The sequence below is a fragment of the Micromonospora sp. NPDC049275 genome (genome assembly GCF_043197115.1).
Lineage (GTDB): Bacteria > Actinomycetota > Actinomycetes > Mycobacteriales > Micromonosporaceae > Micromonospora.
Genome location: NZ_JBICSN010000006.1, coordinates 305,603 through 361,649, shown reverse-complemented (window position 1 = coordinate 361,649; position 56,047 = coordinate 305,603). Strand labels below are relative to the sequence as shown.

At 72.8% G+C, this 56,047-nt stretch carries 49 protein-coding genes, 1 pseudogene and 1 riboswitch (1 of these 51 only partly in view); of the genes and pseudogenes, 23 read left to right on the top strand and 27 right to left on the bottom strand.

From position 1 onward, the window contains the following. Window positions 1-1,847, bottom strand: partial view of a glycosyl hydrolase family 28-related protein gene (locus tag ACGFIE_RS21105; protein ID WP_393296914.1) — the 5' portion only. Its footprint begins 184 nt before the window's first position; the window shows 1,847 of its 2,031 coding nt (coding positions 1-1,847); the start codon lies at window positions 1,845-1,847; the stop codon falls past the left edge of the window. 218 nt (window positions 1,848-2,065) lie between these two features. Between ACGFIE_RS21105 and ACGFIE_RS21100 the strand changes: the two genes are divergently transcribed. Beyond that, complete coding sequence (locus ACGFIE_RS21100; RefSeq protein ID WP_363688505.1) at window positions 2,066-3,169, top strand: NYN domain-containing protein; 1,104 nt, start codon at window positions 2,066-2,068, stop codon at window positions 3,167-3,169. Window positions 3,170-3,283: 114 nt separating this feature from the next. After that, a complete protein-coding gene (locus tag ACGFIE_RS21095) occupies window positions 3,284-5,950 on the top strand; it encodes an AAA family ATPase (RefSeq protein WP_393296912.1) in 2,667 nt (888 codons plus the stop codon). A gap of 63 nt (window positions 5,951-6,013) precedes the next feature. On the opposite strand, the gene ACGFIE_RS21090 is transcribed toward ACGFIE_RS21095, so the two are convergent. After that, window positions 6,014-6,880: a hypothetical protein gene (locus tag ACGFIE_RS21090; protein ID WP_393296910.1), complete on the bottom strand. Its 867-nt coding sequence runs from the start codon at window positions 6,878-6,880 to the stop codon at window positions 6,014-6,016. Window positions 6,881-6,938: 58 nt separating this feature from the next. On the opposite strand from ACGFIE_RS21090, the gene ACGFIE_RS21085 reads away from it, so the two are divergent. The 3 genes from ACGFIE_RS21085 to ACGFIE_RS21075 all read left to right on the top strand — a co-directional run bounded on the left by ACGFIE_RS21085 (window position 6,939) and on the right by ACGFIE_RS21075 (window position 8,926). After that, window positions 6,939-8,027, top strand: a complete 1,089-nt coding sequence (locus ACGFIE_RS21085) for a hypothetical protein (RefSeq protein WP_393296908.1) — start codon at window positions 6,939-6,941, stop codon at window positions 8,025-8,027. Window positions 8,028-8,185: 158 nt separating this feature from the next. Then, entirely contained in the window at window positions 8,186-8,407 is a 222-nt protein-coding gene (locus ACGFIE_RS21080) for a hypothetical protein (protein WP_030335934.1), read from the top strand. A gap of 360 nt (window positions 8,408-8,767) precedes the next feature. Then, window positions 8,768-8,926 carry a hypothetical protein gene (locus tag ACGFIE_RS21075; protein WP_363688513.1) on the top strand — a complete coding sequence of 53 codons (159 nt, stop codon included), beginning with the start codon at window positions 8,768-8,770 and terminating at the stop codon, window positions 8,924-8,926. 71 nt (window positions 8,927-8,997) lie between these two features. Here ACGFIE_RS21075 and ACGFIE_RS21070 read toward each other — a convergent pair whose 3' ends face one another. The 5 genes from ACGFIE_RS21070 to ACGFIE_RS21050 form a co-directional block, all read right to left on the bottom strand. Then, on the bottom strand, window positions 8,998-9,507 hold the full coding sequence (locus ACGFIE_RS21070; RefSeq protein ID WP_363688515.1) for a pyridoxamine 5'-phosphate oxidase family protein: 510 nt from the start codon (window positions 9,505-9,507) through the stop codon (window positions 8,998-9,000). 123 nt (window positions 9,508-9,630) lie between these two features. Next, window positions 9,631-10,119: a DUF1062 domain-containing protein gene (locus ACGFIE_RS21065; RefSeq protein ID WP_393296905.1), complete on the bottom strand. Its 489-nt coding sequence runs from the start codon at window positions 10,117-10,119 to the stop codon at window positions 9,631-9,633. 529 nt (window positions 10,120-10,648) lie between these two features. Then, a complete protein-coding gene (locus ACGFIE_RS21060) occupies window positions 10,649-11,710 on the bottom strand; it encodes a Gfo/Idh/MocA family oxidoreductase (protein ID WP_393296903.1) in 1,062 nt (353 codons plus the stop codon). 100 nt (window positions 11,711-11,810) lie between these two features. Then, entirely contained in the window at window positions 11,811-12,476 is a 666-nt protein-coding gene (locus ACGFIE_RS21055) for a response regulator (RefSeq protein ID WP_393296901.1), read from the bottom strand. Further along, the gene (locus tag ACGFIE_RS21050) at window positions 12,464-13,753 is read right to left on the bottom strand and encodes a sensor histidine kinase (protein WP_393296899.1); all 1,290 of its coding nucleotides are present in this window, start codon (window positions 13,751-13,753) and stop codon (window positions 12,464-12,466) included. Before ACGFIE_RS21050 ends, ACGFIE_RS21055 begins: the two co-directional genes overlap by 13 nt. 162 nt (window positions 13,754-13,915) lie before the next feature. On the opposite strand from ACGFIE_RS21050, the gene ACGFIE_RS21045 reads away from it, so the two are divergent. The 3 genes from ACGFIE_RS21045 to ACGFIE_RS21035 are packed head-to-tail and all read left to right on the top strand — an operon-like array spanning window position 13,916 to window position 17,066. Then, entirely contained in the window at window positions 13,916-14,611 is a 696-nt protein-coding gene (locus ACGFIE_RS21045) for an SDR family oxidoreductase (RefSeq protein WP_363688527.1), read from the top strand. Beyond that, entirely contained in the window at window positions 14,605-16,239 is a 1,635-nt protein-coding gene (locus ACGFIE_RS21040) for an MFS transporter (protein WP_363688529.1), read from the top strand. The genes ACGFIE_RS21045 and ACGFIE_RS21040 overlap by 7 nt, the downstream gene beginning before the upstream one ends. Before the next feature lie 59 nt (window positions 16,240-16,298). After that, on the top strand, window positions 16,299-17,066 hold the full coding sequence (locus ACGFIE_RS21035) for a TetR/AcrR family transcriptional regulator (RefSeq protein WP_393296896.1): 768 nt from the start codon (window positions 16,299-16,301) through the stop codon (window positions 17,064-17,066). 16 nt (window positions 17,067-17,082) lie between these two features. Here ACGFIE_RS21035 and ACGFIE_RS21030 read toward each other — a convergent pair whose 3' ends face one another. Continuing rightward, complete coding sequence (locus tag ACGFIE_RS21030) at window positions 17,083-17,922, bottom strand: helix-turn-helix transcriptional regulator (protein ID WP_363688533.1); 840 nt, start codon at window positions 17,920-17,922, stop codon at window positions 17,083-17,085. A 133-nt stretch (window positions 17,923-18,055) separates the two neighbouring features. Between ACGFIE_RS21030 and ACGFIE_RS21025 the strand changes: the two genes are divergently transcribed. Together ACGFIE_RS21025 and ACGFIE_RS21020 are read left to right on the top strand one after the other, a co-directional pair. Continuing rightward, a complete protein-coding gene (locus ACGFIE_RS21025) occupies window positions 18,056-18,973 on the top strand; it encodes an SDR family NAD(P)-dependent oxidoreductase (RefSeq protein WP_393296894.1) in 918 nt (305 codons plus the stop codon). Window positions 18,974-18,981: 8 nt separating this feature from the next. Further along, window positions 18,982-21,141, top strand: coding sequence for a hypothetical protein (locus ACGFIE_RS21020; RefSeq protein WP_393296892.1), 2,160 nt, complete (start codon window positions 18,982-18,984; stop codon window positions 21,139-21,141). A 17-nt stretch (window positions 21,142-21,158) separates the two neighbouring features. Here the strand turns inward: ACGFIE_RS21020 and ACGFIE_RS21015 are convergent, their stop codons facing one another. From ACGFIE_RS21015 to ACGFIE_RS21005, 3 genes are all read right to left on the bottom strand, one after another. Beyond that, window positions 21,159-21,554 carry a hypothetical protein gene (locus ACGFIE_RS21015; protein WP_393296890.1) on the bottom strand — a complete coding sequence of 132 codons (396 nt, stop codon included), beginning with the start codon at window positions 21,552-21,554 and terminating at the stop codon, window positions 21,159-21,161. Continuing rightward, a complete protein-coding gene (locus ACGFIE_RS21010; protein WP_393296888.1) occupies window positions 21,551-22,000 on the bottom strand; it encodes a hypothetical protein in 450 nt (149 codons plus the stop codon). The genes ACGFIE_RS21015 and ACGFIE_RS21010 overlap by 4 nt, the downstream gene beginning before the upstream one ends. Before the next feature lie 224 nt (window positions 22,001-22,224). Continuing rightward, the gene (locus tag ACGFIE_RS21005) at window positions 22,225-23,103 is read right to left on the bottom strand and encodes an alpha/beta fold hydrolase (protein WP_393296886.1); all 879 of its coding nucleotides are present in this window, start codon (window positions 23,101-23,103) and stop codon (window positions 22,225-22,227) included. A 137-nt stretch (window positions 23,104-23,240) separates the two neighbouring features. On the opposite strand from ACGFIE_RS21005, the gene ACGFIE_RS21000 reads away from it, so the two are divergent. The 3 genes from ACGFIE_RS21000 (at window position 23,241) to ACGFIE_RS20990 (ending at window position 29,879) form a co-directional block, all read left to right on the top strand. After that, on the top strand, window positions 23,241-26,744 hold the full coding sequence (locus tag ACGFIE_RS21000; RefSeq protein WP_393296884.1) for a BTAD domain-containing putative transcriptional regulator: 3,504 nt from the start codon (window positions 23,241-23,243) through the stop codon (window positions 26,742-26,744). Between the two features lie 70 nt (window positions 26,745-26,814). After that, complete coding sequence (locus ACGFIE_RS20995) at window positions 26,815-28,437, top strand: Na+/H+ antiporter (protein WP_393296882.1); 1,623 nt, start codon at window positions 26,815-26,817, stop codon at window positions 28,435-28,437. Between the two features lie 143 nt (window positions 28,438-28,580). Continuing rightward, window positions 28,581-29,879 carry a hypothetical protein gene (locus ACGFIE_RS20990; RefSeq protein ID WP_393296880.1) on the top strand — a complete coding sequence of 433 codons (1,299 nt, stop codon included), beginning with the start codon at window positions 28,581-28,583 and terminating at the stop codon, window positions 29,877-29,879. A gap of 9 nt (window positions 29,880-29,888) precedes the next feature. On the opposite strand, the gene ACGFIE_RS20985 is transcribed toward ACGFIE_RS20990, so the two are convergent. The 5 genes from ACGFIE_RS20985 to ACGFIE_RS20965 form a co-directional block, all read right to left on the bottom strand. Beyond that, window positions 29,889-30,635 carry an amino acid ABC transporter ATP-binding protein gene (locus ACGFIE_RS20985; RefSeq protein ID WP_393296878.1) on the bottom strand — a complete coding sequence of 249 codons (747 nt, stop codon included), beginning with the start codon at window positions 30,633-30,635 and terminating at the stop codon, window positions 29,889-29,891. Further along, complete coding sequence (locus ACGFIE_RS20980; protein ID WP_393296875.1) at window positions 30,632-31,408, bottom strand: amino acid ABC transporter permease; 777 nt, start codon at window positions 31,406-31,408, stop codon at window positions 30,632-30,634. The genes ACGFIE_RS20985 and ACGFIE_RS20980 overlap by 4 nt, the downstream gene beginning before the upstream one ends. Before the next feature lie 39 nt (window positions 31,409-31,447). Further along, window positions 31,448-32,305: an ABC transporter substrate-binding protein gene (locus ACGFIE_RS20975; protein ID WP_393296873.1), complete on the bottom strand. Its 858-nt coding sequence runs from the start codon at window positions 32,303-32,305 to the stop codon at window positions 31,448-31,450. A gap of 162 nt (window positions 32,306-32,467) precedes the next feature. Next, complete coding sequence (locus ACGFIE_RS20970) at window positions 32,468-32,578, bottom strand: putative leader peptide (RefSeq protein WP_393296871.1); 111 nt, start codon at window positions 32,576-32,578, stop codon at window positions 32,468-32,470. Window positions 32,579-32,612: 34 nt separating this feature from the next. Continuing rightward, a riboswitch (SAM riboswitch) is annotated at window positions 32,613-32,724 on the bottom strand. A gap of 84 nt (window positions 32,725-32,808) precedes the next feature. Further along, a complete protein-coding gene (locus ACGFIE_RS20965) occupies window positions 32,809-34,749 on the bottom strand; it encodes an amino acid transporter (RefSeq protein ID WP_393296869.1) in 1,941 nt (646 codons plus the stop codon). Between the two features lie 227 nt (window positions 34,750-34,976). On the opposite strand from ACGFIE_RS20965, the gene corA reads away from it, so the two are divergent. Next, window positions 34,977-36,104 (top strand): magnesium/cobalt transporter CorA, encoded by a 1,128-nt coding sequence (corA, locus tag ACGFIE_RS20960; protein ID WP_393296867.1) that lies wholly within the window; start codon window positions 34,977-34,979, stop codon window positions 36,102-36,104. Window positions 36,105-36,120: 16 nt separating this feature from the next. Here the strand turns inward: corA and ACGFIE_RS20955 are convergent, their stop codons facing one another. After that, window positions 36,121-36,306 (bottom strand): hypothetical protein, encoded by a 186-nt coding sequence (locus ACGFIE_RS20955; protein ID WP_363688558.1) that lies wholly within the window; start codon window positions 36,304-36,306, stop codon window positions 36,121-36,123. Between the two features lie 231 nt (window positions 36,307-36,537). Here ACGFIE_RS20955 and ACGFIE_RS20950 point away from each other — a divergent pair, with 231 nt between their 5' ends. Then, window positions 36,538-37,791 (top strand): MFS transporter, encoded by a 1,254-nt coding sequence (locus ACGFIE_RS20950; protein WP_393296865.1) that lies wholly within the window; start codon window positions 36,538-36,540, stop codon window positions 37,789-37,791. Window positions 37,792-37,839: 48 nt separating this feature from the next. On the opposite strand, the gene ACGFIE_RS20945 is transcribed toward ACGFIE_RS20950, so the two are convergent. Beyond that, on the bottom strand, window positions 37,840-38,355 hold the full coding sequence (locus tag ACGFIE_RS20945) for a 2'-5' RNA ligase family protein (protein ID WP_393296863.1): 516 nt from the start codon (window positions 38,353-38,355) through the stop codon (window positions 37,840-37,842). A gap of 79 nt (window positions 38,356-38,434) precedes the next feature. On the opposite strand from ACGFIE_RS20945, the gene ACGFIE_RS20940 reads away from it, so the two are divergent. The 3 genes from ACGFIE_RS20940 (at window position 38,435) to ACGFIE_RS20930 (ending at window position 41,484) form a co-directional block, all read left to right on the top strand. Next, window positions 38,435-38,944, top strand: a complete 510-nt coding sequence (locus tag ACGFIE_RS20940; RefSeq protein ID WP_363688564.1) for a DinB family protein — start codon at window positions 38,435-38,437, stop codon at window positions 38,942-38,944. 84 nt (window positions 38,945-39,028) lie between these two features. Further along, window positions 39,029-39,418, top strand: a complete 390-nt coding sequence (locus tag ACGFIE_RS20935) for an SCP2 sterol-binding domain-containing protein (protein WP_363688566.1) — start codon at window positions 39,029-39,031, stop codon at window positions 39,416-39,418. After that, a complete protein-coding gene (locus ACGFIE_RS20930; RefSeq protein ID WP_393296861.1) occupies window positions 39,415-41,484 on the top strand; it encodes a glycogen debranching N-terminal domain-containing protein in 2,070 nt (689 codons plus the stop codon). Before ACGFIE_RS20935 ends, ACGFIE_RS20930 begins: the two co-directional genes overlap by 4 nt. 1 nt (window position 41,485) lies before the next feature. Here the strand turns inward: ACGFIE_RS20930 and ACGFIE_RS20925 are convergent, their stop codons facing one another. Beyond that, window positions 41,486-41,752, bottom strand: a complete 267-nt coding sequence (locus tag ACGFIE_RS20925; RefSeq protein ID WP_363688570.1) for a hypothetical protein — start codon at window positions 41,750-41,752, stop codon at window positions 41,486-41,488. 102 nt (window positions 41,753-41,854) lie between these two features. Continuing rightward, on the bottom strand, window positions 41,855-42,358 hold the full coding sequence (locus ACGFIE_RS20920; RefSeq protein WP_266250239.1) for a DinB family protein: 504 nt from the start codon (window positions 42,356-42,358) through the stop codon (window positions 41,855-41,857). 132 nt (window positions 42,359-42,490) lie between these two features. Between ACGFIE_RS20920 and ACGFIE_RS20915 the strand changes: the two genes are divergently transcribed. Beyond that, on the top strand, window positions 42,491-43,447 hold the full coding sequence (locus ACGFIE_RS20915; protein ID WP_363688572.1) for a DUF72 domain-containing protein: 957 nt from the start codon (window positions 42,491-42,493) through the stop codon (window positions 43,445-43,447). A 56-nt stretch (window positions 43,448-43,503) separates the two neighbouring features. Here the strand turns inward: ACGFIE_RS20915 and ACGFIE_RS20910 are convergent, their stop codons facing one another. Further along, window positions 43,504-43,878 carry a hypothetical protein gene (locus ACGFIE_RS20910; RefSeq protein ID WP_363688574.1) on the bottom strand — a complete coding sequence of 125 codons (375 nt, stop codon included), beginning with the start codon at window positions 43,876-43,878 and terminating at the stop codon, window positions 43,504-43,506. Between the two features lie 156 nt (window positions 43,879-44,034). Further along, window positions 44,035-44,667 (bottom strand): hypothetical protein, encoded by a 633-nt coding sequence (locus ACGFIE_RS20905; RefSeq protein WP_393296858.1) that lies wholly within the window; start codon window positions 44,665-44,667, stop codon window positions 44,035-44,037. 196 nt (window positions 44,668-44,863) lie between these two features. Between ACGFIE_RS20905 and ACGFIE_RS20900 the strand changes: the two genes are divergently transcribed. Further along, complete coding sequence (locus ACGFIE_RS20900) at window positions 44,864-45,034, top strand: hypothetical protein (protein WP_007457769.1); 171 nt, start codon at window positions 44,864-44,866, stop codon at window positions 45,032-45,034. Between the two features lie 102 nt (window positions 45,035-45,136). On the opposite strand, the gene ACGFIE_RS20895 is transcribed toward ACGFIE_RS20900, so the two are convergent. Next, complete coding sequence (locus ACGFIE_RS20895) at window positions 45,137-46,393, bottom strand: hypothetical protein (protein WP_393296856.1); 1,257 nt, start codon at window positions 46,391-46,393, stop codon at window positions 45,137-45,139. A gap of 319 nt (window positions 46,394-46,712) precedes the next feature. After that, window positions 46,713-47,435 (bottom strand): hypothetical protein, encoded by a 723-nt coding sequence (locus ACGFIE_RS20890; RefSeq protein ID WP_393296854.1) that lies wholly within the window; start codon window positions 47,433-47,435, stop codon window positions 46,713-46,715. Window positions 47,436-47,786: 351 nt separating this feature from the next. Between ACGFIE_RS20890 and ACGFIE_RS20885 the strand changes: the two genes are divergently transcribed. Continuing rightward, entirely contained in the window at window positions 47,787-49,844 is a 2,058-nt protein-coding gene (locus ACGFIE_RS20885) for a type IIA DNA topoisomerase subunit B (RefSeq protein WP_393296852.1), read from the top strand. A gap of 32 nt (window positions 49,845-49,876) precedes the next feature. Further along, a complete protein-coding gene (locus ACGFIE_RS20880) occupies window positions 49,877-52,360 on the top strand; it encodes a DNA topoisomerase (ATP-hydrolyzing) subunit A (RefSeq protein ID WP_393296850.1) in 2,484 nt (827 codons plus the stop codon). A gap of 197 nt (window positions 52,361-52,557) precedes the next feature. On the opposite strand, the gene ACGFIE_RS20875 is transcribed toward ACGFIE_RS20880, so the two are convergent. The 3 genes and pseudogenes from ACGFIE_RS20875 to ACGFIE_RS20865 form a co-directional block, all read right to left on the bottom strand. Further along, the gene (locus ACGFIE_RS20875) at window positions 52,558-53,196 is read right to left on the bottom strand and encodes an alpha-ketoglutarate-dependent dioxygenase AlkB (protein ID WP_393296848.1); all 639 of its coding nucleotides are present in this window, start codon (window positions 53,194-53,196) and stop codon (window positions 52,558-52,560) included. 34 nt (window positions 53,197-53,230) lie between these two features. Continuing rightward, complete coding sequence (locus ACGFIE_RS20870; RefSeq protein WP_393296846.1) at window positions 53,231-53,905, bottom strand: HAD family hydrolase; 675 nt, start codon at window positions 53,903-53,905, stop codon at window positions 53,231-53,233. Window positions 53,906-53,974: 69 nt separating this feature from the next. Further along, window positions 53,975-54,361: pseudogene (locus ACGFIE_RS20865) on the bottom strand (spore coat protein); the annotation flags it as partial. 218 nt (window positions 54,362-54,579) lie between these two features. Between ACGFIE_RS20865 and ACGFIE_RS20860 the strand changes: the two are divergent. Continuing rightward, a complete protein-coding gene (locus ACGFIE_RS20860) occupies window positions 54,580-55,815 on the top strand; it encodes an acyltransferase family protein (RefSeq protein ID WP_393296844.1) in 1,236 nt (411 codons plus the stop codon). Window positions 55,816-56,047 lie beyond the last annotated feature (232 nt).

Below are 56,047 nucleotides of genomic sequence, written 5' to 3'. Positions count from 1 at the left end.
TTGCGGGCGTCCACGTTGGCGAACGAGGCCGACCCGGCGGCGCGGGCGCTGAGCACCGAGGTGCCGGTGCCGTCGACCCGGACGTCACGGAAGCGCACGTTGGTGATCGAGTAGAGGTCCTTCACCGGCCAGTCGCTGACCAGCATGATCGCGTTGTAGGTGCTGTCCAGGTACGCGTCGCCGGTCACCTCGACGCTCGCTTCGATGCTGCGGTCCAGCGCGAACATCCAGATGGCGCCGAGCCCGATGTTCCAGTTCAGGTCGTACGTGCCGGCGCGGGCGGTGGTGTTGCCGGTGAACCGCAGGTACCCGGCGAAGGGCTCCGCGCCGAAGCGGGCGCCGGCGTGCAGGCCGCTGCCCTCGCGGACCGGATCGGCGACGAGGTTGTGCGAGACGGTGGTGTCGGTGCCGCCGTAGATGGCGATGCCGTTCGCCAGGGTCGGTGACTGCACGGTGTTGTGGTCGAACGTGTTGCGCGCGTTCGCCGTCTTCTCCGACCACATGGCCAGGCCGTCGTCACCTGTGTTGCGGACGAAGGTGTGCGCGACGAGGGAGTCGGTCACGCCGGTGTGGAAGTTGAGCGCGTCGGCGATCTGGTCGACGACGATGGTGTTGGTGACGCGGACGTTGCGCATCGGCCCGTCGAACCACAGGCCCGCCTTGGTGTGCCGCAGGTGCAGCCCGTCGATGGTGGAGTCGCTGAGCGCCCCGCCGATCGCGTTGACCTGGTCGGTGTCGATGCGCTCGCGCACGTCGCCCTCGATGGCGAAGCCGGAGAGGTGCACGTTACGGCTGCCACCGTCCGCGGCGTCGCGGCCGTAGAAGCCGACGCCTGTGTGCACCGAGCCGTCCGGGGCGGGTGTCGGCAGGGCCACCTCGCGGCCCTTGAAGATCGTGTACCAGTTGCCGGCGCCCTCGATGGTCACGTCGTCGACGCTGATGTGCCTGTTGACCTGGTAGATGCCCGGCGGAACGTAGACCTTCAAATGGGTACGCCGGGCGAAGGCGATGGCCCGGTCCAGGGCGTCGGCGGAGTCCCGCCGGCCGGTGGGGTCGGCGCCGAACGCCAGCACGTTCGCCGCGAGCAGCCGTACGTGCGGCGGTGCGACCAGTTCGGAGTCGAGCAGGTCGATGACCGTCCACGCGGCGGCGCTACCGGCCGGCGCGGTGAGCCGGATCCTGTCACCGGCCCGGTAGGTGCGCCCGAGCAGCAGCCGCTGCTCGTCGTAGAAGTGGGTGGGCCGGAACGGCTTGTCGATGCTCGGGGACGGCGTCGTGGCCGACGGCACGCACTGGCACTCGGTGATCCACCAGTCCGGGTGCAGCAGCCCGGCCTGCGGGTCGTTGGTGAACGGGTACTGGTTGTAGAGCCACGAGTACTGCGAGGTGAGCGTCATGGTGCGAAGGTGCGTGCCGTTGACGGCCACCCGCAGCGGCGCGGTGGTGCCGCCTCCGGTGGGCGCGTCCGGGATGCTGTACCGCACGGTGATCCCGTTGGCCGCGCTGGGCAGGACGAACTCGACGTACTCGCCGGGGGTGAGCCGGACGGCCCGACGGCCGGACGCCTCGCCGGGCAGCGTGTAGGCGGACCGGTCGGGGCCGATGACCTCGCCGGTGGTCCGCGCGTTCTCGGCCTCCTGTTCGAGGAAGTCGACGTCGGCGCCGCGCCCGGCGACCAGCGCCGGGTCGAGGGCGGCGCGGGTGACGACCGGCCGCGCGGTGTCGGACGGACCGGCGACGGCGACGGCGGGCGCGGCGACCAGCACGGCGAGACCGGTCGCGAGCGCGACCGCCGCGGTGGCCGGCCGGCCCGGGCGTCCCCGTGGCGGCAGGATGCTGCGAAACATCGGTGACCCTCCTGGGTGGATGGTGGTGGAGGTCCGCCCGGCGCCCCCGACGCCCGACATTGATCTGCATGATGCAGCACTGGACAGTGTGTTGCAAGACAACAATCGAACACCGAAAAGAGACGACTGTAAGATCGCAAGAAATGGACGAATGGCGAGTTGAGGTGTCGAGCGTCGCCTGCGCCCCGACGGCCCACGCCCGGCGTACGCTGGGCCGCGTGGATCAAGAAGACCGGATCGCCCTTTTCCTCGACTACGAGAACCTGGCGTTGGGAGCCCGCGACCACCGTGGCGGCGGGGCCTTCGACTTCCGGCCGATCGCCGACGCGCTCGCCGAGCGGGGGCGGGTCGTGGTGCGCCGGGCGTACGCCGACTGGTCGTACTTCGACGAGGACCGCCGGATGCTCACCCGGTCGCACGTCGAGCTCATCGAGATCCCCCAGCGCATGGGAGCGTCCCGCAAGAACGCGGCCGACATCAAGATGGCAGTGGACGCGATCGAGCTGGCGTTCGAGCGCGACTACATCTCCACCTTCGTCATCTGCAGCGGCGACAGCGACTTCACGCCCCTGGTCCACAAGCTCCGCGAGCTGAACAAGCGGGTCATCGGTGTCGGCGTCGAGGGGTCCACGTCGGCGCTGCTGCCCCCGGCGTGCGACGAGTTCCTCTACTACGACCGGCTGGAGGGTGTGGACATCCCGCCCACCCGCAGCCGCCGCGGTCGTCCGGCGCGGCAGACCAGCCCGGATCAGCGCCAGCCCGAGCCGGAGCAGCAGCGGGAGCACGAGCAGGAGGCCGAGGCCGAGGGCCGGCCGGTGGGTGAGGAGCCCGGCCGGGACGTGGACGCCCTCGCCGTGCAGGTGGCCCAGACGGTGGCCGGGTTGCAGGGCAGCGCGAGCGGCGAGGTGACCGCCTCCCGCCTCAAGCGCACCCTGCTGCGCAAGGACCCCACGTTCAGCGAGTCCGACTACGGCTTCCGTACCTTCGGCGAGCTGCTGCGCCACCTCGCCGAGCAACACGTGATCGACCTGGCCGAGGGGCCCGCGAAGGGCGACCCCGAGGTGTCCCTGCCCGAGCACGGCGACCGGGAGGTCGCCTTCGGCCTGCTCCGGGGTGTGGTGGGCGACCTCGGCAGCGCCGGCAACCCGGTCGCGCTCTCCGGTTTGAAGAACCAGATGCGCCGGGCTCGCCCCGACTTCAGCGAGAAGAAGCTCGGCTACCGCAGCTTCCTGCAGTTCTGCAAGGCCGCCGCCACCAGCGGAGCTGTCGACCTGCGGTGGAGCCCGGAGGCGGACGACTACCTGCTCACCGCCCAGGGGTGAGCGACGACCGCCTCCGGTAGGCCCCGCCGGCCATCGACAGCTGTCGAGCGGAAGTGCCGGCACAGCCCATAGGGTGGACGGCAGGGCTGCCCCGAGGGCGAGGTGAGGGTCGGCATGTCGGGACGTGGCGAATGGACACTCGTCGGCCGCGACGACGAGCTGAAGACCATCGAGGACGTCGTGTCCGCGCGGGCGCCCGGCCTGGTGCTGGTCGGCGACGCCGGGGTGGGCAAGACGCGGCTGCTGCGCGAGGCGCTGGCGAGGGCCGCCGAGGACGGCGTGGAGTGCCACTGGGTCTCCGCCACCGGCGCGGCCCGCTCCATCCCGTTCGGCGCGGTCTCCCACCTCATCCCCGCGCCCAGTCGACCGCGCGCCGACCCGGTGAGCCTGGTCGTCACAGTGGAGCGCGACTTCGCCCGCCGCAGCGCCGGCCGCCCGGTCATGATCGGTATCGACGACGCGCACCTGCTCGACGAGCCGTCGGCCGGGCTGCTGCACCAGCTCGCCGTGCACGGCCTGGCGGTGGCGGTCGCGACGGTCCGCGCGGGCGAACCCCTCTCCGACGCGCTCACCTCGCTGTGGACCGGCTCCGGCCGGCGACTGGAGGTGCGTCCCCTGCCCACCACCGCCGTGGACCACCTGCTCGACGAGGCCGCGCCCGGCCCGCTCGACGCCCTCAGCCGTCGTCGGCTGCGCCAGCTCGCCGACGGCAATCCGCTGCTGCTGCGGGAACTGCTTGCCGACGCGCTGGACACCGGCGGGCTGCGGGAGTCGCGGGGTGTCTGGCGCTGGCGCGGCACCGCGTCGGGCAGCCCTCGGCTGGCCGAGCTGGTCAGTGCCCGGCAGCGCGCCCTGGAACCGGCCGCCCGTCAGGTCCTGGAGGTGGTCGCGTGCGGTGAGCCGCTCTCCCTCGCCCTGCTGGAACGGTTCGTCGACCCGGCGGCCATCGAGGCCGCCGAACGCAGCGGCATGGTGGTCGCGGAGCGCTCCGGCGCGCGGATGGCGCTGCGCATGGCCCATCCGCTCTACGGCGAGGCGCTGCGCGCCAGCATGCCCGCCAGCCGGTCCCGGACCGTGTTCGGGCAGCTTGCGGACGTACTGGCGAGCATGCCGCTGCGCCGTCGCGACGACGCGCTTGTCGCCGGCGTGTGGCAGCTGCGCTCGGGCAGCATCCGGCATCCCGGCATCGCGCTGGCCGCCGCGCGGCAGGCCATCGACCGGTTCGACATCGACCTCGCCGAGCGGTTGGCCCGCACGGCGTACGACGCCGGGCAGGGCTGGGAGGCGCAGTGGCTGCTGGCCCGGGTGCTGCAGTTCCAGGCACGCAGCCAGGAGGCGTTCGACATGCTGCCGCCGGCGCCACCGCCGGGCAGCAAACGCCTCGCCATGTGGGCGATCACCCGGGCCGGGCTGCTCTACTGGGGCCTGGACCGGATCGACGAGGCGCATGAGACGTTGCGGATGGTGCCGGCGGGCTCGCCCGGTCACGACCTGGCCGAGGCCACCCGGTCGTGGGTGCTGTTCTACGACGGCCGGTGTGAGGCGGCGCTGACGGTGGGCCAGGCCGTGCTCGCCCGGGCCGACACCGGCGTACGCGCGGCCAGTTGGGCGACCATGGGCGCCGCCTCGGCCGCTGGGATGCTCGGTCGGCTCGACCTCGCCGCGGAGCTGGCCCAGCGGGGCCGGACGGTGCTCGCCGCCGAGCCGGAGCACCTGCCGTGGAACGAGGCGCAGGTCGGGTTGGGGCTCTGCTACGCCCGGTACGCGGCCGGCGAGCTGGCCGGGGCCGTCGAGCTGGCCGACGAGGGTTACCGCGCGGCGGTGGCCAGCGACGCGCGGGGGATGGTCGCCGTGTGGGCCGGGTTCCGGGGGATCATCGCCAAGTCGCAGGGGCGGCTCGACGGCGCCGAGGCCGACCTGCGCGAGGCCGTCGCCCTGGTGGAGGAGAACGACCAGTACCACCTGGTGCGGACGTACTGGGCCGAGCTGGCCGGCGTCCGCGCCCTGGCCGGTGACGTGCCCGGCGCCCGCCGCTGGCTCGCCGCGGCGGACGCCCGGGAGCGGACCGCGAACCGGATCTTCCACCCGTGGGTGGAGCTGAACCGCGCCTGGGTGCAGGTGGCCGAGGGGGACCTCACCGCGGCGATCCGCACCGCCCGCCACGCCGCCGACCTGGCCCGGGGCAGCGAGCAGCCGACCATCGAGGCGGTGGCGCTCTACGAGTGCGCGCGGCTGGGCGCTCCGGAGCCGGTGCGGGACCGGCTGACCGCCCTCGCCGACCTGCTCGGCGGGTTGGCGTCGACCCTCGCCCACGCGGCCGACGGGCTGGTCCGCGACGACGGGCCGACCCTGGAGGCGGTCGTGGACGACCTCGTCGCCCGCGGCCACACCCTGCTCGCCGCCGAGGCGCTGGGCGCCGCCGCCCGGGCGTACGCCCGCCGTGGTCGACCCCGCCTGGCGGTGGCGCAGCGGGCCGCGACGCTGGCCCAGGCCTGTCAGGGCGTACGCACACCACTGCTGGCCGCGGCCGCTGAGGGCGCGGAGCAGGCGACGCTCACCCGCCGCGAGCGGGACGTCGCGCTGCTCGCGGTGGCGCTGTCCAGCCGCAGCATCGCCGACCGGCTGGGGTTGTCGGTCAACACCGTCAACAACAACCTGGCCCGCGTCTTCACCAAACTGGGCGTCCGCAACCGCAGGGAACTCGCCGTGGTGCTCGGCCAGGACCGGCCGGACGTACGGGGGACAGGTCACCGCGAGCGATCCAGCCTCGACAGTAGGTAAGGGCGACTGATCTACCGGGTTACCGCGCGCCTCCCTACCGTGCGGTAACACCTACCGGTGCACTCAGTCCCTGGAGGACGGCATGAGCCAACTGGATCCAAGCGGACCGCCAGGACGGCGACCCACCAGGTCGTTCCACGTCCACAATGTTCTGTTCGCCGCGGGGATGGCGGTCGCGGTGGCCACGGTCACCGCGGTTGTCGCCCCGGCCGCCGGCGGCGCCTCGACCACCCCGGTGAGCGCCACACCCGCCGCGGTGTCGTACGACGCGCCGCCCTGCACCCGTGAGCTGGAGGGCACGACCTGGCTGCTCGATCCGTGCGTCAAGCCGGGCGGCAAACTTCCGGTGGAGGTCGAGGCGCGGCTCGCCCAGATCCGTACCCGGAACGCGGCGGCCGCCGCCGACTGCCCGACGGGTTCGCCGTCGGCCTCGACGTCGGCGACACCGACGCGGCAGACCCGGCCGCCGGTTACGGCTGAGCCGGTGGCGCAGCGGGCTCCCGCCGCGACCGCGACCGCACCCACCTCGACGACATCGCCCAGCGGTTCGCCCTCCGCGTCGGCGTCGCCCACCGGATCGGCCTGCCCCTCGGGCAGCGCATCCCCCTCCGGGAGCGCGTCCCCGTCGGGCAGCGCGTCTCCGTCCGGCAGTTCGTCCCCCTCGGGCAGTGCATCGCCGTCGGGGAGCTCGTCGCCGTCGGGGAGCGCGTCGCCGTCGGGCAGTGCGTCACCCTCGGGTAGTTCCTCGCCGTCGGGCAGCGCGTCCCCGTCGGGTAGTTCCTCGCCGTCGGGCAGCGCGTCGCCCTCCGGGAGCTCGTCCCCCTCGGGGAGCGCGTCGCCGTCGGGCAGCTCGTCCCCCTCGGGCAGTGCCTCGCCCAGCGGCTCGTCGTCGCCCACCGGTGACCCGACCAACCCGACCGACCCACCCACCGGCCCCACCGGCGGACCAGGTTCGCCGCCACCCCCGCCGCCGACCGGCTGTCCGAACGTGAGCGGCAACCCCACCCTTGTGGACGCGAACAAGGACCGCATCCGCTGTCGTGAGGTGCAGACCGTCTCCGACGACACGGTCCTGACCCTGACCGGGGACTCGATCAGCTCGTCGCACCACCAGTTCGGCTTCGGAGTGGGCCCCGGTTGCCCGATGACCTCGTCCGACAACCGTGGCATGCCGGGCAACAACGGCGTCTACAGCTACGGCCGGCGCTACTTCGACATGGACGGCAGCATCGTCGACTACGACAACTACGCGCGCACCGGGTACGGCACCGGCGACATCATCGCCGGTCGCGCCGGCCCCGACGCGTGCGGCAACGGCTGGGGTCGGGTGGCCAGCCCGCTCGGCCTCGCCACCGCTCGCATCGCCAAGGCCAAGGCGGACGGGCACAACGCGTACCACGCCACCACCGGCGGGGTGAACAACACCAACTGGAACACCGTCCTGACCCGGCTGAGCATGTGTCGCGGGCTCGAGTTCGCGGCGGAGGCCCTGGACCCGTACGGCGTGTTCCGCTTCGAGTGGGCCGCCGTGGGCGGCAAGGCCGGCATCGTCACCAACGGCGGCGGTTGCAACTTCTGGCTGGATCTGCCGGTCGGTGAGGACTACTACATCAACATCGGGGTGCCGCGCTACACCGGTCCGGCCCAGTACGCAGGCATCACCGCCGACGCCACAGCGATCGTCAACTCGTTGCTGGCCGCCGGTGCGGACAAGGTCGTGTGGATGCTGTACTACGACATCACCCCGGCGAACCTCGACGTCGGCCAGTACGGCTGGGTCAAGCTCAAGTCGCTGCTGCCGACCGGCCTGCAGTCCTACGTGCCCGCGGCGCCGGTGTCGACGCTGCAACCGCTCATCGACCCGCTCTGGGTGGGCACCGTGCGGGGTGTGATCAACGATCTCAACTGGGCCATCCAGCTCGGTGTCCCGTTCGACCCGGCGGTGCGGGTGGCGTTCCCGCCGCCGTTCACTCCGGGTGACATTCAGGTCACCGCGGAGGGAGGGTCGCCGCATCCCAGCCCCTCCGGGCAGGACAAGCTGGCCAACACCCTGGCGGGCGTGCTCAGCGGTATGTGACGGCCACCTGATTCATCGCTCAGGACGGGGAGGAATCGCCGATGCGGTTCCTCCCCGTCGCCCGCACAGGTGGAACTGTGTCGGAATTGTGGCTATCACGCCGGTTCATGCTCACCTGCGCCGTACCCCCAGCACGAAAATTGCGTTACGGTCGGCGAATGAAGGTGGAGGAACACTGGTGGAACGGTGACACGACCCCGCGCGGGCGCCGGGACGTGTACATCCGTACTGACGGGCAGGGTTGGGAGGTCCGCGCCCAGATCGGTGGGGCGTCGGGTCGTGAGCGGGTGCAGCAGTGCCCAAGCCGGGCCTCGGCGGCCATCCTCGCCGACGCCTGGCGCGGCACCCACCCATCCTGGCGCGAGCTGAAGCAGCGCTGATCCGGCACCGGGCCGGGCCGGCAACGCTCCTGGGCTCCCCGCCCAGTGCGCCCCGGCCCGCCCGGTGTTCATCTTCCGCCACGCGGCACGTCCCCCCCGACGCCTGGCGACAGCTCGCTCGTAGGTCACCGCTTCTGCAGCATGACCGAGGCGACGTCAGCCGCGAACGCCAAGGACACGGGCCTTCGTCGATCGGCATGACCGGCTGGCGGGTCCGCTTGATCATGTGATGAAAAGTAGGTCGGAGAGGACTCCTGGACCTGTTTCTCATCACCTGATCAAGGGCTGGTCCGCGCATCCCCGTGTTCCCCACGGCAGGCTGGGTACGCGGGGGTGGTCCGCGCCCGATGGAGGTCGCCCATGTCGCAGGCTCCCGACGAGGAGAACCCCAGGCTCGCCGAGGAAATTCGGGAGGCCGAGCGCCGGCTCGCCGACCTCGCCACCCCGTCGGACGACGCGTTGACCGACGACGACGCCCGGACGCCGGACGACGCCCCTTCCGAGCAGGACACCGACTAGGGTGCCCACCCCTGCACCAGGCCTGATCGCCGCCATCAGTTGGCTTGCGTGACCGGCCGCTGCAGGCATCCTCAGCGACGCCAGAACTGGCGGGGTGCCAACCCCTCACGTCGCAGCCAGTGCTCCGTGTAGACGATCCGCTCGGCCTCAACGACGACCAGGGTGTCCTCGGGTGGCTCGGACAGCGGCCGCCCCCGCTCGGCGTGTTCGTTCTCCCATCGGAACGCCTCCCAGTAGTGCGCACGGTCGGGATGCCCCGGGTCGAGTACCCGGGCCGCGCCGAACAACTGGGCCCCGCGGCTGCTGGCCAGCCCGACCAGCGGCGCGAAGATCCCGACGGACACCCGTGGATCGGCAGCGATGTTGCGCATCTTCGGCGAACGGGGCGCGGCAGTGAACAGCACTGTGAAGTCGAGCGAGTAGTACCGCACCGGGGTGGCAATCGGCCCGTCCGGACCCGTGGTCGCGAGCACGCACATGTTCTGCGACGACAGCAGGTGGAGAATGCGCTCTTCGAGCCGTTCGCGATCGAGGCGTCCAGCCGGCGTGGGCCCGGCCAGCCACGGATTCGTCAACGGCATGCCGCCTCCTCGATCATGACGAGCACCTTACGGCCGGGCCGTTCGGCTACCAAGATCGGCAGGACGCGCCATTGGGCCTGCCCGGCGAGACAACGCCGGACAGGCCCGTGATTCCGAGGAGGCTCAGCGCTTGAGCGTGAAGGTGAAGTCGCCGGACAGCCTGCCGCTCAGGCGCACTGTCGACACGAGCTTCCCCTCCTCAGTCATCCTGTCGACCTCGGCCCGGGACAGGCCGAAACCCGCTGCGATCAGTCGTGCGGGCCGGACGGGGATGCGCGCCGCGAAGCGGACCGCGACCTCGACGATGTCGCGGTCCAGGTGATCGGATCCGAAGGTGTCGAGACGCCAGGCGTCGTCCCAGTCCAGGACGAATCGATTGCGACGCTGCACGATCGGATCCTGGAGCAGCTCGGCGATCAGGCGACTGTCGTTGTCGTGCAGCCGGTCGAGCAGCTCGGCTGGGATGGAGCGCACTGTCGTCCGCTCCAGGACCTCGAGCTTCACCGTGTCCCCGCACCCGGTACAGAGCGCGAGGAGCCAGATGTCGATGAGCTTGTGGTTGGCGTTGACGCGGAATCTGCCGCTCGGCCGGAAGTGTGCGGACGCGCACACGTGGCATCGGCGGCGGATTATGGGCAGGCGGGTGGGCACGACGGCCCAGTTGATGAGCACAGAGGTACACCGGTTTCAGTGAGAAGTCCGCAGCAAAAGGAGCGCGGCGCACAGGCGCGACGCGCGGATCAGCGCTCGGGAGGTCTCACAGGGTGTACAACGGAACGTCCTCGCCTAGACGACAGGTTCGGCAGCACGGTAACGGCGCAGAGCGGCGCCACTCCACCGGTTTTCGGGCACCACAAAGGACCCCGGCGGCCAGGGCGTGTCCCGCCGATCACGACACCGGCGACGACGGTTGGAGCAGGTCAGGCCTGCTGGGTCTGCCAAGGCGCCGGGCGGCCGTTCGCGCCACCCACCCAGGTCGACAGCGGCCCCTGATTCCGTCCGACAGATCGGCGCATGGCATTGACCACTGCCAGTTGCGCTCGGGCCGCTGCCGCCATCGCTTCCTCGAACTGGTCCTGCGACAGTGGTGCGGTCGTCGTGTCCACCCCCGCGGTGGCGTCCAGGAGTCGTATCCCCCGGATCAGGCGGTCGGGACCGGCAGCACCACACCCTCGGCCGCCGACCGGTGCGCCAGCTCGATCAGCTCGACAGTGGCGGCCGAGTCGCGCGGGTCCACCGGCATCGGCGTGCCGTCGCGCAGCGCCGCCGCCACCTGGGCGTAGAAGCTCTGGTACGCCCCGGGCACGGTCGGCACCGGCCGCAGGTCACCGTCGACGCCGAGCAGGCCGTACCGCTCCGGCGGCACCTCGCCCCAGCCGGGCTGGTCCGGGCGGCCGCCGTCGTGCAGCGCCGCCTCCTGCACGTCCAGCCCGTACGTCGTGTAGCCGGCCCGGTCGCCCAACACCCGCAGCCGCGGCCCGAGCTGAGCGGTCACCGCACCCATCCACAGGTGTGAGTGCACGCCGTTGGCGTGGGTCAACGCCACGAACGCGTCGTCGTCGACCTCGGCGCCCGCGCGGCGGCGGTCCACCTCGGCGTAGACCCGCTCGACCGTGCCGAAGAGCTGCACGGCCTGGTCGATGAGGTGCGCGCCCAGGTCGAACAGGGCCCCGCCGGCCTCCTCCGGCCCGGCGAGCTCGCGCCAGCCCGGCTTGATCGCCGGGCGGAACCGCTCGAACCGGGACTCGAAGCGCAGCACCCGACCCAGCTCGCCCCGCTCCACGAGCCCGCGAGCGGTCAGGAAGTCGCCGTCCCAGCGGCGGTTCTGGAACACCGTCAGCGGCACTCGGAGGCGGTCGGCCTCCTCGACCAGCGCCCGGGCGTCGGCGGCGGTGGGGGCCAGGGGCTTGTCGACGACGACCGGCAGGCCGGCAGCGAGCGCCGCCCGCGCCATCGGCACGTGCTGCCGGTTCGGCGTCGCGACCACCACCAGGTCCAGAGCTTCCGGGGTACGCCACAGCTCGTCGGCGTCGTCGACCAGGCGGGCGTCGGGGAAGTGCTGGTGCGCCTGCTCGCGCCGCTGCGGATCGCGGGTCACGATGGCGTCCAGCCGAAGCCCGGGTGTCGCGGCGATCAGCGGCGCGTGGAACACCCGACCCGCCAGCCCGTACCCCAGCAGACCAACCCGCAGCGCCTCCGCCATGCCGTACTCCCGTCTCCTGGCCCGCGCCCTGGACCGGCGGCGGTGCCGGTGCTCGAATCTACGCCGCGCGCCGCCGGGCCCGGACCGGGCCCGGCGCTGGTCAGCCCACCGGGTCGGCGCGCAGATAGGTGAGTACGGCGAGTACCCGACGGTTGGTGTCGTCGCTGGGTGGCAGGTCGAGCTTCAGCAGGATGTTGCCGACGTGCTTGCCGACGGCGGCCTCGGTGACGTGCAGCCGGGCGGCGATCGAGGCGTTGGAGCGGCCCTCGGCCAGCAGCGCCAGCACCTCGCGTTCCCGGGCGGAGAGCGCGGCGAGCGGGTCGCGGGGGCGGTGCAGCAGTTGCCGCACCACGTCCGGGTCGATGGCGGTGCCGCCGCCGGTGACCCGGCGCAGCGTGTCGACGAACTCGGTCACCTCGGCCACCCGGTCCTTGAGCAGGTAGCCGACCCGCTGGCCGTCGCCGCTGTCCAGCAGCGCCGCCGCGTACCCCGTCTGCACGAACTGACTCAGGACCACCACCGGCAGGCCGGGCCGCTCGGCGCGCAGCGCGACGGCCGCGCGCAGCCCGTCGTCGCGCCGACCGGGGGGCATCCGGATGTCCGTCAGCACCAGATCGGGTTGGTGTGTGCGGGCCGCGTCCAGCAGTTCCGGCGCGGAGCCGACGGCGGCGCACACGGTGAAGTCGAAGCGGGTCAGCAGCGCGACCAGGCCCTCGCGCAGCAGCACCTCGTCCTCGGCGAGCACCACCCGGGTCAGCGGCGACATGGCAGCTCCACCCGGACCAGGGTAGGCCCGCCGGGCGGGCTGGACAGCAACAGCCGTCCGTCGGCGGCGGCGACCCGGTCGGCGAGACCGGTCAGGCCGGTGCCCTGGGCCGGGTCGGCGCCGCCGCGCCCGTCGTCGGACACCTCGACCACGAGGTCGCCGCCGACCCGGGACAGGCGCACCTCGGCGCGTGTCGCCGCGGCGTGCCGGGCCACGTTGCTCAACGCCTCGGACACCACGAAGTACGCGGTGGTCTCGACGATCTCCGGCAGTTCCCCGTCGATGTCGGCGTGCGCGGTGACCGCGACGGGAGCGGCGTCGGCCAGCTCGCGTACCGCACCGGCGAGACCGAGGTCGGTGAGGCTCTGCGGCCGGATACCGTGCACCAACTGCCGCAACATCACCATCAGCCCGCGCGCCTGGTCGTGCGCCACGGCGAGGGGCCGGGCGGCGGGGGAGTCCTCGGGCACGTCCAGCCGAGCCAGGCCGAGCTGGAGGGTGAGGCTGGTCAGCCGGGGCTGTGCGCCGTCGTGCAGGTCCCGCTCGATGCGGCGCCGTTCCGCCTCGTACGCCCCGACGAGCCGGGTGCGGGACCGGGCGACCTCGCGCAGCGCGGCCGCGTCGACAGGCGAGGTCAGCGCCCACCGGGCGATGGCGGCCTGCCCGGCGGCGAGCAGCCCCACCCCGTAGCAGAGCACCGGGAGGAGCAGCACTCCCACGATCGCGTACGGGACGGCTTCGCCGGTGCTCTCGATCGGCCGCCAGATCACTACCGGTTCGCTGTTCCCGGCCAGCCAGGGGCTGGTGACCATCCCGACGTCGAGCAGCACCAGCACCAGGAACACCCAGTACGCGACGGGCACGAAACCGCCCAGCCAGAACAGGTACGCGACCTCCCGCCAGGTAGCGGCGCTGCGGTAGCGGGCGGCCAGGCCCGGCCACGGCGACGAGGGCAGCGGACGGTTGTCGACGAGCCGGATCCGCCACCGCTCGACGGCGCCCACCACGAAGCTCAGGATCGGAGCCAACCCCACCAGGATGATGCTGCCGGTAATCAGGAACAGCATCAGCGCGATGCTCGGCGGTCGGCCCTCCCGGCGGAGCGTGCTGAGGACGGGCAGCAGGGGCGCGCCGATGACGAGCAGCCCGACGGTGAGCACGCTGGCGATCGGCACGGTGCTGACCAGGTAGGCCAGCGCACGCCACGGCCAGGCGGAGATCAGCCAGTCGCGGCGGCGCAGCGACGCGGCCAGGTGGGAAGGGTGTTCCGAGGTCATGCCGCAGACGCTAATCGCCGGCCGGAAGCCGCCCCAGCCGTCCAGATCCCCTTTCCGGGGTATGCCCAGCACTACCGGCCGGGGCGGGTGTGCGGGGTCCGGAAACGGGAAGAACGCGCCGTCACGCGTTCCGCGTGACCTGGTGGCGGCGGCTGGAGTGACATGGGTGCCAGAACCTTCGTTGTGGTGGGCGGGACCAGCGGGCTGGGTCTCGCGGTGGCCCGACTGCTTGTCGACGAGCACCAGGTCGTGGTGTTCGGCAACGAGCCGGCCGAGGTCGCCGCGACTACCGATGAACTGGGGTGCGGCGGCGCGGTCTGTGACGTCTCCTCCTACGAGCAGGTCCGGGACGCGTTCGCCGAGGTGGTGGGGCGCTACGGCACCGTCGACGGGGTGGCGGCGTGCGCGTCGATGTGGGCGGGCGGCGACCTCGGCGACCTGTCCGTGGAACACATTCGGCGGGCCGTCGAGATCAACGTCCTGGGTACGACGTACCTGCTGCGGGAGGCGCTGGAGCAGCTGCACCGGCAGGGCTACGGGAACGTGGTGTACATCGGCGCCATGGCGCTGGCGGCCCCCCGACCCGGCATCCCGATCTACCGGGCGACCAAGAGCTACGGCAGCAGCCTCGTCGAGTCGCTGGCCCAGGCCCAGCACAGCAACCGGGTCAAGGTGATGCAGCTGCATCCGGGGCCGATGCCGACCCGCCTGCAGGAACGCGTCGGCGCCGAGTTCCTCGACGAGGTGTACGCCCTGCCCGAACAGGTCGCCACCGAGGTCGTCCGGCTGCTGCTGCTGCAACCCGACGACCTGTACGTCTCCGGTGAGCGCGTGCTGCGCGCGGACGGGCGGTGGTGACGGCGGCAGCCGGAGCGGAGGACCGTCCGGCCTCCGCGTGGGCACCCCTGCGCGGCGCCGTCTACCGCAATCTCTGGCTGGCCCTCCTGGCTGCCAACGTCGGCACCTGGATGCAGACCGTCGGCGCGCAGTGGCTGCTGATCCACCACTCCAACGCCTCCACGCTCGTCGCGCTGGTGCAGACCGCCAGCCTGCTGCCGGTCCTGCTGCTGGCGCTGCCCGCCGGGGTCCTGGCCGACAGCTTCGACCGCCGGCATCTGCTGATCGCCGTGCAGGTGTTCCTGGTCGCCGTGGCGGTGGCGTTGACCCTGCTCACCCTGACCGACCGGATGCCGCCGGCCCTGCTGCTCACCCTCACCTTCGCGTTCGGGGTCGGGCAGGCGCTCACCCTGCCGGCCTGGTCGGCGGTGATCCCGGAGCTGGTACCGCAGGAGCAGTTGCGGTCGGCGTCCGCGCTCGGCTCGATAAGCGTGAACGTCGCGCGGGCGGTGGGGCCCGCGGTGGCCGGCGTGCTGATCGCCCGGACCGGCGTCGCCCCGGTCTTCGGCCTCAACGCGGTCGCGTTCGCCATCTTCGCGTTCGCGCTGTGGCGCTGGCGGCCGAGCACCGCTCGCGCCGTCGAGGTGCCCGAGCGGTTCACCGCCGCGCTGCGCGCCGGCAGCCGCTACGTACGCCACTCGCCGATCGTGCGCCGGCTGCTGCGCCGCGCGTTGGTCTTCGTGATCCCGGCCAGCGCGCTGTGGGCGCTGCTGCCGTTGGTGGCGGCCCGGCGGCTCGGGCTGGGCTCCGGCGGGTACGGGCTGCTGCTGGCCGCCCTCGGGGTGGGCGCCATCGTGGGTGGCGTGCTGCTGGCCGTGATCCGGACCCGGCTGTCGGCCAACCAACTCCTGCTCATCGCCGGTGCGCTGTTCACCGTCGCGCTGGCGGTGCTGGGCACCGTACGGGTGGTGCCGCTGGTGCTGCTCGCCCTGCTGCCGGCCGGGATGGCCTGGGTGACGGTGCTGGCCAACGTCAACGCCGAGATGCAGCTCTTCCTGCCGAGCTGGGTACGGGCCCGGGGGCTGGCCGTCTACCAGGTGTGTTTCGCCGGCGGGCAGGCCGTCGGCGCCTTCGGGTGGGGTCTGGTGGCCGACATGGGCGGGCTGGTCCTCGCCTACCTCGCGGCGGCGGCGTTGATGTTCGTCGGGACCGTGACGAGCCGGATCTGGCCGCTGCCGGACCTGCGCACCGTGAACCGGGAACCGTCGGCCTACTGGCCGCAACTGCACCTGGCGCACGAGCCGGACCCGGGGGTCGGACCGGTGCTGGTGACGGTGCAGTACACGGTCCGGCCGGAGCGGACGGGACCGTTCCTGGCGGCCATGGACGTGGTGCGCGGCGCCCGGCAGCGCACCGGCGCGATGCGCTGGGGGCTGTTCCGGCCGGCCGAGACGACGGACCGGTTCGTCGAGGTGTACCTGGTGCCGTCCTGGGACGAGCACCTGCGCCAGCACGGCGGCCGGCTGACGGGTGAGGACCGGGAGGCCGAGGCGCGGGCGCGGGAGCTGACCGACGGCGAAACGCAGGTACGCCACCTGGTGCCGGCCGCCGCCGGGCCGGCGCTGTCCGACGACCGCGAGGAGGTGTGACCAGGCCGGCCCGGCGGCCGACGTACGACGTACGACCGCGTTGCTAGGATGGCCGCACCATGGCGAGTGAGCGCAAGGCGACAGCGGATCCGGCCCGCAGCCTGGCCATCCTCTGGCGCACCCGGGAACCGACCAGCCGCAGCGCCGGGCAGGGGCTCAGCGTCGACCGGATCGTCCGCGCCGCGATCGACATCGCCGACGCCGAGGGCCTCGACGCGTTGACCATGCGCCGGGTCGGTGAGGCGTTGGGTGTCGGCACCATGTCCGTCTACACGTACGTGCCGGGCAAGGCCGAACTCGTCGACGTCATGATCGACACCGCGTACGGCGAGATGCCGCGTTCCGCCGTCGAGGGTGACTGGCGGGCCCGGCTGGAGCGGATCGCCCGCGACAACCTGGCGCTCTACCAGCGCCACCGCTGGATGCTGCGGGCCGAGACGACCCGCCCGGTGCTCGGCCCGCACCTGGTCGCCAAGTACGACCACGAACTCGGCGCGGTCGCCGACATCGGGCTCACCGACGTCGAGATGGACGCGGTGCTCACGCTCGTCCTCGGGCACGTGAAGAGTTCCGCGCGCGCCGCGTCCGAGGTGGTCGACCTGGAGCGGGAGACCGGCATGACCGACGGCCAGTGGTGGCAGTCGCACGCGCCCTGGCTGGAGACGTTCCTGACGGCCGACAGGTACCCGACCGCGTCCCGCGTCGGCACGGCGGCGGGCCAGCAGCACGGCGCAGCGTACGGCCCGGAGTACGCCTTTGAGTTCGGCCTGCAACGCGTCCTCGACGGCATCTCGGTGGTGGTCGCCGAACGGGCGGCCACTCCATAGGCTTATACAAGAGAATTTAGTGGTTTTTGTTCGCGTCGGGCGCTGAAACGACTGCACCAAGCCGGGCGAGCGCGCGGTCGGACGGGCTGTCCGGCTCGGCGTGGTAGACGACAAGTGACTGACTCGTCCCGTTGATCGTGAGCTTCTCGTAGCGCAGCTCCAGCTCGCCCACGACCGGATGCCGGAAGACCCGTAGCCCACCGCCCGCGCGGGCGGCGACGTCGTGCCGGGCCCACAACCGCCGGAACCGCTCGCTGCCGGCGGCCAACTCCTCGACCAGCTCGGTGAGCCGGGGATCGTCCACCTCGACGCCGACCTGGGCCCGCAGGCCGGCCACCGCGGTGGCCGCGACCGCCTCGGAGGCCGGGTAGAGCGCCGGCACGCGCGGGTCCAGGAAGACCGCGCGCAGCAGGTTCACCCCGAGCCGGTAGATCGGCGCCAGCGCGGTCGCCATCGGGTTGGCGAAGAGCACGTCCAGGTGCCGCCCGTGCACGAACGCGGGTGTCCGCGACCACGAACCGACCAACTGTCGGATGCCCACCGGCACCCGCTCCGGGCGTCGTACCGGCCGGCCGGCGGGCGCCTGACCGCCGAGGCGACGCAGGTGCGCCGTGGCCTCCGCGTCGAGCAGCAGCGCCCGGGCCAGCGCGTCGAGCACCTGCGCCGACGGGTGCCGGTCACGGCCCTGCTCCAGCCGCAGGTAGTAGTCGGCGCTGATGCCGGCCAGCAGGGCCAGCTCCTCGCGCCGCAGGCCGGGCACCCGCCGTCGGCCGTGTGCCGGCAGCCCGACGTCGGACGGACCGACCAGGTCGCGCCGGGCGCGCAGGAATTCGCCCAGCGGGCCGGCCGTGCTCACCCGCCCATCGTAGGAGCCCGCCCGGCCCGCCCAGCCTGGTCCTGCCACTACCAGGAAAACCAGGAACCCGGATAACCGGCGGTGGCCGGGTGACAGTGTTTGGCAGGAAGCGTGTTCGAGACAAGGGGCAGAGATGACTGAGCGAATCACGACGCCATTCGGCTTCGCCTCGACCGCCGACGAGGTCCTCGCCGGAGTCGACCTGAGCGGCAAGCGGGCCGTCATCACCGGAGGCGCCGCAGGCATCGGCGTCGAGACCGCCCGCTCGCTGGCCGCCGCCGGGGCCGAGGTGGTGCTCGGGGTACGCCGGGTCAGCGCGGGTGAGCAGGCCGCCGCCGACATCGCGGCCAGCATCGGCGCGGACCGGGTCACGGCCCGCGAGCTGGACCTGGCCGACCAGGATTCGGTACGCCGATTCGTCGCCGGCTGGGACCAGCCGCTGCACATCCTGGTCAACAACGCCGGGATCATGGCGCTGCCCGAGCTGGAGCGCACCGCCGAGGGCTGGGAGATGCAGTTCGCCACCAACTTCATGGGGCACTTCGCGCTGACCGTCGGCCTGCACGACGCGCTCGCCGCGGCCGGTGGCGCCCGGGTGGTGTCGGTGAGCTCCAGCGGCAACCTCTTCTCGCCCGTGGTCTTCGACGACCTGCACTTCGCGTTCCGCCCGTACGATCCGCTGCTGGCGTACGGGCAGTCCAAGAGCGCCGAGGCGTTGCTGGCCGTCGAGGCGAACCGCCGCTGGTCCGGCGAGGGCATCCACACCAACGCGCTGAACCCCGGCGCGATCGCCACCGGTCTGCAGAAGCACACCGGCGGGCTGCGTACCCCGAAGGAGCGGCAGAAGACACCGCAGCAGGGCGCTGCCACCTCGGTGCTGCTCGCCGCGTCCCCCCTCCTGGACGGCGTGGGCGGTCGCTACTTCGAGGACTGCGCCGAGGCGCCGGTGAGGACGGAGCGGCCCGCCGACTACACCGGCGTCGCGGCGTACGCGGTCGATCCGGGCAACGCCGAGCGGCTCTGGACCGTGGCGTCGGACCTCCTCGCGTAGCTGCCCCGATGCCGCAGGCAGCGTCGCGCCACGGCGACCAACCGCGCTGCGACGACGTGGTGGAGTTGCGGGTGCACGGCGTGTCGGGGGCGCGACCCTCGGTCATCCTGGGCGCGGAGCGGGTACGGCAGGTCGCGGGCGACGCCCGGGGAGGCTTCCACCGCCGCGACGGGTCGGACGGCACCGATCCGGACGGGGTGACGCTCGAGGCGTACCGCTGGGGTGACCTGCCCGCGGGCACTGTGGCCCGGACGCTCGCCATGGTCCTCCTGCTGCCGTTCATGCTCAGCAACGCGGCGGTGTGGATGCGGCCCACCGGCAGCGGCGCCGCCGGGGTCACCGTGCTGTGCCGGCTCCTCGCGCTCAACCTCACGGTGGTGTACGTGGTGTCCATGGCCGGGGTCGCCCTCGACCTGCTCGCCTGGCGGTGTCTCGGCGCGGCAGCCTGTCGCGCGCCCTTCGACACCGTGGCCGGGCTGGACGACAGACCTGTCGGGCAGCGGCTGGCCGTGTCGGCGCTGCTGCCGATCGTTGCCGTCGGGGGCCTGCGGCTGCTCGGCACCCGCCGCTCCCGCCCGGCCGGCAACCCATTGTGGGCGGTGGAGCCGCTTGTGGTGCGGCTGCGGGCGATCCACGTCGCCGCCGCGCTCGCCGTCCTCGACGTTCTGCTCCTCACGGCCCGTCGCGGCGGCGGCGCGACGCCCGGGACGACGCTGCTGCTGACGCTCAGCGTGGCGGTCCTGGTGGCAGGCGTCGGTCTGCTCGCCGCCCCGGGGCTGATCGACCGGGCAGCGACCGCCCGCACCGCCACGGTGACCGCCCGCGCGACGGGCGTGGTGGCGGCGGGTCTGACGGTGGCGACCCTGGTGGTCGTCGCGCGCGACGAGCGCGGCTGGCCGTCCTCGGCCGGGCTCCCCGGCTACGACGGGATCGCCGGCGGCGCCCTGCTCGGCCAGATGGTGCTGCTGGTGGTGCTCAGCGGCGTGGTGCTGTGGCACCGCGGTCGGTCCGCGCTGCCCCGAGGGCTGGGCGCGGCGCTGATCGCGGCCATCGCGGTCGGCCTGACCGGTGCGTTCTCCGCCGGTCTGGTCTACCAGGCGGGGGTGCTGCTCGGTGGCTACCGCAGCGACGGAGGGCCGCCGCTGCCGTACCGCTGGACGCTGCTGGCCTTCTTCCTGCACGTGGCCGTGGCGGTGCTGCTGTGCGGGGCGATGACCCTCCTGTCCCGGCGTCGCCGTCGCGGGGCGGCGGAGGCGATCGTCGCCCGCGACTTTCCCGCGCCGCCGCCGGAGGCGACCGGACGGTTGCGGCGGGTCACCAAGGCGGTGGCCCGGGCGCGGTTCACCGAGTGGGTGGGCCTGCTGGCGGCCACGTACGCGTCTCTGGCGGTGGTCGGGCTGGCCACGAGTCTGCTCGGGCAGTTCGGGCACGAGCCGGACGAGCTGGCGCGGCACTATCTCCGGCTGCCGGCCGGTGCGGTCGGGATGGGGCTCGCGGGGGGCACCTACCTCCTCGCCGCGGTGCTCCTCGCGTTGGTGTTGGGAGGTCTGTTCGCCTACCGGACGGCGTGGTTCCGCCGGCACGTCGGGATCCTCTGGGACCTGGGCACCTTCTGGCCCCGGGCCGCCCACCCGTTCGCGCCCCCGAGCTACGCCGACCGGGCGGTGCCGGAGCTGGCCGACCGGATCGGTCGCCTGACCGAGCGGCACGCCGGGGTGCTGCTGTGCGGGCACAGTCACGGGTCGGCGTTGCTGGCCCTCGCGGTGCTGCGGCTGCCGCCGACCGTGCGCCGGCGGGTCGCGCTGCTCACCTACGGTTCCCCGCTGGACCGCCTCTACGCCCGGCTCTTTCCGGCGTACCTCGACGAGACGGTGCTGCGCGAGGTGGGGGAGCGGGTCGAATGGCGGTGGCTCAACCTCTGGCGGGACACCGACCCGGTCGGCGGTTGGATCTTCGCGGCGCACCGGCCCGGCGATCCGCCGCCGGAGGAGGCCGATCCGGCCGGCCGCGTGGACCGGCGGCTGCGCGATCCCACGGCCCTGCTGCCGTCACCCGGGGAGCGTCGACCGCCACCGGTGCGCGGACACCACCCGGGCGAGTCCGACCCCGCGTTCCGGGCGGCCGTCCGCGACCTCGTCGGCCGGCTGCGCTCCCCGGATGGCGGATGAGCCGTTGGCGGGGCCCGTCACCGGTCCTCGGACAGCCGCTCGGACTCCGCGACCACCGCCCGGATCTTGCGCAGGGTGGCGTCGGGGGCGTGCACCGCCGTACGCCACCTGTCCAGCGTGCGGGTCAGCACCCGGACGACGAACTGCAACTGGTTGACCTGCTCGCGCAGCAGCCCCAGCTCGGATCGCGAGGTCACCGCCTGGCTCTCCAACTCGGTGATCCGCATCTGCAGGGGCTGCACGAGCGTCAGCGCGGCCTCCGTCAACGTGTCGGCGGCGTCGGCCTTGAACTTGCCGCGCTGCGACACGACCGTGGCGATGGCGGCCAGGCCTGTCGTCCCACCGAGGATGCCGAGCAGGCTGAGCAGCACCTGGACCCACTGCGGTGCTTCGGGTGTCGGTGCCGAGATCACGTGACACCTCCCACGACCCGTCGGTGCGTCGCGCACTGGTGGTCGTAGGCCAGACAGCGCAGGTCGGCGGCGACCTGGGCGGCCCGCCAGAAGGCGCCCAGTGGCACCGCGCTGATCAACGACGCCGCGACGAGGCCCTGTGCGCCGGCCACCGCCACCAGCGCCACCGCGTACATGCCGGTGATGGTGCCGAGCACCAGGACGGAGGCGAACTCGATACCGAGGCCGGTGGAGAGCCGGCCGGGCCACAGGATGCCCGACAGCCCACCCACGCCGACCACGATCAGGGCTACCTCCCAGCCGAGCTGGAGGGGTTCCGGCATGGACAGTTGGACCGACGGTGATCGGACGTCGAGCACGAGCAGGAGGAACCCACAGATGGGCGTCGTGACCAGTGCGGCAACCTCGAAGGGTTGGTTCTTGGCCCGGGGGCGGAGATGTCCCACGGCGACTCCTTGATCGGACCATGAGCGCCGGCTCGCCTCCGGGCCGATGTCGTGTCAGCTCGCGCGCACGATCAGATTCGCCGGTGGCGTGTGGACGGTCGATGGTCGAGGCGATGGGCGACTCGCCGCCGTTGGCTGCCGGTATCTGCTTGTGTAGCACCGGCGACCAGGTTCCGTCCACCCGACGCAACGTCGTATTTCCGCAGGTCAGAGCCGCTCGCGTATCAGCGCAGCAGCAGGTCGCGCAGCGCCCGGACGACCACTGCCGGCGCCTCCTCCGCCATGAAGTGGCCGCAGGTGACCGTCTGGTGCTCCAGGTCCGGGGCCCAGGCCCGCCACACCGCCGCCGCGTCGTAGCCGAGCGCCGCGCCCCAGTCCTGCTGGAGCACCGTCACCGGCATCCGCAGCCGGTTGCCCGCCGTCCGGTCGGCAGTGTCGTGGACGACGTCGATGCCTGCGGACGCCCGGTAGTCGGCCACGATCGAGGTGACCGCGTTCCGGGACGCGCGCAGGTACGCGGCACGCGCCTCGGGCGGCAGCGCGTCCTCGTCGCGGGTCCAGACGTCGAGGAAGTGGCCGAAGAACGCGTCGGGGCTGGCGCCGATCATCTTCTCGGGCAGGCCCGGCGGTTGCGCCATGAGGTACAGGTGGAAGGCGACCGCGGCGTCGACGCCGTGCAGCACGTCCCACATGTCCAGCGTGGGCAGCACGTCGAGCAGGGCGAGCCGGCTGATCGCCGCCGGGTGGTCGAGGCCGGCGCGGAACGCGACCAGGGCGCCCCGGTCGTGTCCGGCAAGGGCGAAGCGACCGTGGCCGAGCGCGCCGGCCAGCGCCACGACGTCGGCGGCCATGGTCCGCTTGGCGTACGCCGTGCCGTCGCTGTCCACGGGCTTGTCGCTGTCACCGTAGCCCCGCAGGTCGGGGCAGATGACCGTGTGGTCGGCGGCCAGATCGGCCGCTACGTGCCGCCACATCAGGTGGGTCTGCGGGAACCCGTGCAACAGCACGATCGGTGGCCCGGAACCACCCACGGCGGCGGTGAGCGTCACGCCGTCGGCGACTGTGACGCGCTGGTAGTCGAATCCGTTGATCCTCGGCTGCACGGGAAACCTTCCTGGTGAGCGGGGTCGGCGGGCGGAGCGCCCGTCGCCGTCGTACGTCACCGAGGCTGCCCGGGGGTGATCAGCGGACGGTCAGCGCCGAATCAGTACGGGCCGGCGCGGCCGCCTAGATTGGTGCCATGACCAGGCAACCGACACCACCGGTGGAGGTGACGTTCGGCGTGCTCGGGCCGGTGACCGCCACCACCGCGGGCGGTCCGGTCCCGCTGCGGGGCCACCGGCAGCGCCTGGTGCTGGCCCGGTTGTTGATCGCCCACGGCCGGGTGGTGCCCGTGGAACGCCTCGTCGACGACCTGTGGGAGGTCCCGCCGGACGGCGCGGTGGGCGCGATCCGCACCTTCGTCGCCGACCTGCGCCGGGCGTTGGAGCCCGACCGGCCGCCCCGGCAGCCACCGCGCCTCCTGGTCACCGAGCCCTCGGGGTACGCGCTGCGCGCCGCCCCGGGCACGGTGGACGCCTACCGCTTCGAGGCCGCCGTCGGCGAGGCGGGACGGCTGCTGACCGGGGAGCTGCCCGCGTCGGCCCTGACGGTGCTGGACGAGGCGCTCGGGCTCTGGCGCGGGCCCGCGTACGCGGACTGCGCGGGCGCCCTCTGGGCCGTCGCGGAGATCAACCGCCTGGACGAGTCGCGGATGCTCGCCGTCGAGCGGCGTGCCGAGGCGCTGCTCGCGCTGGGCCGTCCGGACGAGGCCGCCGCCGACCTGCCCGCCCACCTCGCCAGCCATCCGCTGCGGGAGGACGCCTGGCGACTGCTCGCGCTGGCCCGGTACCGCTCCGGCCGGCAGGGCGAGGCGCTGGCAGCGCTGCGCGAGGCCCGCGACGTCCTGGTGGCGGAGCTGGGTCTGGACCCGGGGCCCGAGCTGCGTCGGCTGGAGGCCGACATCCTGGCCCAGGCGCCACACCTGACCCCCACCCCCGCCGTGACCGTCCCGGACGGTGGCGGACCCCTTCGGGACGGCGCGACGGGACCCTCGCCGCAACGACCGGTCCTCGGGCGGGAGGCGGAGCGGCCGTTCGTCGGGCGGGAGGCGGAGCGGCCGTTCGTCGGGCGGGACGCGGAGCTGGAGAGGCTGCGGCAGGCCGGCCAGGCCGTCACCGGCTCCGGCCGGCCCACGCTCGCCCTGCTCAGTGGGGATCCGGGCGCCGGCAAGACCGCCCTGGCCGAGGCGCTGACCCGGCAGCTCGCCGCCGAGGGCTGGACCACGGCCTGGGGCCGCAGCCCCGAGTACGAGGGTGCCCCACCCGCCTGGCCGTGGACCCAGATCACCGACACGCTCACCGAGCCAGCGGGGTCGGGCGTCCCGGCAGCGTCGGGCTTTTGGCTGGCAGCGTCGGCTGAGCTCTCCGGGTCGGGTGAGCCTCCGGGGTCGGGTGAGGCTGGCGGGCCGGGTGAGCCTGCCGGGTTCGGCGGGCCGGTGGGCGGTGGCGGGACGGCCGGTTCCAGCGGCGCGGCCGATCCCGCCGTGGCCCGGTTCCGTCGGCACCGCGCGGTGGCGTCGTTGGTCTCCGCCGTCGCCGACCGGACGCCCCTCCTGCTGGTGCTGGACGACCTGCACCGCGCCGACGGCGACACACTGGACCTGCTCACCGCCCTGCTCACCGGGCCGCAGCAGGCCACCGGGCCGGTGCTGGTCCTGGGCACCTACCGGGCCACCGAGATCAGCCCGGAGCTGACCGCCGCCCTGGCCCGCGCCGCCGGGCTCGAACCGGTGCGCGTCTATCTCGGCGGCCTGTCTCCCGAGGCGACAGGCGAGCTGACCCGGGCCCTCGCCGGAACGGAGCTGGACCCGCCCACCGTCGGGCTGATCCACCACCGCAGCGGCGGCAACCCGTTCTTCGTCCGGGAGCTGGTCCAGCTGTACGCCGGCGCGGGCGACGCGGCGCTGGCGGCGGTGCCGCCCGGGGTGCGCGACGTCATCCGGCACCGACTCGCGCAACTGCCCGCGCCGACCCGTACCGTGCTGCGGCAGGCGGCGGTGCTGGGCCGGGACGTCGACCCCGACGTGCTCGGCGCGCTGACCGGCGACCCGGCGGCGCTGCTGGACGCCGTGGACCGCGCGTTGCAGGCCGGGTTCCTGACCGAGGCGGAAGCCGACGGGCGACTGCGGTTCACCCACATCCTGGTCCGCGACACGCTCTACGCGGATCTGTCCGCGGCGCGGCGCGCGGCCTGGCACGCCGGCGTGGCCGAGGTGTTGCAGCGGCGTCAGCCCGTCGACCCCGCCACGGTGGCCCACCACCTGCTGCGCGCCGGTGGGTCGGCTGCCGCCCTCCGGGCCGCGGGCTACGCACGTACCGCCGCGGAACATGCCGAACGCGACGGCAACCCGCACGAGGCGGCCCGGCTGTGGGCACAGGTCGTCGACGCGTACGACCGGGCCGGGGGGACGGAGCGGCGTGAGCGGTTGAGCGCGGTCCTCGGTCTGGGGCGCGCTCTGGCGGTGACGGGCCGGTTGGCGCAGGCGCGCGGGTACCGCGCCGAGGCCATCGCCGACGCCGAGGCGGTCGGTGACCCCCGGCTGACGGCGGAGGTGCTGGCCGGCTTCGACGTGCCAGCGATCTGGACCCGCAACGACGACGACGTGCTCTCCGAGCGGATCGTCCGCGCCGCCGAGCAGGCCCTGACCGGCCTCGGGCCGACCGGCTCGGCGCAGCGCAGCCGGCTGCTGAGCACGCTAGCGCTGGAGCTGCGCGGCACTTCCGACGACCGTGGCCGCCGGGCCGCCGCCGAGGCCGAGCGGATCGCCCGGACCGTCGCCGACCCCGGGTTGCTGGCCTTCGCGCTGAACGCGCGCTTCATGCACGCCTTCCACCGCGTCGGGCTGGCCGCCGAGCGGGCCCGGATCGGCGCGGAGCTTGTCGACCTGGCCGCCGCACGCCAGTTGGTGACCTTCGAGGTGCTGGGTCACCTCATCGGAGTGCAGTCGTGCTGCGCGCGAGCCGACCGGGCCGGCGCCGATGTTCACGCCCGCGCCGCCGACCGCCTCGCACGGCGGTACGAGTTACCGCTGGTGGGGGTCTTCACCGGCTGGTACGCCGCGCTGCGCCGGGCGTTGGACGGCGACCGGGAGGCGGCGGCGAGCGCGTACCGGGCAGCCGCGCAAGGCCTCCCCGCCGACGCCATGCCGGGTCTGGCTCACGGACTGCTACCGCTCGCGCTGCTCGGCCTGCGCCTGGCCGAAGCGGTCGACGATCGGTCGGCCCACGACGACCGGCCGATTTCCGGGCCGGACGACGAGGGCTGGGCGCGGCTGGACTGGGGTCCCCACGAGCCGTGGGTCCGCCCGCTGCTGCTCGCCGTCGACGGCGACCGGCCCGCCGCCCGAGCGGCACTGCGGGCGCTCCCGGACGGGCCGCACGACCTGCTGCGGGAGGTGCGACTGTGCCTCACCGCGCGGGCCGCCCTCGCCGTCGACGACAGGGCCACCATGGAGCGCGTCGCAGCCGCGCTCCGACCGGCCGCGGACGAGCTGGCCGCCGGCAGCGGGGTGCTCACCGTCGGCCCGGTGGCCGGGCACCTCGCCGACCTGGCCGCCGCTCTGGGCCGCGACGAGGAGGCCGCCGAGCACCGCCGTACCGCCCGCCTGCTCACCGGGCGCGCTCGCGCCGACGACCCGACCTGAGCCCACTCGGGGCGTCCCGTGCCGGGCGACTTGCCAGTTCCCCTGGAACCGGCAACCGGGGTGCGGTCAGATGGAACCACCGGCGTCCGTCGTCGGCCGGGGATCGAGGGGGTACGCCGTGGAGGTGCTCGTCCTGATCGTGGTGCTGGGCGTCACCGTCCTGGTCGGCACCACCCTCGGCGGCCGGTACCGGGTCGCGCCGCCGGTGCTGCTCATCGGGTTCGGGGTGCTGCTCGGGCTGGTGCCGCCGCTGTCCGAGGTGACCCTGGAGCCGGAGCTGGTACTGCTGATCTTCCTGCCCGCGATCCTCTACCGGGAGAGCCTCACCATCAGCCTGCGCGAGATCCGGGCCAACCTGCCGGTGATCGGGCTCCTCGCCGTGGTGCTCGTGGTGCTCACCATGGTGACGGTGTCGCTGACCGCGCAGGCGTTCGGCGTGAACCCGGCGGCTGCCTGGGTGCTCGGGGCGGTCCTCGCGCCGACCGACGCCGCTGCGGTCACCGGCCTGGCCAAGCGCCTGCCCCGGAAGCTGCTCACCACCCTGCACGCGGAGAGTCTGATCAACGACGGCAGCGCCCTGGTGATCTTCGCGGTGGCCGTGGGTCTGCTCACCCACAGCGACAAGCCGGGGCTGCTGGGCATCGGTGAGGAGTTCGTCGGCGCCAGCATCGGTGGAATCGTCGCCGGGCTACTGGTGGGCGCCGTCGTGGTGCTCATCCGCAAGCGGCTCGACGACCCGCTGCGGGAGGGGGCGCTGAGCGTGCTGACGCCGTTCGCCGCGTTCCTGCTCGCCGACGCGGTGCACGCCAGCGGTGTGCTGGCCGTCGTGGTCGCCGGCCTGGTGCTGGCCTACGCCGGTCCACGGGTGATCCGCGCCCGGTCCCGGGTGCTGGCGTACGCGTTCTGGGACCTGTCCACGTTCCTGATCAACGGTGGGCTGTTCGTTCTGCTCGGCACGCAGATCCCCCGGGCGGTGAAGGGTATCTCCAGCACCTCGCCGGGTCGGGCCCTGGCGATCGTGCTGGTGGTCACCCCGGTCGTCGTCGCCACCCGGCTGCTGTTCGTCTACCTGACGGCGGAGTCGGCGAAGCTGCTGCGTCGCCGGATGCTCGACCAGGACCCGTCGGCGTCCGACTGGCGGGTGGGGACCGTGGCCGGCTGGTCCGGTTTCCGGGGCGCCGTGTCGCTCGCCGCCGCGCTGGCCGTCCCGACGATGACCGCCACCGGCACACCGGTGACCGAACGCGATCTGATCATCTTCGTCACCGCGCTGGTGATCGTCCTGATCATGCTGGTGCAGGGCACCACCCTGCCGCTCGTGGTGCGCTGGGCGGGGCTGACCGGCGACCCCGAACGCGTCGACGAGACCCGGCATGCCCGCCAGCGTGCCACCCAGGCCGGTTTGGACGCGCTGCCCCGCGTCGCCGCCGAGGTCGGCGTCGAGGGGGAGACGGTCCGTCGGTTGCGGGCCGAGTACCAGCGGCACCTGGAGGACTTCAACGAAAGCGGTGGGCGTACCGCCGAGGAACGCCGGCTGGACCGCCGACTGCGCCTCGGCGTCCTCGCCCACAAGCGGCGGGAGCTGACCCGGCTGCGCGACAACCGGGAGATCGACGACCTGGTGCTCCAGGAGCTCCAGGCCGCCCTGGACAACGAGGAGATCCGGCTTCTGGGGCGGGGACCGAACGAGTGACCGTCCCCGTGACCGGTCCGGTCGCGCCTGACGGATTGGTGACACCGCCGCACGCCGTACGGGACGTTCGGCCACGTCGTCGGCGGGTACGGTGAGAGGCGGTTCGGCGTCCGTCGATGTGTTCGGTTCGCGAGGGGATGCCCATGGCCACCGGAGCGAGCGAGGCCGACCCCCGGGTGGTCACCGAGGGCGAGTTCCTCGACGAGCTGGTCGCGGTCACCCGGGAGCGCGCCGCCACCGAGTTCCTCTACCTGATGGCATCCGACGACGCGGTCGTCGGTGTCCAGTGGGAGCAGCCTGGCGTGGACCATCGCCGCCACTACCGGGTGCGCGACGCCTGCCCGCACTGCGTCGTCCTCGCGGGGGTGCTGGCGTTGGCGCCGATGCTGCCGCTGGACGGGCTGCGTGCCGGGCGCGCCCGACCGCAGTACGAGACGGTGCTGCGCACCGGCCGGCTGCCCCACCTGGCGTTCGCGCGGCCGGCCGGTCCGCCCGGCGCGAGCTGGCTGGGGGATTGCCACGCGGTCGACGGTGACCCGCACTCCGCCGCCGACTGTCCCCGCCACGCTGTGCCCGCGCCCACCGGCGACCCGCTGGAGCTGCGCCTCGGGTCCCTGCCCCGGGCCGTCCGTGAGCTGTACCCGCACGACGGCGCCGCGACCGCCGACCTCCAGCAGCGGCTGCGGATCGCCCAGGACTGGCGGGCCGACGCGCAGGCGGTGGCGAGCGGCATCCGCGAGGCGGCGGCGACCTGGGCGTTCCTGCGCAAATCTTGCGTGCTGGGCGTGCCTGTGCCCGGCGTCAACGGTCTCGTGCTCACCCTGCCGCCGGGCCGGGCCCCGGACGACCGGCCCCTGACCGAGCTGCACGCCGCAGCGGTCCGCGCCGCGCCCCACGGTGCCGGCCCGCTGCCCTACCAGGAGCGGGCCTGCCTGCTGCCCGAGCCGGCCTCGGGAACGCACCGCATGCCGACGTACGCCGGCGCGGTGGACCTGACCGCCGCGTCGCCGGTGCGTACGCTGCGCCTGCCGACGCCCCGCCGGCCGCTGAGCACCACCGGTCGGGGGGTGCTGCTGCTCTACGAGGCCCGGCACGCCATGGGCCGGCACGTGGCGAGCGCGCCGGTGCGTGACAGCGCGTACTGGGACTCCGAGGCGGCCTTGAACGTCTTCGAGTTCACCCTGCTGGAACGGGTCGCCGGGCAGCACTACCAGGAGGCGGTAACCGCCTACGTCCAGGCGCTGCGCCGCGAGGGCGGCCTGCTCGCCCGCCCGCACAAGGTGCTCGACAGGCGCCGGCGCAAGGCGCTGTCGCTGGCGTTCGGCGGGCTGGACGACGAGGAGCTGCACCTGTGGGCGTCGGTCGCGTACCGGAACGCCATCCTGGAGCTGCTCGGCGACCTGAAGGCGTTCGCCGGGCACCTGCGCCGCCAGGCGGGCTGAGCGTCCGTCTCAGAGCACCTGGGCGAGGAAGCGGCGGAGCCGGGGATGCTCAGCCCTCTCGAAGATCCGGTCCGGCGGGCCGGCCTCCAGCACCACACCCCGGTCCATGAAGGCGACGGTGTCGGCGACGTGCCGGGCGAAGCCCATCTCGTGGGTGACCACCACCATCGTCATTCCGGCGGTGGACAGGTCGGCCATCACCCCGAGCACCCCCTTGACGAGCTCCGGGTCGAGCGCCGAGGTGGCCTCGTCGAAGAGCATCACCTCGGGCCGCAACGCCAGCGCCCGGGCGATCGCCACCCGCTGCTGCTGACCACCGGAGAGCTGCGCCGGCCGGGCGTCGGCCTTGTTGGCGAGCCCCACCAGCTCCAACTGGGCGCGGGCGATCGCCGTCGCCTCGTCCTCGCCGAGCTTGCGCAGCCGACGCAGCGCCAGGGTGACGTTGCGCAGCACGCTCATGTGCGGAAAGAGGTTGAACTGCTGGAAGACCATGCCGACCCGCTGGCGCAGCGCGTCCGGGTCGTCGCGCAGAACGCTGCGTCCGTCCAGCAGCACGTCACCCCGGTCGGGCTCGATGAGCCGGTTGAGCGTACGCAGCAGAGTGGACTTGCCCGACCCGGACGGCCCGATGACGCAGGCGGTCGCGCCGCGCGCCACGGTGAGATCGACGCCGCGCAGCACGCGGTTCGGCCCGAAGGCGAGGTGGACGTCGCGTGCCTGGAGGCTCACCGAGGTGGTGGTCGCGAGGGTGGTCATCTCCGATCTCCTTCCGGTGCGCCGGCCAGCGCCGGAGTGTCGTCGTCCTCGTCGTCGGCAGCGGTGGCCGGCCGGCCATGGCGCAGCCGTCTGTCGATTGCGTTCACGACGTGCGTCAGCGGGACGGTCAACGCCAGGTAGAACAGTCCCGCCAGCAGCAACGCGGACTCGTTGCCGGTGGTGGCCGCGTAGTCCTGCCCGATGCGGAACAGTTCCCGCTGGCTGGCCACCAGGCCGAGGAAGTAGACCAGGCTGGAGTCCTTGATCAGCGCGATGAGCTGGTTTACCCAGGCGGGCAGCACCCGCCGGACGCCCTGCGGGATGATCACCAGCCGCATCGCCTCGGCCCAGGAGAAGCCGAGGGCCCGCGCACCCTCCAACTGGGCGGCCTCCACCGACTGGATGCCGGAGCGGAAGATCTCCCCGATGTACGCCGCCGCGATCAGCGACAGCGCGAGGATGCCCAGGGGGTACGGGTCCGGCCCCCAGACCCGCATGCCGAAGGGTGCCAGCCCGACGCCGATCAGCAGGATCGTCGCCGCGGCCGGCAGCCCCCGGAACACGTCGGTGTAGACGCGGGCCGGCCAGCGCAGCCACCGACTGCGGGAGATGCCGGCCACGGCCAGCAGCAGGCCGAACACCGTGCCGAGCAGGGCGGCGGAGACCGCCAGGATCAGCGTGTTGGGCAGCCCGACGGTAAGCATCTCGGGCAGCGCCTCGCGCATCGCGTCGGCGTCGAAGAAGGTCTCCCACAGGGTGCTCAACGGATCCATCGGTGGCCTCTCCTACCGCCCTGCTCGCTCGTCACCGGTTCAGGAAGCGGCCGACGCCGACGGCACAGCCGACGCCGACGGCGCCGACACCGTGCCGCTGCCCGGCCTGAAGTCCGCCGGGATCGGCCGGCCCGGGTAGTACTGGGCCTGCAACCGGCTCCAGGTGCCGTCGGCGATGACCTCGTCGAGGCCCTTGTTCAGCGCCTCGCGCAGCTTGTCGCTGCCCTTGGCCACGGCGTACGCGGTCGGCGCCGGGCTGAGCTGCTTGGCCGCCACGGTGATCTTGCCGCTGCTGTCGGCTGCCGACTTCTCGCCGATCTCCGCCGGGGCGATCCACGCGTCGGCGGTGCCCGCCTTGAGCTGGTTGATCGCGCCGTTGTAGTCGGGCACCCGCACCGGGTCGAGCTGCTTGCCGGTGGCGTAGTCGTCCTGGACGGTGCCCTGCACCACCACGACGCGCTTGCCGGCGAGCTGGTCGAACCCGGTGATCGGCGAACCCGCCGGCACGTCCAGCCCGAAGTAGCCGAAGTCGTACCCGTTGCCGAAGTCGACCGTCTTCTTGCGCGCCTCGGTGATGGTGATCGAGGAGCTGCCCACATCGAACTTGTGGTTGTTGACCTGGGAGAGCAGCGCGGAGAAGTCGGTGCCGACGAACTCGACAGTGAGGCCGAGCTTGCCGGCGACCGCGGTCAGCAGGTCGTTGTCGAAGCCGGTGAACTTGCCATCCTTGAGGTACACGTTCGGCGGGGCGTCGGTGAGCGTGCCGGCGCGCAGCACGCCCGCCTGCGCCAGGCCGTACGGGTTGCCGGCGGCGCCGGACGAGTCGCCGCCACCGCAGGCGGCCAACCCGCCGGCCACCAAAACGGCGCCCGCGCCCAGGGCAACGAAGCGGCTCAAGCCAGAAGAAAATCGCACGGGTGTCTCCAAAAGGGTGCGTCGACCCGGACGATCATGAAGTTGTTGCCCCGACACGCCGGTCGGGCGGGCAACACCTTCATGATCGACAGCGGGGTGGGTGGGCGCGGTGCGCCCGGGGAGGGGAGAGGGAGGGCTAGCGCGTCAGGCGGCGGTACACACCGCGCTGCACATTCGCATCAGGTCCACGTGCCGTCGCCGGGTCAGGGTCGGCGTGAGCCGACCGGCCGGTGGGGTGGGGCTGAGGCTGCGCATACGGTCTCCCGGGTCTGGTGCTGACCTGGGTGCCAGGCCACGCTTGCGCCGACGTCGTGCCGGTGCCTGGTCTTCACCCGGGGCACCCCACCGCGGAGGAGGGTTGCCGGCCAGCGAGCCGGGGCTTCGCGCTGGCACTCATGACCTGCGCCGAGGCTAGCAGCTCCGACCGGTGGACCGTCCAGCCGTTATGACCACGCTCACGGCCGGGCGACGGTTCGACCCGCAGGTCAACCGGCGTGCACGTGCGGCCGGCGGCGCGGGTCGGGCTCCTGGCGACGCAGGATCTCCCGGGTGACCGAGGCGATGGCGCCCTGCCCGAACGCCAGGTAGCGAAGGATGTTGCGACCCGGGCCACCCTCGCTCCACTCGAAGTAGATGTGCGGGCGTCGCCGGCTCCGTTCGCGGATCTCCAGCAGCAGGGCGGCGAGCGCGGTGGGCACCGAGGAGCCGGTCAGGCTGAGCACCGGGTAGCTGTCGTGCGCCACGCTGCCGCGCACCAGCAGGTCGGTCTCGAAGTCCGACGGGTCGGTGATGTGCACCTCGACGAAGATGACGTCGCCGTCGTCGGGGAAGTCGTTGTCCGCCATGGTCTGGGCCAGCTTGGCGCGGTACTCGGCGGGGTCGCGGCGCTGCGGCTCGTGTGCGATGAGGCGGATCCGACGGGTGGCGCGTTCGTCGATCATCCGGGCGGCGACCGGGTCCAGCTCGACGTGGTCGACCCGCAGCTCGTAGGCCCGCATGATCCGGGACAGCACGGACACCAGGATCATCCCGCCGATGAAACAGGCGGCGATCTTGACGCCGTCGGGGCGTTCCACGACGTTCGCCACCGTGGTGTAGACGAAGATCAGCGCGATGGCGCCGAACGCCCACGTCCGCCCCCGCTGCCGCCGTCGCCGCGCCGCGAGGGTCACGGCCGTCGCCGCCGAGGTGATCAACACCAGAACCCCTGTGGCGTACGCGCCGCCCTGCGCGTCCACGCTCGCCGAGAAGACCACGGTGATCAGGAACGCCACCGCGGTGAAGACCAGCACCAGCGGCCGGACCGCCCGCGCCCAGGCAGGCGCCATGCCGTAGCGCGGCAGATACCGGGGTACGAGATTGAGCAACCCGGCCATCGCCGACGCCCCCGCGAACCACAGGATCGCGATCGTGGACAGGTCGTAGACGGTGCCGAACACCCCACCGAGGTGCTGGTGCGCCAGGTAGGCCAGCGCCCGGCCGTTCGCCGGACCGCCGGGCTGGAACGCCTCCGGCGGGATCAGCACGGTGGTGGTCACACTGCTGGTGATCAGGAAGACGCTCATCGTCGCCGCGGCGGTGGTGAGCAACCGCCGCGCGCCCCGGATCCGGCCCAACGGCCGGTCCTCCGAGTCCTGGCGATCCCCCCGGATGTGCGGCATCACCGCCACCCCGGTCTCGAAACCGGACAGGCCCAACGCCAGCTTCGGGAACACCAGCAGGGACAGCCCGACCACCAGCAGGGGATCGCCGTGCCCGGTGCGCAGCGCGGTGGTCCAGTCCCCGACCGCGCTCGGGTGGGTCACCACCCGCCACAGCGCGTCGGCGATCACCACCGCGTTCAACGCCAGGTAGACCGCGACCAGGACGACCGCGATCCCGATGGCCTCGCCGAATCCCTTGAGGAAAACCGCGCCCAGCAGTGCCACCAGCAGCAGTGTGAGGGCCACCTCGTGTCCCTTGAGACCGCTCGGCCAGAACGGGTTCTCGTCGATGTGGGCTGTCGCGTCCGCCGCCGAGAGGGTGATGGTGATGATGAAGTCGGTGGCCGCGAAACCGAGCAGCACCAGCACGAACAGCTTGCCCGGCCAGTAACTCAGCAGGCGTACGAGCATCGCGATCGAGCCCTCACCGTGCGGGCTCTCCACCGCCACCCGCCGGTACACCGGCAGCGCGCCCAGCAGCGTCACCAGCACCAGCACCAGCGTCGCCACCGGCGACAGCGCCCCGGCGGCCAGCGCCGCGATGCCCGGCTGGTAGCCCAGCGTCGAGAAGTAGTCGACACCGGTCAGGCACATCACCTTCCACCACGGCTGGTGCCGATCCGCCGGCGGGCGGCCGTGTGGGCCGGGATGCCGCGCGGCCTGCTCCGTACCGCCGTCGAGCAGCCAACCGCGCAGCCGCCCGGCGCGCCTGTTGCCCTGCACCGGCGCTTCCCCCGTCCTCCGCCCATGGTCACCGCGAGTATCCGCCCGGCCTCACGCGCCCGTCCCGGGTACGCCGAACCCGCCCGTCGCGGGTGGGCGAGGCGGGCGTGTCGGAGGGTTTCGGCCCGCGGGCAGGGGGGATGCAGCGCCTCCGGCGCCCCCGCGCCGAGCCGTCTGGCAGGGCCGGGAGGCCGCCGGAGGGGGATGTCACCGGAAGGGAGCGGGTCATGGTCGGCGGCCGTCGCTTCCGTCCGGGTGGTGGCTTCGGCCGTCAGCTCGACGAGCATGAGACCCACGTCGGCGTGCCGCCACCGCCGGAGCCGCCACCACCCGCCGGGGGCATGGTGGACAGTGCCGTCTACATCCGGGGACACCGGTTCGCCTCGCCGGCCGGCCTCGGTGAGACGTACTCCTGCCTGCAGGAGCAGGACGACGCGATGGCCTGGATCGGGTTGTACCGACCCGACATCGACCAGATCTCCTCGCTGGCGCGCGAGTTCCGCCTGCACGACCTGGCGGTGGAGGACGCGATCAACGCCCACCAGCGACCGAAGCTGGAGCGGTACGGGCACACGCTCTTCGTGGTGCTGCGTGCCGCCCGCTACGACGATCTGCGGGAGGAGGTCGAGTTCTCCGAACTGCACCTGTTCATCGGGCCAGGCTTCGTGGTGACGGTCCGCCACGGCGAGGTCCCCGACCTGGCCGCGGTGCGGCGGCGGATGGAGGCCGACGCGCCGATGCTCGCCCGGGGGCCCGAGGCGGTCCTGTACGCGATCCTCGACCAGGTCGTCGACGGGTACGCGCCGGTGGTCGCCGGGCTGGAGAACGACATCGACGAGATCGAGACCCAGGTCTTCGGCGGCGACCCGAACGCCAGCCGGCGCATCTACGGGCTCAGCCGGGAGGTCATCGAGTTCCAGCGGGCCGCCCGCCCACTGCTCGGCATCCTCGACGCCTTGGCCAGCGGCGCCGGCAGCTACGGCACCGACGAGGAGCTGCGCCGCTACCTGCGCGACGTGACCGACCACCTCACCCAGGTGGTGGAGCGCGTGGACGGCTTCCGGCACCTGCTGCAGAACATCCTCACCGTCAACGCGACCCTCGTCTCGCAGCAGCAGAACGAGGAGATGCGCAGCCTGACCGCTGCCAGCTACGCGCAGAACGAGGAGCTGAAGAAGGTTTCCTCGTGGGCCGCGATCCTGTTCGCCCCGACGCTCATCGGCACCGTGTACGGGATGAACTTCGTCCACATGCCGGAGCTGAACTGGCGCTTCGGCTACCTTTTCGCGCTGCTGCTGATGCTGCTGGTCTGCGGCACCCTCTACCTGGTCTTCAAGCGGCGCGGCTGGCTCTGAAAGCGTGGCGCGACTGTCACTCGATGCCGCGCAGGATGTGCCGTTCGTCCTCGCTGTCGTCGTCGCCCGCGGCGATGCGGCCGAGCAGCACGGCGGCGGCCCAGATGGTCAGGGGGGTGGCCGCTCCGGTCATCCCGCCGCCGGTCCGGTCGTGGTTGGTCTGGCTCCGCTCCGTGCGCGGTGGCCTGCGCTGAGCCTGCATGGGCCCTGCCTCTCCTCGTCGAAGCCGCCGCGGGCGGCGCGGTGTGCGCCCGCGCCCCCGGCCGGGCGACCCGCTCGCGTTGGGTCGCCACCGGTACGGCATCCACGTCGAACCATCCCACGCCCGGCCGCATCCGCACCCCCTGTTTTCGGTTTCCCGACTGTCGCCCGCCAAACCGGACATTTCGCCTCGATGGTGCCTCGGGCCTGTCGACTGGGTAGCGAGGCACGGGTGAGTGAAGCTCTCGACACGGCCGCACCCGCCGTTCCCGGACGCCTGGCGTTGCCGCACTACCTCGTCGCGGCGACGCTCGCCCGGGGTGCGGACGCCGGTGCCGCGGTGGGGGTGGTCCTGTTGGCCACCCTGCCGGAGGTCGGGGCCAGTCGTCCGGCGCTGCTGGGCGGGTTCCTGGCCACCTGCCTGACCGCACCGCATCTGCTGGGGCCGTTGCTCGCCCGTCCGCTGGACCGGGCACGGGACGGGCGGGGCCTGCTGGCCGCCGCCTTCGCCACGTACGCCGGAGCCGTCGCGCTGGCCGCGCTGCTGCTCGGCCGGGTGCCGGTCGGTGTGCCTGCCGCGCTGCTGATCGTGGCCGGGGCCTGCGGGCCGCTGCTGACGGGCGGCCTGAGCAGCCGGCTGGCCGCGCTCCTCGCCCCGGACGAGCGGTCGCAGCGCCGGGGTCAGGGCTGGGACGCGGTGACGTACGGGGTGGGCGGCAGCGCCGGCCCGGCTCTCGTGGCAGTGCTCGCCGCCGTGGCCGGACCCCGGATGTCCCTGCTCGGGTTGGCCGCCGCCACAGTGGTCGCGGCGGTCCTGGTGGGCACACTGCCGGCGCGGGTGTCCGGACGGCACGGGCCGGCGCGGACCGTGCCCGCCGCGCGTGGCGGCCTGCGGGTGCTGCTCGGGCCCGGGCCGCTGCGCCGGGTCACCGGGGTCACCATGGTCGGCGCGCTCACCGGTGGAGCGATCTCGGTGCTCGCCGTCATGCTGGCGGCGGACCTCGGCCGGGAGGCGGCCTCCGGTGCGGTGCTCGCCGCCGCCTACGGGGGCGGAAACCTCGTCGCCGCTCTCGTGGTCACGGCGTTCCCGCTGACCGGCGAGCCGGAGCGGCTGACGTTCCGGTGGGCGGCGCTCGGCGCGGTGGCGGTCGCGCTCTGCGCGGCAGTGCCCGGCTTCCCGGTAGGGGTCGTCGCGTTCGCGCTGGCCGGGGCGGCGACCGCGCCACTCTTCGCGGCTACCCTGGCCGCCCGGTCGGCGTACGCGCCGGACGCCGTACGGGCACGGGTGTTCGTGTCCACGGCGGCGCTGAAGGTGGCCGCCGCCTCGCTCGGCACCGGGCTGGCCGGGGTGCTCGCCCCGCTCGGTCCACGCCTGTTGCTTGTCGCCGGGGCATCTGTCACGCTCGCCGCCGCGCTGGCGGCCACTGTCACCGCCCGGCGTCGCGCCAGCGACCGGAGGCACGTCGGCCAGGGGCACGTCGGCTAGGGGGCACGTCGGCCATGGGCGCGTCCGCGACCGAGGGCCCGGCGGTGGCTAGGGCAGCGGGTGGGCGATGCCGCGGGCGTGGTCGGTGAGCGCCGCGCCGACCACTGTCGCCGACAGCGGCAGCACCTCCAGGCAGCGGCGCACCGCCGCGGCCATCAGCGTGTTCGGCACCCGCATGGACAGCGTGCAGTGCGGCACCCAGCGCCCCGGCTGGTAGTGCCCGGCCAGGGTGACGCCGCCGGCGGCGAGCCGGCCGTGCACCATCCGGTGGTGGGCCAGCAGCTCCGGTGTGGGCGCCGGACCGAGCCAGAGCACCCGTCCGACGAACTGACCGACGTGCTGGAAGTCGAGCCGCAGCGGGGCTGCCACGACTGTTCCGCGCAGCGCCTCGGCGACCTGCTCGGGATCGAAGCGGGGCGCCACCGCGAGCGAGACGTGCGGACGGTGCCGCTGTTCCAGCAGCGAGCGCATGCTCTGCACGCCCTCGGCCTCCAGCGCGTCCCACAGCACCCGGATCCGTCGGGTGGCATCCGGGTCCAGATACAGCTCCAGCGCCGCGACCACGTGATCACCGTAGCGGCCGAGGTTTGGCCGTCCGTGTCCGGCGGTACCGTGATCCGAAACAGACCAGGAGGCGTGCCCCGTGGACGTGAGTGACCTGCTGACCGAGACGTACGACCGGCTGCCCGACCTCGTCCGCGCGGCGGTCGACGGCCTCACCCCGGAGCAGTTGCGCTGGGCGCCCGCCGAGGGCGCCAACCCGGTCGGGTGGCTGGTCTGGCACCTGACCCGCGTCCAGGACCATCACGTCGCCGACCTGCTCGACACCGAGCAGGTCTGGGTGAGCGGGGACTGGGCGGGGCGGTTCGGGCTCACCGCCGATCCGGACAACACGGGCTACGGCCACACGCCCGCCCAGGTCGCCCAGGTGCGGCCGGAGAGCGCGCAGGCGCTGATCGACTACTACGCGGCGGTCGCGGCGCGTACCGGATCGTTCCTGGCCGGGCTGCGACAGGCGGACCTGGACCGCGTCGTCGACGAGTCGTGGGACCCGCCGGTCACCCTCGGCGTGCGGCTGGTCAGCATCGCCGACGACGACCTGCAACATGCCGGGCAGGCCGCCTACGTGCGCGGCCTCGTCGACGCCGACTGACCCGGGTCCCCCGGCTCATCCGGAACGGGTGAGTCCCGCTCACCCCGAGCCGGGTGATCCTGTCGGGATGCGGGAGGTGACCTGATGGGCACGACGGCGGCGCGGTTCCTGCAGGACCTCGACCCGGGCCGGCGCCCCGACCTGCCCCCGACGACCGCCGGGACGCTGCGCCTGGACATGCGCGGCGACGGCTGCACCGAGCACTGGTACCTGACCATCGCCGATCAGCAGGTGCGGGCGACCCGGTCGGCCGACGACGCCGACCTGCTGGTCCGCGCCGACCGGGCGGTCTTCGACCAGCTCGCCACCGGCCAGCTGCACCTCGCCGAGGCGCTGCTGCGCAACGAGCTGACCCTGCGCGGCGACATGGCGCTGCTGATGCTGCTGCGGCGGATCTTCCCCGGCCCGCCCGGCGCCCGGCATCCTCGTGCGCTGGGCCGGGCGGCCCTGGCGGAACAGGAGCGGTCGCGATGAGGCAGGAGCAGGTGCATGTGATCGCCGGTAACGTGTTCGCGATCAGCGACGCCCAGGGCGACATGGAGGTCGACCCACAGGCGCCTGTCGGTCTCTTCTCGTTCGACACCCGATTCCTGTCCCGGTGGGTGCTCAGCGTCGACGGGGAACGCCTCAACGCCCTCTCCCGGGACGACATGACGTACTTCGAGACCCGGTTCTTCCTGGTGCCGGGCGCGGCCAGCCACTACGTGGACGCCGACGTGTCGATCATCCGGCACCGCTCGGTGCACGACTGCCTGCACGAGCAGATCACAGTGCTCAACCACTCGGCGAAGCCCGCCGACTTCACGGTGCGGATGGAGGTGGGCGCCGACTTCACCGACATCGCGGAGATCGCCGACGTCGCGCAGCTCCGACCGCGCAACGTCCACGTCACGACCGACACCCACCGCGCGGCACTCGTGCTGCGCTACGAGCGGGAGCGGTTCGGCCGCGTCACCACCGTGCGCAGCACCGCCCCCGCCGAGGTCGACGGGGAGGGGCTGACGTTCCGGATCCGGGTTCCGGCCGAGGGGACGTGGGAGACCACCCTGCACGTCAGCATGACGATGCAGGGCGAGGGTGACCGGGACATGCGTGCCGACCTGGAGTCACACCAGCAGAACGTGCGGGACGGAATGGGCGACGACCTGACCGCGTGGCTGAGCCGGGCCCCGCAGCTGGTGGCCGAGCGGGACGGCCTGGAGGAGACGTACCAGGGCGCTCTGGCCGCCCTGGCGGCGCTGCGGTACCAACCGCTCGCGTACACCGACCGGGTGCCGGTCGGCGGCCTGCCGTGGGCGATGGGAATGTGCGGGCGGGACGCCATCGTCGCCTGTGTGCAGAGCCTGGCGTTCACTCCCGAACTGGCCCGCGCGACGCTGCGGATGCTGGCGCTGTTGCAGGGTGGCCAGCTCGACGACGACCACGACGAGGAGCCGGGCAAGATCCTGGTCCAGCTGCGCTACGGCGAGTTGGCCGCCTTCGGCGAGCGGCCGAACGCGCTGTACTACGGCGCCGCCGACACCACCCCGCTGTTCGTGGTCCTGCTCGACGAGTACGAGCGGTGGTCAGGCGACGCGGACCTGGTTCGCGAGCTGCGCCACCCGGCCCGGCTGGCGCTGGACTGGATCGACGAGTACGGCGACCTGACCGGTGACGGCTACCTGCGCTACCAGCGCCGCAACGAGCGCCACGGCGCGGTGAACCAGTCCTGGAAGGACTCCCCGGACGCGATCGTCGACGCGCACGGGCGGCTGCCCGCGTTTCCCCGCGCCACCTGCGAGTTGCAGGGCTACGCGTACGACGCGAAGCGGCGCGGCGCCCGGCTGGCCCGCGAGTTCTGGGGTGAACCCGAGTACGCCGACCGGCTCGATCGGGAGGCGGTGGCGCTCAAGGAGCGGTTCAACAGGGACTTCTGGCTGCCGCACCGCGAGTACTACGCGTTGGCGCTGGACCCGTACGGCGAGCCGGTCGACGCGCTGGCGTCCAACATCGGGCACCTGCTGTGGAGCGGGATCGTCACGGACGATCGCGCCGAGGCGGTCGCCGAGCACCTGCTCGGTCCGCAGCTGTTCAACGGCTGGGGCGTGCGGACGTTCGCCACCGGGCAGCGCCCGTACAACCCGGTGGGTTCGCACCTGGGTGCGGTGTGGCCGTCGGACAACGCCCTGATCGCGGCCGGTCTGCGGCACTACCGTTTCGACGCGCACGCGGCCCGGATCGCGGCCGGCATCTTCGACATGGCGCAGACGCTGGGCGGGGCGGTGCCGGAGCTGATCGCCGGCTACGAGCGGAGCCTGACGAAGTATCCGGTCCAGTTGCCCTCGGCCGGTCGGCCCCAGTCGTGGTCCTCCGGCGCGCTGCTGATGTTGCTGGGCACCCTGTTGGGTCTGCGACCCACGGGCGAGGACCTGCTGGTGAACCCCGCCCTGCCTCCCGGCTTCGGCGGTGTGGAGCTGCTCGACATCCCCGGTCGTTGGGGGCACACCGACGCGTACGCCGGTGATCGCTCCACCCGCCCGGCGGGTCGACGACGATCGTGAGTCAGTGGCCGTCGCTCCGGTTTGTCGTACCGCCCGAGGCCTGATCGGGGGGTGCGGACCGGTGGGCCGGGGGAGGGCGCCGGCGGTGCGCCTGGGCGCGGCGGAAGCCCTGCACCGCGGGGCCCAGGCCGGCCAGTTCGTCGGGGCGCGGCGCGGCGCGCACCGCCGTCAGGAGCAGCACGACCGGACGCGTGCCTGTGGACGGGTCGACGGGGAAACCGCCGAGCAGCCGTTCGGCGGTTTCCTGGTCCATCCGGTCCGCGTTCATCTCGTGTCCCTCAGCGCCGACCCCTCGGGCGATGTCACATCCGCGCGGCGTGGAGAGGGGCGGTGACAGCACGAGGCGACGCGCCGGAGAGGCGGCCGGGGCTCAGCCCATGGTCTTCGACCCGTCGATCGCCTCGCGCAGGATGTCTGCGTGCCCCGCGTGCTGGGACGTCTCGGCGATGAGGTGCAGCAGCACCCGGCGGACAGTCCAGCTCGCACCCGGCTCGAACCACGGCGCCTGCGGCAGCGGGTGGGCCGCGTCCAGATCGAGGGTGGCGATCAACTCGTCGGTGTGGTCGGCCACCGCGCGGAACCGCTCGACGAGGCCGGCCAGGGTCTCGCCCGGCGCCATCCGGAACTGACCGACCCAGTCGATCTCCTCGCGCTGCATCGCCTCCGCGCCGCCCACGGCGAAGAGCATCCACCGCTCCTCGGTGCCGGCGACGTGCTTGATCAGCCCGCCGGGGCAGAGCTCGCTCACCGTGCTGCGCGCCGCGGCCTGCTCGTCGGTCAGCCCGTCGACGGTCTGCAGGAGGAAGCCCCGGTGCCGGCGCAGCGTCTGCAGCAGGTCGGCGCGTTCCCCGGTGAGCTGCGCGGTGCTGGTCATGGTGGTGCCCTTCCGTCGAGGTCCGGTCGAGCGTCAGCCTAGGACCGGGCACCGACACTTCGGGGCGGACACGACGAGAGCGCCGGCCTCCAGCGGTTGCCGATCGGTGCGCGGGACTGTCCACTGAACGACATGGGTGTGATCAAGGTGGGCACGTCGTCCTGGGCGGACCAGACGTTGCTGCGCTCCGGCTGGTATCCGCGCTCGGCCAACACGCCGGCCGGCAGGTTGGCTTTCTACGCCGGCCGCTTCCCGCTGGTCGAGGTGGACACGTCCTACTACGCCGTTCCGGTGCCGGAGACCACGCACGGCTGGGTCGACGCGACGCCTGACGACTTCACCTTCGACGTCAAGGCGTTCAGCCTCTTCACCGGTCATCCGACGCCGGTGGCCGCGCTGCCCCGGGACCTGCGACCGGCCTCCGGCCCGAGCCGGGTCCGCCGTCGCGATCTGCCCGAGCAGGCGTACGACGAGCTGTGGGCCCGTTTCCGGGCGGCGCTGGACCCGATCGCGGCCGCCGGCAAGCTGGGCGCGGTGCTGTTGCAGTTCCCGCCCTGGCTGGCGCGCGGGGCTGCCGCCGAACGCCGGATCGTCGAGCTGGCGCAGCGGTGCCGGCCGTGGCGGGTCGCGGTGGAGCTGCGGCACGGGTCCTGGTTCGACGGGGCCGCCGCGGCCACGACCCTGGAGCTGCTGGGCGCGCACGACCTCTCACTGGTCTGCGTCGACATGCCGCAGGGGCATCCGTCATCGGTGCCGCCGATCCTGACCCGGACGGCGGAGCCGGCGATCGTCCGCTTCCACGGTCACAGCGACGCGTGGCGCGACGGCGACAAGCAGGACAAGTTCCGCTACGCGTACGACGAGTCGGAGCTGCGCGACTGGGCCGCGCGCCTGGCGGCGCTGGCCGCGGACGTCGACGACCTGCACGTGCTGTTCAACAACTGCTGCGCCGGGCAGGCCCAGCGCGACGCCACCCGGTTGGCGCAGGTGCTCGCCGAGACGATGCTCGCCGAGCCGCGGGTGCCGGCCGGGCCGCGCCGAGCGGCGGACGATCAGGCCGTCTCGGCGCGGGCCACTTCGGGCGGCTGACGGCCCGCTACCCGCGTGTGCCCTCGTCGGGCAGGGCACGCGGGCAGCGCGGTCGATCAGGAACGGCGACCCCGGGTGCGCAGCGCGTCCTGGCTCAGCTCGGTCACGTCCGCGTCGTCGGGGAAGCTTCGACCGCTGGGCGCCGGGTCCGGTGGCGCGCCGGGTCCGGCCATCGTGGTCCGGGTGGGCTCGACAGAACCGAAGCCGTGCCTACCGGCCGGACCGCTCGGGCCGGCCGGGGCACCCGCGCGCCGTTCACCGCGCCGCCCCTCGGGTACCGCCGTCTCCTCGCTACCCTCGTCCATCGGCGAGTCGTCGTCGGCGCCCCAGGGCGCGTCGGCGTCGAAACCGTCAGCGGTGCCCCACGGGTTGACCGCCTCCGGTTCCGGCCGGTCGCCGCCGCCACTGCTGCGTCCCTCGTGTGCCGTCATGGCCACCTCGCTCGTCGGTCCGCCGCTACCGACGGACGGATTGCCACGTCCCCGGGCCGGTCCTGCCCGCTCGGCACGCCGTGTCGCGTGGCGGGCGGGCAGGGTCGGCCGTGTCCCGTCGTCGACGGTCCGGCGGGCCGCCGACCGGCCCGACGCTCAGCGTCCGGCCATGGCCATCTGCCGCTTGCCGACGCCCATGCCCATGCCCATCTTCGCGATGCCCATCGGGGCGTTGCGCATCCCGCCGGTACGGCTGAGGATCCCGCGCAACACCTGACCGGGCTTCTGCTGCTCACCCATGTACGCGGTGACCACGACAAGCGATCCGGTCAGCGCCGGAATCGCCCACTGGAGCAGCTTCATCTGCCGCTGTGACGAGGCGACGCTGGCCGGCGTCTGGTGGTTGGGCTCGGTGGCGCCGTTCACCGGCGGGCCACCCGCCTTCTCCAGCCGCATGCCGACCAACCGGCTGTAGCCGGTGACCGCGAGCGCGCCGATCGTCAGCGCCGTCTTGAGGGCGCTGGCCCGGCCGACTCCGCGCTGGGCCGCCACCCGTGGGCTCTCCGTGACCAGTTCGCCGACCGCCCCGGCCAGGTGCGCGCCGATCGCGGCCGCGTTGACCGGGGTCCACCTCGACCATCCGGCCGAGGCGACCGGCAGCCGCTGGGTCGAGTCGTTGATTTTCGCCGCTGCGCCGTTGACGCCGAAGGCACCCATGAGGGAGCCGCCGAACCAGGCCGCCAGACCCAGATCGTGCATCGAGCGCAGTGCGGTGTGTCGTTCGGACATGTGATCCCCTTCCGCCGTGTCGGGCGATGCGGCTTACCCGCCGCCCGAGCGGCTAACCCCGTCGCCTGCCGGCCGAATCCCCGCCGCACCGCCACGACCGGGACATCCGCGCGTCGCGGCCCGCAATCGCCGTCGGGGGAGTCGTCAGCGCGGTGGCGGGTAGACCCCCTGCGACGTCGACGGAGAGGGGAACGGCATGTCGCAGCCGGACGAGGTCCGCGAGAAGACCCCCAAGACCGACGCGGTGCTCATGCACCCGGACAACGATCCGCACCGGAACACCGCGGAGGTCGCGCCGCGCAAGGATCACGCACAGATCCAGGTGGAACGCGACGACGAGCTGGTTCCGCTGGACCAGGAGGAGTGAGCCGGACGGGCCGCCCCGAGCAGCCGGTGCGGCTGGGCGGGGCGGCGACCCGGACGCGACGGAGGCCCCGCCGGGTGGCGGGGCCTCCGGTGGCGCGACCGGTCAGGAGACGGAGATCGACCCGTCGCCGGCGCGGACGCACGACACCGCGCGTGCGGCGGTGACGGCGGCGCCGGCGAGGCACCGACCGAGCACCTGGTGGCCGGTGGCGTTCGGGTGCCACGACTCCTGGCAGGTCTGGAAGTAGCTGACGCAGGTGTTGGCGATCCGCTGAATGGCGATCTTGTCCTTGCCGGCGAGGCTGGTCACGAAGGTGCCGGTCGCGCCGTCCTGCAGCCGGATGGGGGTGGCCAGCGCGCCGGTCGGGCTGGACGTCGACTCGCACAGCCGCGCGCCGTCGAAGGCCCGCTGCACGTTGAGGTAGACCAGGTCGTCGGCGGGGAACTCGGCGGCCAGGGTGTCCCGGGTGGACTTCACGATGCCGCCCAGGCCCTGCGAGAAGCGGTGCCCGGGGGCGAGGCTGGCCCGGTGGATCGGGCAGCCGGCCGCGTACCGCTCGGCGCCGAGGTCACGGAACTTGTCCCGGGTGTCGTCCCGGCCGTCCTCCTCGTGGTACGCCGGGTTCAGGTCCAGCGGCAGCGGGTTGGTGTAGTCCTGGAACACCACCCGGTGCTGGCCGTCCGCGTCCACCTGGTCGAGGGTGGTCAGGATCTGGCGTACGGCGGCGGTGGTCTCCGCGGTCGCGGCGCTGAGCTGCGCGGCGGTGGCCAGGTCGGCGTCGCTGCACGGCTTCTGCTCCACCGGCCCGTTCAGGTACGCCCAGAACTCCCACCAGCCCGTCCAGGCGTCGGCGATGAACCGGTTGGCGCACGTCTCTGCCACGCTGCCGAAGGTGAACGAGCTGTTGTTGGATCCCAGGCCGATCAGCACCAGGTCGATGTCCTGGGTCTGCGCGACGGCGCGCAGCTGGTCGAGCTGGGCGGCCACCGTACGGCCCTTCTCCCGCGCCGCCGAGGCGGTGGCGATGTCGCGCGGCTGGCCGCCGGAGCAGGCCAGGTTGAACCGGTTCTGGATGCCCGGCAGGTTCGCCTGGTTGAGCGAGGCGTTCGCCGACCGGTGGCAGAAGAAGGCGTTGTTGTTCGGCGCGCTCCAGCCGGGGAAGCCCTGGCTGACCCCGTTGGCGTCGACCACCGGGGTGTACGCCCCGGCGCCCTCGCCACTGATGAAGCTGTCGCCGAGCGCCACGGCGGCGGTGGGCAGCGCGGCGGTCGCGGGGGCGGGCAGCGCGACGGCGGTCGACAGCGCTGCCGTGACGATCGTGAGTGCCGCGGCGAGCGCGGTACGGCGGAACCTGGGCATGGGGCTCCCAACCATCGAAAGATGAAAGATTCTCTGAGAGCGCGATCAGATCACCCTTGTGCAACGGGCGTCAATGGCCTGTAACAGACTCGTTCGGCGAAAGACACGAATGCGTCGGCAGACCACTCGGTGTTCACCTGGCAGCGACCACTGCCCACGCCCGCCGCCGACCGGATCCTCGCTCTCGGCCCCCCGGCCTGCGCATCGGTGTCCACGGTCCGACCGCTGCCGGCACCTCGGCCACGAACCGGCCGAGCGGATCGCCGCACGCGACAGGCCCGTGCCACGAGCCACTGTGGACGGCGTCAGACGCCCCCGGTCACGCCACCCCGTCGGCTGCCGCGCCGACCTGTCGGCCGGGCCGCTGGCGGCGCCGCCACACGGCCGCGCCGACCGCGTTCAGGCCGACACCCCAGATCAGCAGGACACAGAACCACTGCACCCACCGCAGCAGGCTCATCTCCCCGGAGAGCAGATTGCGCGCACTGCCGAGCGGAGTGAGCCACGGCTGGGCCGCGCCCGCCTGAACGACCTCCAACAACCCGAGCACCCCCAGCGGCAGGACGATCGTGGCCGCGAACGCGCTCGTCGGCGACCGCAACAGCAGACCCAGCCCGGTGCCCACCAGGCCGGCGAGGATCTGCATCAACACGCTGCCCACCGCGACCGTTCCGGCGTGCCGCCACGGCTCGTCGGCGACAGTGGTCGGTGCGAGGGCCAGCGTCGCGGCGCAGACCAGCACGCCGACCACGCCGATCACAGCGGCCGGCAACACCACCGCCAGCGCCGTGGGGAGCACGCCGACAGTGGCGGGCGCCCGACGCAGATCGCGCACCAGCAGGACGCCGAAGAGCGGCGTCACGACCGACATCAGGCTCTGGACCGCGCCCGACAGCTCGGTGAACGTCCGCTCGGCGGGAGCCGCCGCCGCGACGAGCGCCACCGCCGTGAGCAGCCCTGCCAGCAGGGTGCCCACCAGCAGCCAACGCCGTGCCCGCGTGCCGAGGGCCCGCCCGGGGGCGTCACGTGTCGTCTCGTCCATCCCGGTCGCCTCCCGCCGCTCGGCCGCCCGCGGATCGTCCGGCGCGGGCCACCAGCGGCGTACCCCCGAGCTCGTGGTCCTGGATCTGGACCCGGACCGGCGCGAGCCCGGCGCCGCCCCGCGCCAACCAGCCGCGATCACCGCTCAGGGTACCGGCGGAGATTCCGTAGCGTGGTCCCGTGATCACTGCCCGACTGTCTGGTGGCTCACGTCCGGCGACTGACGCGCGGCGGTTCGCGTAGGTCCTCCGGGAGTTGTCTCAGCCTCGGGCTAGGCTCGCTGCGGCGCGCCACGCCGGCTGACATCGCCGGTGACGGGCAGCACACCGCCGAGACCGGGGAGTACGACCAGTTGACCGCAGAGCCTGACACCCTGTACGGGGCCGATGACCTCACCCACCTTGAGGGGCTGGACGCCGTCCGCAAGCGGCCCGGCATGTACATCGGTTCCACCGACAGCCGTGGCGTGGGTCACCTCGTCAACGAGATCCTCGACAACTCCACCGACGAGGGTGTGGCCGGTCACGCCACCACCGTCGAGGTGATCCTGCACGCCGACGGCTCGGTGCAGGTCGACGACGACGGCCGCGGCATCCCCACCGACGTGCACGCCAAGTCCGGCATCTCCGGCGTCGAGCTGGTGCTGACCCGGCTGCACGCCGGCGGCAAGTTCGGCGGCTCCGGCTACAAGACCTCCGGTGGCCTGCACGGCGTCGGCGCGTCGGCGGTGAACGCGCTGTCCCGCCGCTTCGACGTGACCGTCCGCCGGGCCGGCAAGGTCCACGCGATGTCGTTCCGGCACGGCGTCCCGGGGATCTTCGACGGCGACGGGCCGGACGCGCCCTTCACCGCCGGCCCCGGCCTCCAGGTGAGCGGCGCGATGAAGCGTGGCCAGCGCACCGGCACCTCGATCCGCTGGTGGCACGACGCCCGCTACTTCGAGACCGGCGCGGCGCTCGACGTCGACGCCGTCCGGATGAAGCTGCGCAACACCGCGTTCCTGGTCCCCGGCGTGACGTACCTGCTGCGCGACCTCACCGGCGAGACCCCCGCCGAGGAGCGGTTCCACTACCCCAACGGGCTCAGCGACATGGTCGAGTTCCTCGCGCCGGCCGGCGACCGGCCGGTCTCCGGCATGCTGCTGGTCAACGGCGAGGGGACATACCGGGAGAACGCCGCCGACGCCAACGGCGTCATGCAGTCCAACGTGCAGCGGCGCGCCGAGGTCGAGGTGGCGTTCCGGTGGGGCACCGGCTACGACCGCACCGTCGAGTGTTTCACCAACACCATCCGCAACGCCCACGGCGGCACCCACCGCAAGGGCTTCGAGCGGGCCCTCGTCCGCACCCTCGCCGACGCCGTCCGCAACACCCGCGGCCTGCTCAAGGCCAAGGAGGAGCCGCCCACCCTGGACGACGTCCTGGAGGGGATGACGGCCGTGGTGCACGTGCGGATCCCCGAACCGCAGTTCACCTCGCAGACCAAGGACGAGCTGTCCACCACGGGCATCACCAAGGTGCTCCAGACCCTTGTCGACGCGCACGTCAAGGCGTGGCTGGAGGACCGGCGCACCAAGGCCGAGGCGCGTGTCGTCCTGCAGAAGATCGTCGACGCGGCGCGGGTGCGGCTCACCCAGAAGCAACAGAAGGACGCCGCCCGGCGCAAGACCGCCCTGGAGGGCGCGTCCATGCCGCCGAAGCTTGTCGACTGCCGGGCGACGGGCATCGACCGCAGCGAGCTGTTCATCGTGGAGGGCGACAGCGCCCTCGGCACGAGCAGAATGGCCCGCTCCTCGGAATACCAGGCGCTGCTGCCGATCCGCGGCAAGATCCTCAACGTGCAGAAGGCCAACCTCCAGCAGGTTCTGGACAATGCCGAGTGCGCCGCCATCGTCCAGGTGCTCGGGGCCGGCTCGGGGCGGACGTTCGACCTCGCCGCGCTGCGCTACGGCCGAGTGCTGATCATGGCCGACGCCGACGTGGACGGCGCGCACATCCGTACGTTGCTGATCACCCTCTTCGCCAGGTACATGCGTCCGCTGATCGAGGCCGGTCGGCTCTACGCCGCCATGCCGCCCCTGCACAAGATCACCACCAGGGGGCGCAACCCGCAGACGGTCTACACCTACACCCAGGCCGAGATGGAGACGACGGTCCGCAAGCTGGAGAAGGCCGGCAAGCAGATCGTCACGCCCATCCCGCGTTTCAAGGGTCTCGGTGAGATGGACGCCGACGAACTGTGGGACACCACGATGAACCCCGCCACCCGGGCCGTCCGCCGGATCACCCTCGACGACGTGGACGCCGCCGAGCGCATCCTCGAACTGCTGATGGGCGAGAAGGTCGAGCCGCGCCGCAACTGGCTGATCGACTCGGCCGACCGCGTCGACCGCGATGCGATCGACGCATGAGCACCGCTGCCGTTCGAGGGGAAAGCTGAGTCATGGCACGCCGTAAGGAAAACAAGGTCGACCTCTCCTCGTTCGACCAGGCCGGCGCGCGGGTCTTCGACAACCCGCTGGTCACCGAGGTTTCCGACTCCTACCTGGAGTACGCGTTCTCGGTCATCCACTCCCGTGCGCTGCCGGACGCGCGCGACGGCCTCAAGCCCGTGCACCGCCGCATCCTCTGGTCCATGTACGAACAGGGCTACCGCCCCGATCGTGGGCATGTGAAGTCTGCCCGAATTGTCGGGGATACGATGGGCAAGTACCATCCGCACGGCGACACGGCGATCTACGACGCCATGGTCCGCCTCGCGCAGGACTTCTCGCTCAACGTGCCCCTCATCGACGGGCACGGCAACTTCGGATCTCCAGACGATGGCCCGGCGGCCAGCCGCTACACCGAGGCACGGATGTCGCGCGAGGCCATGCTGCTCGTCGGTGAGCTGGGCGAGGACACGGTCGACGTCGAGCCCAACTACGACGGGTCGCTGACCCAACCGACGGTGCTGCCGGCGGCCTTCCCCAACCTGCTGGTCAACGGCGCGTCCGGGATCGCGGTCGGGATGGCCACCAACATGATCCCGCACAACCTCGCCGAGGTCGTCTCCGCGGCCCGCTGGCTGATCAACCACCCGGACGCCACTCTGGACCGGCTCATGGAGTTCGTCCCCGGCCCCGACCTGCCCACCGGCGGGGTGCTGCTCGGCCTGGACGAGGTGCGCCGCGCGTACGAGACGGGGCGCGGCGTCGTCCGGATGCGCGGCAAGGTGGAGATCGGCCCGATCGAGGGCAGCCGGGGCCGCCAGGCGATCACAGTCGTCGAGTTGCCCTACGGCGTCGGCGCGGAGAAGGTCATCGCGGCGATCACCAACGAGGTCACCAAGACCAAGCGGCTGACCGGCATCGCGGACGTCAAGGACCTCACCGACCGGGAGAGCGGCACCCGCCTGGTCGTCGAGTGCAAGGTGGGAGTCAACCCGCAGGCGCTGTTGGCCGACCTCTACCGGTTGACTCCGCTGGAGCAGTCCTTCGGCGTCAACAACCTGGTGCTTGTCGACGGGCAGCCCCGTACCCTCGGGTTGAAGGCGCTGCTGGAGGTCTTCCTGGCGCACCGGTACGAGGTGATCACCCGACGCAGCTCGTTCCGCCGACGCAAGCGTCAGGAGCGGCTGCACCTGGTCGACGGTCTGCTGATCGCACTGCTGGACATCGACCGCGTGGTGCGCCTGATCCGGGGCAGTGACGACGCGCAGGCGGCCAAGGACGGGCTGATGAGCCAGTTCGGCCTCTCCGACATCCAGGCCACCTACATCCTGGACACTCCGCTGCGCCGGTTGACCAAGTTCGACCGGATCGAGCTGGAGGCCGAGCAGGAGCGGCTGCGCGCCGAGATCACCGAGCTGTCCACGATCCTCGACGACGAGCGGGTGCTCAAGAAGCTGGTCTCCGACGAGCTGGCCGCAGTGGTCAAGCAGTTCGGCAGCGAACGGCGGACGACGCTCGTCGACGGCGACCTCAAGGAGGTGCTCGCCGCGTCCGTGCCGGCCGGGCCGCTGGAGGTCGCCGACGACCCGTGCCAGGTCATCCTCTCCGCGACCGGGCTTGTCGCCCGCACCGCGGCCGAGTCGGAGGAGAGCGCCGAGGGGCGTCGGCGCAACGGCCGGGTCAAGCACGACACCGTACGCGCGATCGTGCACTCCACCGCCCGTGGTCGGGTGCTGCTGATCACCAGCGCGGGTCGCGCCTTCAAGATCGACGTCCTGCCGCTGCCGGTCCTGCCCGAGCAGGCCGGCACGGTGTCGCTGCGCGGCGGCATGTCCGCAGCCGAGCTGGTGCCGCTGGAGGCGGGGGAGACCGTGGTCGGCCTGGCCCCGCTGGGCGGTGCGGCGGACACGTCACCCGGGCTGGCGCTGGGCACCCGCCAGGGCGTGGTGAAGATCTGCGCGCCGGAGTGGCCGGTGCGGTCCGACGAGTTCGAGGTGATCGGCCTGCGCGACGGCGACGAGGTGGTCGGCGCGACCTGGCTGAGCGACGGTGCCGAGACGCTTACCTTTGTGACCTCCGAGGCGTCGCTGCTGCGCTTCGCCGCCGGGTTGGTGCGCCCGCAGGGGCTCAAGGGCGGCGGGATGGCCGGCATCAACCTGCCGGCCGGGGCTCGGGTGGTCTTCTTCGGCGCGGTGCGTACCGACGATCCGGGGCACGGCGAGCCGATGGTCGTGACGTCCACCGGGGCGACGGTCAAGGTGACACCGTTCAAGGCGTACCCGGCGAAGGGCCGGGCGACCGGCGGTGTGCGAGCGCACCGCTTCCTCAAGGACGAGACGGACGTGGCGGTCGCCTGGGTCGGGCCGCGCCCGGTCGGCGCGACCGGCACCGGCGAACCGGTGGAGCTACCGGCAGCGGACCCCCGCCGCGACGGCAGCGGCTTCGCGGTCATGCTCGGCCCAACGGTCGTAGGCCACCTGATCGAACGCGACTAACCAACCCCAAACCCCAACCCCAACCCCCACCCCCAACCCCAACCCCCACCCCCCAACCCCCGAACCACCCGCGCTCGTCGATCATGAAGTTATTGCCGCGACACGCCGATGTCGGTGGCAATAACTTCATGATCAACCTGGGAGAGGGCGGGGCGGGGCGGGGGTGGGGTGGGGGTGGGGGTGGGGGTGGGGGTGGGTTAGGCGACGTTGATGGGGCGGAACTGGACGCTCACCCTTGGGCCTACCGGGCGGGTGGTCTTGGGGATGGCGTGTTCCCAGGTGCGTTGGCAGGAGCCGCCCATCACGATGAGGTCGCCGTGGCCCACCGGGAAACGCAGGCTGTCGCCACCACCTCCGCGCGGGCGCAGCAGCAGCGGCCGGGGCGACCCGAACGAGACGATCGCGACAATGGTGTCGCTGTGCGCGGAACGGCCGATGGTGTCACCGTGCCAGGCGACGCTGTCCCGGCCGGAGCGGTAGAGGCACATCCCGGCGGTGACGAACGGCTCACCCAACTCGGGGGCGTAGTGCCGGGTCAGCTCGGCTCGTGCCGCGGTGAGCACGGGGTGCGGCAGGTCCCGATCGCCGCCGTACCAGCAGAGCAGGCGGGGCACGTCGACCTCGCTGTCGTACATGGTGCGCCGCTCGGCCCGCCAGGGCACCCCGGTGAGCAGGGTGTCGAGGACCGCATCGGAACCGTGCACCCAGCCGGGGAGGTGGTCGACCCAGGCGCCCCGGCTCAGGTGATGCCGCCGGATCTGGCCGGGCAGTGGCCCCAGGGTCGGCTCCGCGTCCGTCAGGTCGAGCATCGACGGCTGGTAGGCGGCAGGCGTCATGAGGCCACCCTAGCAGCACTTTAGTACACCCGTGCTAGCCGCTTGCCGCCGTCCCCGTGGCTGTCGCGTTGTGCTTCGCCACCAGAGCCGGAAGGTCGTCCAGCGAGTCGATGCGGAACAGGCACCGCTCGGCCACGGCCGGCAGGTCGAGGATGTGTCCCCAGGGGCCGCGTCGGATCAGGCAGGTCTTCATGCCCGCCTCCGCGGCCGGGCGTACGTCGTTGTCGGGCCGGTCGCCGACGTACAGGATCGACGACGGGTCGCCGCCGGCGCCGTGGGTGACGCGTTCGAAGAAGGCCGGTGACGGTTTCGCCACGCCCCAACCGGTCGACGTGCCGATCATGTCCACGGGAAGGTCGAGGGCGTGCAGGAGTGCTTCGGCGTGGGCTGGTTGGTTGCCGGCCAGCCCCACGAACAGGCCCTGCTCCTTGAGGGCGGCCAGGCACCCACGCGCATCGGGGTAGAGGTCCTCTTCGCCGAACCACTCCGGTTTGCCGGCGGCGGCTCGGCGTTCCAGCTCGACCGCGAGGTCGAAATCGGGCCGGAAGGCCCGGAACGTCTCCTGCCAGTCCAGGCCGCGGGCGATCACTGCTCCGAGGACCGCCGAGAGCGTGTGCCGTGGAACGTCGAACCAGTCCGCCCAGCTCGCGAACTCGCGGGACTCGTCGAGAATGGTTCCGCCGACGTCGAAGACAATCGCATGGATCAAGTGTCGCTCCCCGTCTCACGTTCGCGCTGTCAGCGCATGGTAGGCGGGGGAGAGCCCGGAGGATGCCCGTCAGTCGCTGACGGCGACTGGCCGTACGGCGTCGAACACCGCGTCCACGACGCGCGCCCGGCCCCGCCGGTCGAGTGTGGACCAGGCCGGCGCGGCCAGCGCCGCAGGGGCGGCCCGTCCGGGCAGCCCGGCGACGGTCAGCTCCGGCAGCTCGCCGAGGCCGGTGGCCACGCCGTGCCGAACCACCCGGGTGTACGACTCGCGTTGGTTGTCGACCACGCAGACCAGCGCCGCGGGTGCGCCGAGGCAGCAGAGTTCCCAGGTGGAGGTGCCGGTGGCGCTGACCACCAGGTCGGCCTCGGTCATCAGTGACGGCAACGAGCCGTGGGCGGGACCGCTGGACAGCAGCCCGCGGGTGAGCACCGGGGCCGCGTCGGTGCCGCCGAAGAGTCAACGTCCACCGAAGGTCTGGTCCGCCATCAGGGCAGCCCGTCCCTACCCGTTCCGCGCTGGAGGGGTGGAACGCGTCCGGTTCACCCAGGAGTGCCCCGGGTAGGGTACCCCGGGTACGGCCGCTGCTGGGCCGTCGCGGGCGTCGCCGTCCGATGTCGCACCGAGGAGGACACGCACGTGCTGGTGACCCTGCCGAGCCTCGGGATCCCGGCATGACGACCGACGCCGCGGCGACGGCTTCCCGGCCCACCCCCGCGCCGGCCCGGCTGCCCTCGCTGACCGGGCTGCGCTGGATCGCCGCGTTGCTGGTCTTCGGCTTCCACGTCGGGACGATGCGGATCATCGCCGAGCCGGACTACAAGGCCGTGGTCGACGTGCTGTTCACCCTCGGCCTGTCCGGGGTGCAGTTCTTCTTCATCCTGAGCGGTTTCGTGCTGGTCTGGTCGGCCCGCGCGGGCGAGTCCCGGCGTACCTTCTGGCGGCGACGAGTTGCCAAGATCTACCCGAACCATCTGGTGCTGTGGGGGGCGGCGTTGCTGGTCGCCTGGTGGTTCGCCGACGCGGTCCTGCCAGCGGCCGCGCTGGAGAACCTGCTGCTGCTGCAGGCCTGGGACCCCCGGCCGGGCTGGTTCTACAGCATCAACACCGTGAGCTGGTCGCTCTCCTGCGAGTTCTTCTTCTACCTGTGTCTGCCGCTGGCGTTGCCGCTGCTGCGCCGGGCCCGGCCGAAGCTGCTCTGGGTGCTGATCGTCGTGCTGCCGCTGCTGATCCTCGCGCTCTGGCCGGCCCAGCAGTTGGTGCCGGAGGCGAGCCGGTGGTGGTTCACCCAGGTCTTCCCGCCGGTACGGTCGCTGGAGTTCTGGTTGGGCGCGGTGGCGGCCGAGCTGCTGCGCCGTGGCCTCTGGCGGGGCCCGGGGCTGACCGCAGCCAGCGTGATCTTCCTGGCCACCTGGGTTGCGGCGGCAGAGTGGATTCGGGCCGAGCTGTGGACCACGCTGCTCGCGGTGGCGTACCTGCTGGTGATCACTGCCGCCGCGGACGCGGACGTCCGGGGTAGGCGTTCCCCGTGGCGGTCTCGGCCGCTGGTCTGGCTCGGCGAGGTCTCCTTCGCCTTCTACCTGGTGCATGTGCTGGTGATGACGAGCGTGCTGCGCTTCAGCGGTGACTGGGGGACCGGCTTCCAGGGCTGGCGTGGCCCCGTCGCGGTGCTCGGTTTCCTGCTCGCGAACCTGGTCCTCGCCGGGTTGCTGCACCGCTTCGTCGAGACGCCGATGATGCGCCGACTCGCGCCGCGTCGTACGGCCCGCCCGCCGGTGCCCAGACCACGCACGGCCGGGCCCCGGGCCGCCGGGGACGATGCCCACAACCCCGATGCTGTCGGGACTCAGGCCGGGCCCGGCGGGACCGACCAGCCCGACAGCCGATCACCGTACGTCGACTCGCGCTGACACCCTCCACCCTGGTCAGCAGAGTCGGCGCGGCGTGCGCCGACACGCCCGTGGCCGATGCGTCAGGGCCGGCGCGGCAGTAGCGTTGGTTACGTGCTTCCGGTCGCGCTCACCTGTCCGCTGTGGTGGGTGGCGCGCTGGGCTACGCGGGTGCTGACCAGCCTCGCCGCGGTCGCGACCCTGGCGCTGGGCGCGAGCCCCGCCTCGGCCGCCGTGCCTCCCCTGAGCGCCG

What these genes read in the sequence shown, in the direction of transcription:
- ACGFIE_RS21075 (WP_363688513.1), top strand. Translation starts at nt 8,768, where the DNA reads ATGTCGCAGGCTCCCGACGAGGAGAACCCCAGGCTCGCCGAGGAAATT.
- ACGFIE_RS20900 (WP_007457769.1), top strand. Translation starts at nt 44,864, where the DNA reads ATGTCGCAGCCGGACGAGGTCCGCGAGAAGACCCCCAAGACCGACGCG.
- ACGFIE_RS20990 (WP_393296880.1), top strand. Translation starts at nt 28,581, where the DNA reads ATGGCCACCGGAGCGAGCGAGGCCGACCCCCGGGTGGTCACCGAGGGC.
- ACGFIE_RS20980 (WP_393296875.1), bottom strand. Translation starts at nt 31,408, where the DNA reads ATGGATCCGTTGAGCACCCTGTGGGAGACCTTCTTCGACGCCGACGCG.
- ACGFIE_RS21080 (WP_030335934.1), top strand. Translation starts at nt 8,186, where the DNA reads ATGAAGGTGGAGGAACACTGGTGGAACGGTGACACGACCCCGCGCGGG.
- ACGFIE_RS21095 (WP_393296912.1), top strand. Translation starts at nt 3,284, where the DNA reads ATGTCGGGACGTGGCGAATGGACACTCGTCGGCCGCGACGACGAGCTG.
- ACGFIE_RS20920 (WP_266250239.1), bottom strand. Translation starts at nt 42,358, where the DNA reads ATGACCAGCACCGCGCAGCTCACCGGGGAACGCGCCGACCTGCTGCAG.
- ACGFIE_RS21025 (WP_393296894.1), top strand. Translation starts at nt 18,056, where the DNA reads ATGACTGAGCGAATCACGACGCCATTCGGCTTCGCCTCGACCGCCGAC.
- ACGFIE_RS20985 (WP_393296878.1), bottom strand. Translation starts at nt 30,635, where the DNA reads ATGACCACCCTCGCGACCACCACCTCGGTGAGCCTCCAGGCACGCGAC.
- ACGFIE_RS20995 (WP_393296882.1), top strand. Translation starts at nt 26,815, where the DNA reads ATGGAACCACCGGCGTCCGTCGTCGGCCGGGGATCGAGGGGGTACGCC.
- corA (WP_393296867.1), top strand. Translation starts at nt 34,977, where the DNA reads ATGGTCGGCGGCCGTCGCTTCCGTCCGGGTGGTGGCTTCGGCCGTCAG.
- ACGFIE_RS20880 (WP_393296850.1), top strand. Translation starts at nt 49,877, where the DNA reads ATGGCACGCCGTAAGGAAAACAAGGTCGACCTCTCCTCGTTCGACCAG.
- ACGFIE_RS20970 (WP_393296871.1), bottom strand. Translation starts at nt 32,578, where the DNA reads ATGCGCAGCCTCAGCCCCACCCCACCGGCCGGTCGGCTCACGCCGACC.
- ACGFIE_RS20915 (WP_363688572.1), top strand. Translation starts at nt 42,491, where the DNA reads ATGGGTGTGATCAAGGTGGGCACGTCGTCCTGGGCGGACCAGACGTTG.
- ACGFIE_RS20895 (WP_393296856.1), bottom strand. Translation starts at nt 46,393, where the DNA reads ATGCCCAGGTTCCGCCGTACCGCGCTCGCCGCGGCACTCACGATCGTC.
- ACGFIE_RS20860 (WP_393296844.1), top strand. Translation starts at nt 54,580, where the DNA reads ATGACGACCGACGCCGCGGCGACGGCTTCCCGGCCCACCCCCGCGCCG.
- ACGFIE_RS20925 (WP_363688570.1), bottom strand. Translation starts at nt 41,752, where the DNA reads ATGAACGCGGACCGGATGGACCAGGAAACCGCCGAACGGCTGCTCGGC.
- ACGFIE_RS21070 (WP_363688515.1), bottom strand. Translation starts at nt 9,507, where the DNA reads ATGCCGTTGACGAATCCGTGGCTGGCCGGGCCCACGCCGGCTGGACGC.
- ACGFIE_RS21055 (WP_393296901.1), bottom strand. Translation starts at nt 12,476, where the DNA reads ATGTCGCCGCTGACCCGGGTGGTGCTCGCCGAGGACGAGGTGCTGCTG.
- ACGFIE_RS20935 (WP_363688566.1), top strand. Translation starts at nt 39,029, where the DNA reads ATGGGCACGACGGCGGCGCGGTTCCTGCAGGACCTCGACCCGGGCCGG.
- ACGFIE_RS21020 (WP_393296892.1), top strand. Translation starts at nt 18,982, where the DNA reads ATGCCGCAGGCAGCGTCGCGCCACGGCGACCAACCGCGCTGCGACGAC.
- ACGFIE_RS20955 (WP_363688558.1), bottom strand. Translation starts at nt 36,306, where the DNA reads ATGCAGGCTCAGCGCAGGCCACCGCGCACGGAGCGGAGCCAGACCAAC.
- ACGFIE_RS21060 (WP_393296903.1), bottom strand. Translation starts at nt 11,710, where the DNA reads ATGGCGGAGGCGCTGCGGGTTGGTCTGCTGGGGTACGGGCTGGCGGGT.
- ACGFIE_RS21050 (WP_393296899.1), bottom strand. Translation starts at nt 13,753, where the DNA reads ATGACCTCGGAACACCCTTCCCACCTGGCCGCGTCGCTGCGCCGCCGC.
- ACGFIE_RS20875 (WP_393296848.1), bottom strand. Translation starts at nt 53,196, where the DNA reads ATGACGCCTGCCGCCTACCAGCCGTCGATGCTCGACCTGACGGACGCG.
- ACGFIE_RS21035 (WP_393296896.1), top strand. Translation starts at nt 16,299, where the DNA reads ATGGCGAGTGAGCGCAAGGCGACAGCGGATCCGGCCCGCAGCCTGGCC.
- ACGFIE_RS21045 (WP_363688527.1), top strand. Translation starts at nt 13,916, where the DNA reads ATGGGTGCCAGAACCTTCGTTGTGGTGGGCGGGACCAGCGGGCTGGGT.
- ACGFIE_RS20890 (WP_393296854.1), bottom strand. Translation starts at nt 47,435, where the DNA reads ATGGACGAGACGACACGTGACGCCCCCGGGCGGGCCCTCGGCACGCGG.
- ACGFIE_RS20905 (WP_393296858.1), bottom strand. Translation starts at nt 44,667, where the DNA reads ATGTCCGAACGACACACCGCACTGCGCTCGATGCACGATCTGGGTCTG.
- ACGFIE_RS20910 (WP_363688574.1), bottom strand. Translation starts at nt 43,878, where the DNA reads ATGACGGCACACGAGGGACGCAGCAGTGGCGGCGGCGACCGGCCGGAA.
- ACGFIE_RS21000 (WP_393296884.1), top strand. Translation starts at nt 23,241, where the DNA reads ATGACCAGGCAACCGACACCACCGGTGGAGGTGACGTTCGGCGTGCTC.
- ACGFIE_RS20930 (WP_393296861.1), top strand. Translation starts at nt 39,415, where the DNA reads ATGAGGCAGGAGCAGGTGCATGTGATCGCCGGTAACGTGTTCGCGATC.